The 57,671-nt window shown below is 32.5% G+C and carries 45 protein-coding genes (2 of these 45 cut by a window edge); 31 read left to right on the top strand and 14 right to left on the bottom strand.

Features of this window, described 5'->3' with window-relative positions:
* The 3 genes from RCH19_RS05035 to RCH19_RS05045 all read left to right on the top strand — a co-directional run.
* Positions 1 to 80, top strand: the 3' end of a protein-coding gene (locus tag RCH19_RS05035) for a homoserine kinase (protein WP_343022301.1). Its footprint begins 844 nt before the window's first position; the window shows 80 of its 924 coding nt (coding positions 845-924); the start codon falls outside the window, past its left edge; the stop codon is at positions 78 to 80.
* 187 nt (positions 81 to 267) lie between these two features.
* Complete coding sequence (gene thrC / locus RCH19_RS05040; protein WP_343022302.1) at positions 268 to 1,560, top strand: threonine synthase; 1,293 nt, start codon at positions 268 to 270, stop codon at positions 1,558 to 1,560.
* A gap of 625 nt (positions 1,561 to 2,185) precedes the next feature.
* Positions 2,186 to 3,610, top strand: coding sequence for a hypothetical protein (locus RCH19_RS05045; protein ID WP_343022303.1), 1,425 nt, complete (start codon positions 2,186 to 2,188; stop codon positions 3,608 to 3,610).
* Positions 3,611 to 3,695: 85 nt separating this feature from the next.
* Here RCH19_RS05045 and RCH19_RS05050 read toward each other — a convergent pair whose 3' ends face one another.
* Entirely contained in the window at positions 3,696 to 4,604 is a 909-nt protein-coding gene (locus RCH19_RS05050) for an SH3 domain-containing protein (protein ID WP_343022304.1), read from the bottom strand.
* Positions 4,605 to 4,886: 282 nt separating this feature from the next.
* Between RCH19_RS05050 and RCH19_RS05055 the strand changes: the two genes are divergently transcribed.
* Together RCH19_RS05055 and RCH19_RS05060 are read left to right on the top strand one after the other, a co-directional pair.
* Positions 4,887 to 5,402 carry a GNAT family N-acetyltransferase gene (locus tag RCH19_RS05055; RefSeq protein ID WP_343022305.1) on the top strand — a complete coding sequence of 172 codons (516 nt, stop codon included), beginning with the start codon at positions 4,887 to 4,889 and terminating at the stop codon, positions 5,400 to 5,402.
* 222 nt (positions 5,403 to 5,624) lie between these two features.
* Entirely contained in the window at positions 5,625 to 6,815 is a 1,191-nt protein-coding gene (locus RCH19_RS05060) for an NAD(P)-dependent oxidoreductase (RefSeq protein WP_343022306.1), read from the top strand.
* A gap of 6 nt (positions 6,816 to 6,821) precedes the next feature.
* On the opposite strand, the gene RCH19_RS05065 is transcribed toward RCH19_RS05060, so the two are convergent.
* The 3 genes from RCH19_RS05065 to RCH19_RS05075 all read right to left on the bottom strand — a co-directional run bounded on the left by RCH19_RS05065 (position 6,822) and on the right by RCH19_RS05075 (position 8,907).
* Positions 6,822 to 7,205: a DUF3037 domain-containing protein gene (locus tag RCH19_RS05065; protein ID WP_343022307.1), complete on the bottom strand. Its 384-nt coding sequence runs from the start codon at positions 7,203 to 7,205 to the stop codon at positions 6,822 to 6,824.
* Positions 7,183 to 7,977, bottom strand: a complete 795-nt coding sequence (locus RCH19_RS05070; protein ID WP_343022308.1) for a HipA family kinase — start codon at positions 7,975 to 7,977, stop codon at positions 7,183 to 7,185. The genes RCH19_RS05065 and RCH19_RS05070 overlap by 23 nt, the downstream gene beginning before the upstream one ends.
* An 84-nt stretch (positions 7,978 to 8,061) precedes the next feature.
* Positions 8,062 to 8,907 (bottom strand): NAD(P)H-hydrate dehydratase, encoded by an 846-nt coding sequence (locus RCH19_RS05075; RefSeq protein ID WP_343022309.1) that lies wholly within the window; start codon positions 8,905 to 8,907, stop codon positions 8,062 to 8,064.
* A 192-nt stretch (positions 8,908 to 9,099) separates the two neighbouring features.
* On the opposite strand from RCH19_RS05075, the gene RCH19_RS05080 reads away from it, so the two are divergent.
* The 10 genes from RCH19_RS05080 to RCH19_RS05125 all read left to right on the top strand — a co-directional run bounded on the left by RCH19_RS05080 (position 9,100) and on the right by RCH19_RS05125 (position 22,407).
* Positions 9,100 to 10,623, top strand: coding sequence for a carboxypeptidase (locus tag RCH19_RS05080; protein WP_343022310.1), 1,524 nt, complete (start codon positions 9,100 to 9,102; stop codon positions 10,621 to 10,623).
* A gap of 23 nt (positions 10,624 to 10,646) precedes the next feature.
* On the top strand, positions 10,647 to 12,044 hold the full coding sequence (locus tag RCH19_RS05085; protein ID WP_343022311.1) for an alpha/beta fold hydrolase: 1,398 nt from the start codon (positions 10,647 to 10,649) through the stop codon (positions 12,042 to 12,044).
* A 262-nt stretch (positions 12,045 to 12,306) separates the two neighbouring features.
* The gene (locus RCH19_RS05090; protein ID WP_343022312.1) at positions 12,307 to 13,026 is read left to right on the top strand and encodes an ATP-binding protein; all 720 of its coding nucleotides are present in this window, start codon (positions 12,307 to 12,309) and stop codon (positions 13,024 to 13,026) included.
* A 50-nt stretch (positions 13,027 to 13,076) separates the two neighbouring features.
* Positions 13,077 to 13,607 carry an alpha/beta hydrolase gene (locus RCH19_RS05095; protein ID WP_343022313.1) on the top strand — a complete coding sequence of 177 codons (531 nt, stop codon included), beginning with the start codon at positions 13,077 to 13,079 and terminating at the stop codon, positions 13,605 to 13,607.
* A 343-nt stretch (positions 13,608 to 13,950) separates the two neighbouring features.
* Complete coding sequence (locus RCH19_RS05100) at positions 13,951 to 14,343, top strand: hypothetical protein (protein ID WP_343022314.1); 393 nt, start codon at positions 13,951 to 13,953, stop codon at positions 14,341 to 14,343.
* Between the two features lie 34 nt (positions 14,344 to 14,377).
* The gene (locus RCH19_RS05105; RefSeq protein ID WP_343022315.1) at positions 14,378 to 15,409 is read left to right on the top strand and encodes a TQO small subunit DoxD; all 1,032 of its coding nucleotides are present in this window, start codon (positions 14,378 to 14,380) and stop codon (positions 15,407 to 15,409) included.
* Between the two features lie 334 nt (positions 15,410 to 15,743).
* Positions 15,744 to 16,826 (top strand): glycine cleavage system aminomethyltransferase GcvT, encoded by a 1,083-nt coding sequence (gene gcvT / locus RCH19_RS05110; protein WP_343022316.1) that lies wholly within the window; start codon positions 15,744 to 15,746, stop codon positions 16,824 to 16,826.
* A gap of 148 nt (positions 16,827 to 16,974) precedes the next feature.
* Positions 16,975 to 19,017, top strand: coding sequence for a S41 family peptidase (locus RCH19_RS05115; RefSeq protein ID WP_343022317.1), 2,043 nt, complete (start codon positions 16,975 to 16,977; stop codon positions 19,015 to 19,017).
* Positions 19,018 to 19,205: 188 nt separating this feature from the next.
* Positions 19,206 to 19,919, top strand: coding sequence for a YebC/PmpR family DNA-binding transcriptional regulator (locus RCH19_RS05120; RefSeq protein ID WP_343022318.1), 714 nt, complete (start codon positions 19,206 to 19,208; stop codon positions 19,917 to 19,919).
* Positions 19,920 to 20,331: 412 nt separating this feature from the next.
* A complete protein-coding gene (locus tag RCH19_RS05125) occupies positions 20,332 to 22,407 on the top strand; it encodes a hypothetical protein (protein ID WP_343022319.1) in 2,076 nt (691 codons plus the stop codon).
* 111 nt (positions 22,408 to 22,518) lie between these two features.
* Here the strand turns inward: RCH19_RS05125 and RCH19_RS05130 are convergent, their stop codons facing one another.
* Positions 22,519 to 23,559 carry a cysteine synthase family protein gene (locus RCH19_RS05130; protein WP_343022320.1) on the bottom strand — a complete coding sequence of 347 codons (1,041 nt, stop codon included), beginning with the start codon at positions 23,557 to 23,559 and terminating at the stop codon, positions 22,519 to 22,521.
* Between the two features lie 70 nt (positions 23,560 to 23,629).
* Positions 23,630 to 25,690 carry a S9 family peptidase gene (locus tag RCH19_RS05135; RefSeq protein ID WP_343022321.1) on the bottom strand — a complete coding sequence of 687 codons (2,061 nt, stop codon included), beginning with the start codon at positions 25,688 to 25,690 and terminating at the stop codon, positions 23,630 to 23,632.
* 146 nt (positions 25,691 to 25,836) lie between these two features.
* On the opposite strand from RCH19_RS05135, the gene RCH19_RS05140 reads away from it, so the two are divergent.
* Both RCH19_RS05140 and RCH19_RS05145 read left to right on the top strand, forming a co-directional pair.
* On the top strand, positions 25,837 to 26,157 hold the full coding sequence (locus RCH19_RS05140) for a YbaB/EbfC family nucleoid-associated protein (RefSeq protein ID WP_121925494.1): 321 nt from the start codon (positions 25,837 to 25,839) through the stop codon (positions 26,155 to 26,157).
* Between the two features lie 323 nt (positions 26,158 to 26,480).
* Positions 26,481 to 28,343, top strand: coding sequence for an OmpA family protein (locus tag RCH19_RS05145; RefSeq protein ID WP_343022322.1), 1,863 nt, complete (start codon positions 26,481 to 26,483; stop codon positions 28,341 to 28,343).
* Between the two features lie 163 nt (positions 28,344 to 28,506).
* Here RCH19_RS05145 and RCH19_RS05150 read toward each other — a convergent pair whose 3' ends face one another.
* A complete protein-coding gene (locus RCH19_RS05150) occupies positions 28,507 to 29,526 on the bottom strand; it encodes a GntG family PLP-dependent aldolase (RefSeq protein ID WP_121925496.1) in 1,020 nt (339 codons plus the stop codon).
* Positions 29,527 to 29,615: 89 nt separating this feature from the next.
* Here RCH19_RS05150 and prfB point away from each other — a divergent pair.
* Together prfB and RCH19_RS05160 are read left to right on the top strand one after the other, a co-directional pair.
* A protein-coding gene (prfB, locus tag RCH19_RS05155) for a peptide chain release factor 2 (RefSeq protein WP_343022323.1) occupies positions 29,616 to 30,714 on the top strand; the annotation gives its coding sequence in 2 pieces (ribosomal slippage) (positions 29,616 to 29,678 and positions 29,680 to 30,714; 1,098 coding nt in all).
* A gap of 90 nt (positions 30,715 to 30,804) precedes the next feature.
* Complete coding sequence (locus RCH19_RS05160; RefSeq protein ID WP_343022324.1) at positions 30,805 to 31,503, top strand: energy transducer TonB; 699 nt, start codon at positions 30,805 to 30,807, stop codon at positions 31,501 to 31,503.
* Positions 31,504 to 31,543: 40 nt separating this feature from the next.
* Here the strand turns inward: RCH19_RS05160 and RCH19_RS05165 are convergent, their stop codons facing one another.
* The gene (locus RCH19_RS05165) at positions 31,544 to 32,455 is read right to left on the bottom strand and encodes a phospholipase A (RefSeq protein WP_343022325.1); all 912 of its coding nucleotides are present in this window, start codon (positions 32,453 to 32,455) and stop codon (positions 31,544 to 31,546) included.
* 184 nt (positions 32,456 to 32,639) lie between these two features.
* Between RCH19_RS05165 and lpxD the strand changes: the two genes are divergently transcribed.
* Positions 32,640 to 33,641, top strand: coding sequence for a UDP-3-O-(3-hydroxymyristoyl)glucosamine N-acyltransferase (lpxD, locus tag RCH19_RS05170; RefSeq protein WP_343022326.1), 1,002 nt, complete (start codon positions 32,640 to 32,642; stop codon positions 33,639 to 33,641).
* A 151-nt stretch (positions 33,642 to 33,792) separates the two neighbouring features.
* Entirely contained in the window at positions 33,793 to 35,421 is a 1,629-nt protein-coding gene (locus RCH19_RS05175) for a carboxyl transferase domain-containing protein (protein ID WP_121925501.1), read from the top strand.
* A gap of 80 nt (positions 35,422 to 35,501) precedes the next feature.
* On the opposite strand, the gene RCH19_RS05180 is transcribed toward RCH19_RS05175, so the two are convergent.
* On the bottom strand, positions 35,502 to 36,551 hold the full coding sequence (locus RCH19_RS05180) for an AMP-binding protein (protein WP_343022327.1): 1,050 nt from the start codon (positions 36,549 to 36,551) through the stop codon (positions 35,502 to 35,504).
* An 8-nt stretch (positions 36,552 to 36,559) separates the two neighbouring features.
* A complete protein-coding gene (locus RCH19_RS05185; RefSeq protein ID WP_343022328.1) occupies positions 36,560 to 37,501 on the bottom strand; it encodes a type II CAAX endopeptidase family protein in 942 nt (313 codons plus the stop codon).
* Positions 37,502 to 37,599: 98 nt separating this feature from the next.
* Here RCH19_RS05185 and RCH19_RS05190 point away from each other — a divergent pair, with 98 nt between their 5' ends.
* Both RCH19_RS05190 and RCH19_RS05195 read left to right on the top strand, forming a co-directional pair.
* A complete protein-coding gene (locus RCH19_RS05190; protein WP_343022329.1) occupies positions 37,600 to 37,944 on the top strand; it encodes an arsenate reductase family protein in 345 nt (114 codons plus the stop codon).
* A gap of 96 nt (positions 37,945 to 38,040) precedes the next feature.
* Complete coding sequence (locus tag RCH19_RS05195) at positions 38,041 to 40,491, top strand: outer membrane beta-barrel family protein (protein WP_121925505.1); 2,451 nt, start codon at positions 38,041 to 38,043, stop codon at positions 40,489 to 40,491.
* Positions 40,492 to 40,609: 118 nt separating this feature from the next.
* On the opposite strand, the gene RCH19_RS05200 is transcribed toward RCH19_RS05195, so the two are convergent.
* Entirely contained in the window at positions 40,610 to 40,783 is a 174-nt protein-coding gene (locus RCH19_RS05200; protein WP_170151301.1) for a hypothetical protein, read from the bottom strand.
* 251 nt (positions 40,784 to 41,034) lie between these two features.
* On the opposite strand from RCH19_RS05200, the gene fumC reads away from it, so the two are divergent.
* Positions 41,035 to 42,432, top strand: a complete 1,398-nt coding sequence (fumC, locus tag RCH19_RS05205; protein WP_343022330.1) for a class II fumarate hydratase — start codon at positions 41,035 to 41,037, stop codon at positions 42,430 to 42,432.
* A 227-nt stretch (positions 42,433 to 42,659) separates the two neighbouring features.
* Here fumC and lpdA read toward each other — a convergent pair whose 3' ends face one another.
* Both lpdA and RCH19_RS05215 read right to left on the bottom strand, forming a co-directional pair.
* Positions 42,660 to 44,063, bottom strand: a complete 1,404-nt coding sequence (gene lpdA / locus RCH19_RS05210; protein ID WP_343022331.1) for a dihydrolipoyl dehydrogenase — start codon at positions 44,061 to 44,063, stop codon at positions 42,660 to 42,662.
* Positions 44,064 to 44,212: 149 nt separating this feature from the next.
* Positions 44,213 to 44,671 (bottom strand): Lrp/AsnC family transcriptional regulator, encoded by a 459-nt coding sequence (locus RCH19_RS05215; RefSeq protein ID WP_343022332.1) that lies wholly within the window; start codon positions 44,669 to 44,671, stop codon positions 44,213 to 44,215.
* Between the two features lie 277 nt (positions 44,672 to 44,948).
* Here RCH19_RS05215 and RCH19_RS05220 point away from each other — a divergent pair, with 277 nt between their 5' ends.
* Entirely contained in the window at positions 44,949 to 46,151 is a 1,203-nt protein-coding gene (locus RCH19_RS05220) for an aminotransferase class I/II-fold pyridoxal phosphate-dependent enzyme (protein WP_343022333.1), read from the top strand.
* A 153-nt stretch (positions 46,152 to 46,304) separates the two neighbouring features.
* Here RCH19_RS05220 and RCH19_RS05225 read toward each other — a convergent pair whose 3' ends face one another.
* On the bottom strand, positions 46,305 to 52,322 hold the full coding sequence (locus RCH19_RS05225; RefSeq protein WP_343022334.1) for a PAS domain S-box protein: 6,018 nt from the start codon (positions 52,320 to 52,322) through the stop codon (positions 46,305 to 46,307).
* A 376-nt stretch (positions 52,323 to 52,698) separates the two neighbouring features.
* Here RCH19_RS05225 and RCH19_RS05230 point away from each other — a divergent pair, with 376 nt between their 5' ends.
* The 6 genes from RCH19_RS05230 to trpD all read left to right on the top strand — a co-directional run.
* Positions 52,699 to 53,154: a MarR family transcriptional regulator gene (locus RCH19_RS05230; RefSeq protein WP_343022335.1), complete on the top strand. Its 456-nt coding sequence runs from the start codon at positions 52,699 to 52,701 to the stop codon at positions 53,152 to 53,154.
* Between the two features lie 14 nt (positions 53,155 to 53,168).
* Complete coding sequence (locus RCH19_RS05235) at positions 53,169 to 53,801, top strand: NAD(P)H-dependent oxidoreductase (protein WP_343022336.1); 633 nt, start codon at positions 53,169 to 53,171, stop codon at positions 53,799 to 53,801.
* 31 nt (positions 53,802 to 53,832) lie between these two features.
* A complete protein-coding gene (locus tag RCH19_RS05240; protein WP_343022337.1) occupies positions 53,833 to 54,405 on the top strand; it encodes a YceI family protein in 573 nt (190 codons plus the stop codon).
* A gap of 348 nt (positions 54,406 to 54,753) precedes the next feature.
* Positions 54,754 to 56,154, top strand: coding sequence for an anthranilate synthase component I family protein (locus RCH19_RS05245; protein WP_343022338.1), 1,401 nt, complete (start codon positions 54,754 to 54,756; stop codon positions 56,152 to 56,154).
* A 53-nt stretch (positions 56,155 to 56,207) separates the two neighbouring features.
* Entirely contained in the window at positions 56,208 to 56,822 is a 615-nt protein-coding gene (locus RCH19_RS05250; protein WP_121925515.1) for an aminodeoxychorismate/anthranilate synthase component II, read from the top strand.
* A gap of 82 nt (positions 56,823 to 56,904) precedes the next feature.
* Positions 56,905 to 57,671 carry the 5' portion of an anthranilate phosphoribosyltransferase gene (gene trpD, locus RCH19_RS05255; protein WP_343022339.1) on the top strand. The gene runs 226 nt beyond the window's last position, so 767 of the gene's 993 nt are visible here — the first part of the coding sequence; the start codon lies at positions 56,905 to 56,907; its stop codon lies beyond the right edge, outside the window.

Below are 57,671 nucleotides of genomic sequence, written 5' to 3' on the forward strand. Positions count from 1 at the left end.
AGGTTTATGAAAATATGAATTTACCTTATGAAATTCATGTGTCGAAAGTAAATGATGAAGGAGTGAAAATTATAATTTAAGATTTTTAATTAACAATTTTTGATTTCAGATATAACTTCGTTACCAAAAATTACAAATCTTCAATCTCTTATCTAAAGTACATTTTAAGAATAAAATAATTTAAGAATTTTGATTAAAAATTTTTGATTCCAGATGTAACGAGTTTACTAAAAAATCAAAAATCTATAATCCGCAATAAAAATCACAATGAAATACTACAGTTTAAACCATAACGCGCCTAAAGTTTCTTTTCAAGAGGCGGTAATTCAAGGATTAGCGTCTGACAAAGGTTTATATTTTCCGGAAACAATAACACCAATAAATGCTGATTTTCTTGAAACTATCGAAAATTTAAGCAACGAGCAAATAGCTTTTGAGGCTATCGCGCAATTTGTAGGCGATGAAATTCCTACCACTGTTTTAAAAGAAATTATTGCAGACACCTTGTGTTTTGATTTTCCAGTGATTGAAGTCGAAAAAGATATTTATTCTCTCGAATTATTTCATGGACCAACAATGGCTTTTAAGGATGTTGGCGCACGATTTATGTCTAGATGTTTAGGATATTTTAATAAAGATAATAAGGAAAGTAAAAACACGGTTTTGGTTGCTACATCAGGAGATACTGGTGGCGCTGTAGCAAGTGGATTTCTTGGTGTGAAAGGTGTTGAAGTAATAATTTTATATCCTTCTGGAAAAGTAAGCGATATACAAGAAAGACAATTAACTACTTTAGGTCAAAACATAACTGCTCTTGAAGTAGACGGTGTTTTTGATGATTGTCAAGATATGGTCAAAAAAGCATTTTTAGATTCAGATTTAAACGACAAAAATTTAACTTCGGCGAATTCAATTAATATCGCGCGCTGGTTACCACAAATGTTTTATTTCTTCTTTGCGTACAAAGAACTGAAAAAACACAACAAACCATTAATTTTCTCATGTCCAAGTGGGAATTTTGGAAATATTTGTGCTGGAATTATTGCTAAAAAATTAGGTTTACCAATACAACATTTTGTTGCCTCTACCAATATAAATGATACTGTACCAAGATTTTTAGAGAATGGAATTTATGAGCCAAGACCTTCTAAAGCAACTATATCAAACGCGATGGACGTGGGGAATCCAAGTAATTTTATCCGAATTCAAGAAATGTATTATAACGACTTAGAACAGTTCGAGAAAGATTTCTCATCTTACACATTTTCTGATGAAGAAACTCTTGAGGCGATGAAAGCGATCTACAAGACAAGTGGTTATATTGCAGAGCCTCACGGAGCTGTTGGTTATCTAGGATTGAAAAAAGAGTTAGCAAATCATGAAGATGCAATTGGGATTTTCTTAGAAACTGCTCACCCTATCAAGTTTTTAGATACCGTAGAACCTGCTTTAAATATAAAACTACCTATACCAAGCCAGATAGAAAGCGTTTTAAATAAAGAAAAAGTAAGCGTAAAAATTAAAACCTATCAAGATTTGAAAGAGTTTTTAATACACTAAAATTTCTATTATATTTTAAAGTTATAGTCCTCATTACATTTTTACGGAAAGTAAAAATGTAATGAGGATTAATTTTTATCATCTATTAAATAATCTATTTAACCAACAATAATATCAACGCTCTTTTCTATACTAATCATATAGAAAAAACAGGTAATTTAGCCTTGATAGCAGCGGCATCCTTTATGCTTGTTGTTCAAGCAGAAAGATACAGCGAATAGCGAGAGTTAATTGTCTCATAAAATCTATGATATTGGCTCCTATGACAAGAGAATCCGTAAAACTGCTACCGCAACATCTTCAAGTAATTACTTCTCGCGAATAGCTTTTGAAATCAAAAATTTAGTTAAGAAAATAGGTGCAAAATTACTCTATAAAATAATTTCAAAATCCTGATTGATTTAGACTTAAATTTTAACTACTTTTGCAAAATATAAGTTGTTTGCGTTCCTATCTTTTAAGAATAGAAAAAACAATTTATCCTCACAAAAAAACAAAACTTAAGTATTATTATTCTTTTTGACTGTTAAAAAATCAGAGAGACTCGCAATGCTTTAAAAAAACTACCTGATAAAGTAGCTTCCCATATCAACATAATTTATTTAAAAAAAGGAGAAAAAAGTTTATGACGAATCATAGCATGAATGATGTTAGTTTTGAAATTGAATTATTGGACAAACATAAAGAATACATTAATCAGTACAAATCGAACGATTTTTATTGGGGAGTTGGTATTGAGAATGAATGTTATTTAGAGTTTGAAAAACACCGTACGGTGGATAAGGATTTTTTGCTAACCAAAGGTCTGCATGAGAAGTACAGTATCAATCATTTTAAGAATTATAAAGAAAATGTATTTGAAAATTCTTTATTAAAAATCTTAACTGATAAAGAGTACCACATTCCTGTTTTAATGAATTCTCATTCGTTTACTAAGACTGATGTTAATAATGAGCATGAAACTTTAGATCCTATCGATAAAGAACCGAATCCAGAATATTCAGGAGAAAGTATCTTTGATAAATTACAAAAAAACAACAGCTATTTTGTTGACGAACTTCAGAAAAAATTCATTTTTGATGGTGATACTATTGAATTTGTAACCCAAGATTTTTACAAAAAAGACGTTGATAGCGTCATAGCAGAGTTGGCTAAAATTAAGAATGAGTTTACTACGAATTTACAAAATGGTATGGAACAAGAAAATATTTTTCCTCAGTTTGGAAAAATAAAAATTTGTTCGCAAAATCATCCTTTTGCAATATTTGTATCAAATAATGATAATTATTCTGTTTTCAATAACATGACGTATCATTTTAATTTGACCATTCCTACAGAATTAAATACTGCAGGTGAAATTAAAGATAAAATAGATTTTATTAAAAAACACCAACGCACTATTAGATTATTTCAGTGGTTGAGCCCGCTATTTATGATCAAATTTGGCTCATCTGATTATCTTTCTCATAATGATTCCACTGTCAATTTAACTAAGGCTTCGCAGAGATGTGCGATGTCTAGATACATAGGAATAGGTACTTATGATACCGAAGTTATGAAAACTGGTAAGATTGTACAAATGGATTTCACAGCACATCCTATGCATGATAATCCAATGTGGTGGGTAAATCGATATTCACAAATTTCAGATTACGAGCAAATCGATAAAATTGGACTTGATATCAATTTTCACAAGCATAAAAATCACGGTATTGAATTTAGAATGTTTGATTATTTTGAAGAAAAGCATTTAAAAGAAGTACTACAATTTCTTGTTTTCATTATGGACCACTCCTTGTTACACGAGATTGAAAATCCAATATGTAATTTAGAATGGAATAATTTCACATTTGAATCAATTGTTCACGGTAAAGAAACTGTTGTTCCTGCTGACTTTATTTCTATCATAGAGGAAATGTTAGTTATAAATATACATTCAACAGATCCAATAGAAATCTATAATCAGATCTATGCTAGCTTCCATGCTAAATATTATGAAAATGGTTTTTGCAGTTCGTTACTTATTAAGAAGGACGCTGTATTGTCTTAATATTCAGTTCGAATAAGGTTTATAAAAAAAAGACTTTTTAAAGGATGGTACCTTTAAAAAGTCTTTTTTTATATTACGCTATTTCTTATTCGTGATAGTAAAAAATCGCTGATGAATATCCTTTTTCGGGATCAGGATTCGCCCACCAGTCTTTTCTAACTTCCGAGAAATAATTATAGTTATCATATCCCGCTTGAGACTGTAAAGGATAAATCACCTTTCCATCAACTCTAAATGCTTTTTCTGTTTCTGTTTCAGGAACTACAACTACTACATGACCTGACTTATGCATTATAAAACGTCTAGCGGCTATGACTCCCACTCCACCATTTTCATTTACTTTCTTCTGTAATTCATCTACATCTGACATTTGTTCCCAACCAAAATCTTTAGATGATTCTAAAAACCAGTCATAAAGATAATTGGAGTAGAAAGGTCTTACCGTTTCATTAAAAATAAGCTGCACTTCATTACCCTTTTCTAATTCTTCGATTGCCTTATCTGTCCATCTTAATCTTGGAATATAAACTCTTGCAAAAAAACAAAAGTCGAATGTGTAAACATTGCAATAAGTGTCTGCTTCATCTTTCTCGTATCTAAAACTTTTTTCAACGTCTAAAGCATCGATAATTTTTTTGATCGAAGTCTTTTTAGATTCTACACTTGTTAAGTCTCTGAAAGGAATATCTGGATTGCCAATAGGCTTATAAGTTTCTTCCTTACTATCCAAACTTGATCTGGGACTTGCTTCGAAATTAGGAATTTCAATATCAGAACCTTTGTGTAGCGTTTCGTCGAGAAGTTCTAAATCTTTCGAACAAACAAAACCTTCTTTATCCGTATTTAAAAGCTTCACTTTCCACCAATCTGCATGCGTGTTGTCAATTAATTTAACAGTATGTCTGTAAGGGATATTTGCTAAAATGGTAGAATTATCCATCGTCGGAGGAAAATCGGTAAGATTTAATGACGAAGTTGCTACTCTATATTTCATAATAATCTAATTTAACATCGAAGTTATTTAAAGCCAAAGTACTAAAAACAAGCAAGAATGACTCACAAGAAGAGGAGTTTTTTACAAAAAAAACAAATTCCGTATTGGAACATCTTGATTTTTACAGAGTTTCTTTAAATGTTCCTTTTTATTTATTAATCTGTAATTCGGATATTTTTTTAATTAGTAGAAAATTTCACGATAAAGCTGAGATTAATGGGTGCTAAATTATGCATTCTTTTTTTATCTTTGGAGACTTATTGACCCAAATTCCTAATTCAAATGATCACAACTGCAGTTCTAGAAGACGCTTTAGAATTAAACAATTTAATAAATTCAGCGTATCGCGGAGAGTCTTCAAAAAAAGGATGGACAACTGAAGCAAACCTTTTGGAAGGACTTAGAACGACTGAACAAGAACTAACAGAAATTATCGCGCATCCACAAAATAAAATTTTGAAATTTACCGAAAATAATACGATTATAGGTTGTGTACTATTGGTTAAAAAAGAAAAGCAAATCTATTTAGGAATGCTGACAGTTTCTCCAGAATTACAAAATAGCGGTGTTGGAAAAAAAATGTTGCAACAAGCAGAAATTTACGCTGCTGAATTAGATTTACCAAAAATCATAATGACCGTAATTTCAGTTCGAGAGGAGCTTATTTCGTGGTATAAACGCAATGGTTATAAAGATACGGGATTGCGAGAACCTTTTCCTGCAAGTGATGTTCACATTCCTATCTCAGATACTCCATTAGAATTTATCGTACTAGAAAAAGAAATTTTTAAAAATTAACTTAGATTTTATTTCGTGATAGATTGCTGATTAGATAGCGAAGGCATGGTTTGTTTTTTTATCCAAAAAGTAGAGATCTAACAAAGAGTCCGATTGCAAAGCAGCATTGAAATGAGATTATAAATATTATTTTCTACTTTTCGGTGATGCCCAAGATAAAACGCACTTGCTACTTTACTTCTTGATAGTACTTTTACTTCTTTTAAATATTACTTTTGCACTGTGAAAAAATCAGTTTCAATTATTGGAGGAGGATCAACAGCACTTATTCTCGCTGCTTTACTTGATTGTGAAAAATTTAAAGTTACGATCTACGAAAAAAACAAAACACTTGGTAGAAAATTTCTAGTAGCCGGAAAAGGAGGATTTAATCTGACACATTCTGAACCAATCGATGAACTTATCAATCGCTACACACCACCTAATTTTCTTGAAGAATCATTACGAAATTTTGATAATCAAAATTTAAGAGAATGGATGGGAAGCATTGGTATTCCAACTTACATTGGAAGTAGTAAAAGAGTATATCCCGTAAAAGGTATAAAACCCATTTCCGTTTTGAACGCTATTTTAATGATTCTTGAAAAAAACGGCGTAGTTATTAAAAACAATCATAATTGGACAAGTTGGGGAGAGGATGAAGCTCTTATTTTCAATGAGAATATCGAAATTAAATCAGATTACGCGATTTTTGCTTTGGGTGGTTCGAGTTGGAAAGTAACAGGATCTGATGGATTATGGATTGATTTTTTCAATTTGAAAGATATTGTGATAGTTCCGTTCCAAGCTTCAAATTGTGCCTTCCAAGTCGATTGGCCGCATGATTTTATTAATGAGCATGAAGGAACTCCGCTTAAAAACATAGCAGTTAGTTGTTTGAATAAAAAGCAAAAAGGGGAAGCTGTAATCACTCGTTTTGGTTTAGAAGGAAATGCTATTTATGCGTTGAGTCCACAAATTCGGGAAGAACTTAGAAAAGATAATAAAGCCACTATTTACTTAGATCTAAAACCTACATTAAATCAGGAAGAAATATCGTTTAAAATTAGAAATTCTACTTTTAAAAAGACTAGTGAATCACTGCAAAAAGAATTAAAATTAACTACTGCGCAAATTGGACTTTTAAAAAAATATCTTTCAAAAGAAACGTATTTAAATCCTGATTTATTAGCAAAGAATATTAAGAACTTGGCTATCGAGATTATTGGCAGCTCTCCTATCGATGAGGCTATATCAACAACGGGCGGTATTTCGTTAACCGAAGTTGACAAAAATTTCGAATTAAATAAAATCAAAAATCACTTTTGCGTTGGAGAAATGCTCGATTGGGATGCTCCTACTGGCGGATATTTACTGCAATCTTGTTATAGTATGGGCGCACAACTTGCAAAGCATTTGAACCGAAATCGATAAAATCATTTATAATACCATTTCCTCAAATAAACGTTCCGCTGTTTCGTCTAAATTACTGCTAAAACCAGAATGTGGTCTTGATGTTTGAATCGCAGAACTTCGTAAAGCTGTAAGCCAACGAAATCGTTCTGAAAGCTCAAATTGAGCAATAGGTCCGCCGTTTTTAGCTCCATGCGCAATTTTTTGAAATGATTCTAAGTTTAGCTGCAGTTGCTCCAAATCTAAATCGCTTGCGAATAATTGCATTTTAGCTTCATCAACTGCAAAAAGCATTTTAACAAATTTAGCTCTTTTACAAAAAACCATAATACCTACGTTGAGGAATTCTTCGCGCTCTACCCTTGGCACAACACGGATTACCGCGTACTCATATAAGTGTTTTTCTTGCATTTTGAGCTTCGTTTATAAAAATTTCAGAATGATTCAATCGGATTAACAAAAACTGAAGATAGACTTTACGAAGCGCTTCAGGAGTTTCTTCACTATCTTCCCAAATCAACCATTCTTCAGGAATCAAGTCAACAATAGATTGTAGCACAGCCGGAGATAAAATAGTTTTAAACGCTAAATCAACTTTATTTAAAACAGAGGCTTGCGGTAGCAATACGTGATCTTTTATTAAAGTAAAAGGACTGATAGCATGTTTTTCCCAATTGTTCCAAGAATGGTGAAAATACAAACAAGCACCATGATCGATAAGCCATAATTCTTTATGCCACATTAACATATTTGTATTTCTAAAAGTTCGATCTACATTTGTAATATAAGCATCTAGCCAGACTATTTGCGAAGCTAATTTTGCATCGACAACTGTTACAACAGGATCATAATTTATAGCTCCCGATAAATAATGCATCGCTAAATTAAGCCCTTGACTTCCTTGTAAAAGATCTTGAATTTCCTCATCAGCTTCTGTTCGTCCAAAAGCTTCATCAAGATTTGCAAAAACGAGTTCTGGCATTTTTAGTTTTAAAACTCGGGCTATTTCTCCACCTATTAATTCGGCAATTAACGCTTTTACACCGTGGCCTGCTCCTTTAAATTTTAAAACATATTTAAAATCGTCATCGGCTTCTGCCAAAGCAGGTAAAGAGCCGCCTTCTCGCAGAGGAATTATATATCGAGTAACATTTACGTTTCTTAGATGGGGTTTATTTTCCATATTCTACCTTTAATAGCGTTTTTACCGGTTTTGCAAACTTACAAATAACTACTGTTATTTTTATGGCAGTTCTTGTCCTTTAAATTAATTTTCTAATGTGAGATAGGCTTTACCAATGTTCTCAATGATATCTGAAGCAATAAATGATTGATAACCAGTGACTGGTAATGCGATATCAGCTGTCAAACCATGAAGATAAACTCCAAAAATCGCAGCGTTAATAGGTTCGTATGATTGTGCCAGTAAACTCGTAATCATTCCAGTTAAAACATCACCACTTCCCGCTGTAGCTAAAGCCGCATTTCCTGTACTGTTTTCATAAACTATTTCGCCATCAATAATATGAGTTGGAGCTCCTTTCATTACTATTACCAAATCATATTCTTTAGAAAAAGCAATTACTTTTTCCATTTTTTCATTATCAGAACTCCATTTTCCAATGAGTCTTTCTAACTCTTTTGGATGAGGAGTAAGAATCGTTTTTGGCTGCAGTAATTTCAGCCATAATTTGTTTAGTGACATAATATTTAGAGCATCAGCATCAATCACTAATGAAGTTTTATTAGTTTTTAGAAATTCGTAAAAGGCTTTTTGAGTTGGTAGTTCCTGCCCTATTCCTGGTCCGATTCCTATTGCTTGTGGAATAATTTCAAAATTTATATTCGAAATAAATTCCTCTTTTTCATCTGTTAAAACCATCACTTCCGGAATGGAAATTTGTACAATGTCATAACCACATTTGGGAATAAATGCAGTAACTAAGCCGCAACCCGTTTTTAAAGCAGCTTTCGAAGATAAACAGATCGATCCTATTTTTCCATAGCTACCGCCAATTAACAATGCATGACCTTGAATACCTTTGTGCGTGTACTTATCAATTGATTTGTATATTTTAGAAACTTCTGCTTTATCAATTGTAATAGCTATCATCTTTTCATTATTTCTCTAAAAATACATATTATAAATTAAAACAAGTTGCTACAACACTTATTTATTCTTCATAGAACAATCTAAATGATTACAATTTATGAATTAGATTTCTGTTCTTTTTTGTTATTATTTTTAAAAACAATACTTTAGTATCCTATTAAAAATAATGAACTAATCTAGACCAACTATTTCATGAAAAAAATTTTACTAATACTATTATTATCAGGCTTTGTCAATCATACTAATGCGCAAGAAACAAAGGATAAAAAAGAGGTAAATAAAGAAACTGATTCTGCTTCAAATTTGGTTTTCAACCCCGACCAAAATGTAATTACTGAGCACAGCACTACTATTAAAGGACAAAAAATTGCGTATAAGGCAACAACGGGAACGATGCCAGTTTGGGACGAAGAAGGCAAAGCTATAGCAGGATTATTTTATACGTATTACGAGCGTTCCAATGTTAAAGATCGCGCTTCGCGACCATTGGTAATTTCCTTCAACGGCGGACCTGGTTCTGCTTCAGTTTGGATGCAAATCGCTTATACAGGTCCGAGTTTAATAAATATCGATGATGAAGGATATCCTTTGCAACCTTATAGCATAAAAGAAAATCCATATTCAATATTAGATGTTGCTGATATTGTTTTTGTAAATCCGGTGAATACTGCTTATTCAAGAGCAACCAGTAAAGATATTCCGAAAGCAAAATTTTTTGGAACCAATGCTGATATTAAATACTTAGCGGATTGGATTAGCGGATTTGTAACTCGTACGAATCGCTGGGCTTCTCCAAAATATTTAATTGGTGAAAGTTATGGAACAACTCGTGTTTCTGGACTTGCGTTAGAATTGCAAAACAGCGAATGGATGTATCTTAACGGAGTAATTTTAGTTTCTCCTACAGATTTAGGAATTACTCGAGGCGTTGCGACAGAAGCGGCTCTTAAACTACCTTATTTTGCTGCTACAGCTTGGTTTCATAATAAACTAAGTCCAGATTTACAAAGTAAAGATTTAACGGCTATGCTTCCAGAAGTAGAAGAGTTTACCATGAATGAACTGTTACCTTCTTTAAGTAAAGGAAGTTCGCTAGAGGAGCAAAAAAGAAAAGAAATAGCTGCTAAGATCGCACGCTATTCTGGAATTTCAGAGAAAGTAATTCTGCAAAATAATTTAGATATACCATTAAATTCTTTTTGGAAAGAATTACTTAGAGATGAGGGATTCACTGTGGGAAGATTAGATTCTCGCTATAAAGGAATTGATAAAAAAGACGCTGGAGACCGACCGGATTTTAATGCTGAGTTAACTTCTTGGTTGCATTCATTCACTCCTGCAATCAATTTATATCTTCGAAATAATTTAAATTATAAAACTGATTTTAAATACAATATGTTTGGTCCAGTTAATCCGTGGGATAGATCTAATGATGCTACAGGTGAAAATTTACGCCAAGCAATGGCGCAAAATCCTTATCTGAACGTTATGGTACAGTCTGGCTATTACGATGGTGCTTGCGATTATTTTAATGCAAAGTATAATATGTGGCAAATGGATCCTAGCGGAAAGTTAAAAGATAGAATGAGTTGGAAAGGATATAGAAGTGGACACATGATGTATTTGAGAAAAAACGATTTGGAAACCGCAAATGAAGATATAAGAGAATTTATCAAAAATTCATTACCTAAAGAAGGCCAATCAGCAAAATATTAAAACACGGTTAAACACAAATTATAATGCAAAAATTTTTAGTAATATTACTTATTTTATTCGTTTCAGTGACTATGTCTGCTCAAGATGTTACAGGACAATGGTACGGCATTTTAAAAGTTCAAGGAACGCAACTTCGACTCGTTTTTAATGTAACCAAATCTGGAACTGTGCTTAGCTCTACGATGGATAGTCCTGATCAAGGCGCAAAAGGTATTCCTGTAACCAAAACTACATTCGAAAACTCAAAAATAAAATTTGAAGTTTCAAATGCATTGATTGAATACAATGGAGAGTTAAAAAATGATGAAATTGTTGGAACTTTTAAGCAAGCTAGCCAAGAATTTCCAATGAATCTCTCCAGAAAAGAGATCGAAAAAGAAGTCATAAAAAGATCTCAGGAACCAACAAAACCTTATTCTTATTATTCAGAAGATGTCATTTTTCCAAATGCAAAAGCGAATATTAGTTTAGCAGGAACGTTAACACTCCCTAAAAAAGATGGTAATTATCCAGTCGTAATTTTGATATCAGGTAGTGGAGCACAAAATAGAGATGGAGAATTATTAGGACACAAACCGTTTTTAGTGATTTCTGATTATTTAACAAAAAATGGAATTGCAGTGCTACGATATGATGACAGAGGTTTTGGAAAATCCACTGGTAATTTTGAAACGGCAACATCCGCAGATTTTGCAACTGATGTCGAAAGTGCTGTTACCTATTTAAAAACTAGAAAAGAAATTAACCCAAAGAAAATTGGGCTGATGGGTCATAGTGAAGGTGGTATAATTGCTCCAATGGTAGCTGCAAAATCTAAAGATATTAGCTTTATAGTGCTGTTAGCTGGAACTGGAATTCAAGGTGACAAAATAGTATTACTTCAGCAAAAATTAATCGCTAAAGCAAACGGAGCACCAGAAATGGAAATAAAAAAATCAGTTGAGGGTAACGCAAAGCTTCTTGAAATGGTTGTGCAATCTAACAATGATGAAAAACTAAAGTCAGAATTAAGGAATCATCTCAACGAACTTATTAAAGATAATAGCGATAAAGAAATTCCGCAAGGAATGACAAAAGAGCAATATATAAGCTTGCGAGTAAGTGTAATAACAAGTCCATGGATGCAATATTTTCTAAAATATAACCCACAAGCAGTGTTAGAAAAAGTAAAATGCCCAGTTTTAGCAGTCAATGGAGAAAAAGATTTGCAAGTTCCGCCAAAAGAAAACTTAACGGCAATAAAAAATGCATTGATAAAAGGTGTTAATAAAAATGTGACTACAATTGAATTTCCGAATTTGAACCATTTATTCCAAGAAAGTACCACAGGATCACCTACAGAATACGATAAAATAGAACAAACATTTTCGCCTGTTGCTTTAGACGAAATTACAAAGTGGATACAAAAACAAACTAACTAAATGATTTGTTTTAAAACGCAATATTTTAAGATATTATAAAAATCAAAGAGTATTAAATATAATTATTTTAAGCGAAATCTAAGAAGTACTAAAGCTTCATGGATTTAGCTTTTTTTATGACATCTTTTAAATTTTGATAAAAGAATAATTGTCAGAAATTAATCTATCAATCTCGCAGATAAATAAAAACCGCAAAACATAAATATATAGTTCTACATAATATTATTGCTTAATTTCGTAGCCAAAATACACAACTACAAAAATGGAGTTACATAACCTTCTCATCAATGATAAAGAAATTGTTTCATTGGACGATGTTTTTCTAAATCAGTACAACCAAAAAAGTATTCATCAACTGATCAAGGAACACAAATATGTTGACGAACTGACTAAATTTGGCTTGCCAGTCAACAATAAAATTTTGCTTCAAGGAAATTCGGGTTGCGGTAAAACTACAACTGCAAAAGCGATTGCTAATGCAATAGGAAAACCTATTTTGACATTAAACTTAAGTAATGTAGTTTGTTCCAGAATTGGTGAGACTTCACAAAATATCAAACAAGTTTTTGACAAAGCCGGAAGAGATAATGCAGTTTTGTTCTTAGACGAGTTTGACCAGATAGGAAAAGCTAGAGGAAATGACGATAAGGACGTTGGCGAAATGAGACGTTTAGTGAATACTATTATCCAACTAATTGATTATTTTCCAAAAAATGCACTACTAATCTGTGCTACTAATCATCCCGAAATTATTGATATTGCTTTAATGCGAAGATTTCAATTGCGAATCAATTTTGAAATGCCTTCAAAAGAAATTTTAGACGATTATTACAACAAGATACTTACCTCCTTTCCTGCTGAATTACAAAATATTGAGCGCAAGTATGATGTTTCATTCGCTGAGGCAAAAGATTATGCGTTCACAATAATTAAATCTGCGCTGATTGAGAAATTAGAAAATGCAGAGAAAATAGCATTATAAATCTCGAAGTATTTATCTGAGATTATAATTCAGTATTAACACCATAAATTATGTCAAAACAAAAACTTTTACTGATATCTGATTTATGGGGTAGAGAAAAATCAGAATGGATCATTCATTACACCTCCATTTTGGAGCATCATTTTGAATTAAAGTATTATGACAGTTGTGAGTTGGGGGCTGTTAATAATATTAGTTATACTTCAGAAAGTTTACATAATCAGTTTATCAATGGCGGAATTGAAAAAGCAGTTGCAAATTTAATTCTAAAAGAGAAAGAAAACGTCTCCGTTTTAGGATTTAGTATTGGCGGAACTATTGCATGGAAAGCAGGATTATCTGGTCTTAAAATTGACAACTTAATTGCGGTATCGTCTACAAGGTTGCGCTACGAAACAGAAAAGCCGTTAACAAAAGTAAAATTATTTTATGGCGAGAAAGATAGTTATAGACCAGATAATATGTGGGTTCAAAAAATGAATCAAGACGTGAAATTATTTCTCAATGAAGATCATGAATGTTACACGAGTAAAGAAATTGCCGAAAGAATTTGCAAGAAAATTTTAGTTATTATGATCTAAATAGCATTTTTTTTACCATGTAAGGCATATAAGTTTAAAAGTCAATTTTATGAAAAGATTGGTCAGTTAATGTGAATTTATTAAAATTTAAGAACATTTAAGAGGAGTAGAAATTGAGTATTGATGTACTAATTGACAAGTGTTAATTCAAAAACTATAAACTAGCAGAATGTAAACTTTTGATTTCTTGAAATAAATATAGAAGTAAGAACAAATACTTCAATTGGTAATGAATTCTTAAAATTTGATTACTTCCTTGCGATCCATTGTCCTATTTGATACTTTTGAAAATTCACGAATCAAACCAAGAAAGTCCACAATTATATTTTTGAAAAAAGTTAAAATGAATAGAGAAGTTGTTAATCCAATAAAATCATTTGTCATTCTTGTAATGGCATTTTTGTTGTTAATAGCACCTTGTTCAATGCGAAACAATGTAGAATCTTCTTTAGAAATCGCTACAACTAAACCGCTAAATCCTATAAAGACTGCAAATAACTTTTCTAACTATTGTTCTATAATAGAGAATACTTCCGAAAAAAGGGAAACTCAAGAAGTCAAGAATAATATCCTTAAAAAAATCCCGTCAGTTGCATCTATTTCTGTAGCTCTCTTTTACGATTCAGAAATTAAGGAATACATTCCTTCAAGCAAAGAATCTAGCTGGATTCCTCCCTACTATATTTTATATAAAAGATTAAAAATCTTTAATTTAAGCAAAATAAACTTCGCTTAAATCAAATTATCTATTATTATAAAATATTTAAAAAATGCAAAATAAAGAATTATTGCAGTCCTATCATATGGCTGGACTTTTCACTTTGACTATACGTCTTGTTGTAGGATGGACTTACTTTTCCGCATTCTGGCGCCGCTTAATTTTAGAAAACAAATTAGATCCAGAAACTGCAGGTTACATTGGAGAAAAATTTAATCACTTTTTACCGAATGCTTTAGGTATAAAACCAATGATCGAATATCTCGTTAGCAATCCTGATGCATTATGGTGGGCAATGGCTGCTTTCACTATAATTGAAGGAATTGTAGGTCTACTTTTGATGTTAGGACTGTTCACTCGCCTTATGAGTATTGGCGTTTTTAGTTTAGCAATGGGAATCTTACTAGGCTCCGGATGGCTTGGAACTACATGCTTAGATGAATGGCAAATTGGAGTTTTAGGTGTTGCTTCTGGCTTTACACTATTCTTATCTGGTAGTGGAAAATATTCATTAGATTATTTCCTGCAAACAAGAAATTACAAAATCACGCAGTATAAAATATACAATTGGTTAGGTTCCGGAATTTTACCTATTCAATTGAATTCATTGCATAAAATAGTGTTTGGTGGTGCACTAGCAATTTTGGCCTTGACCTTAATTACAAACCAATATTTTCATGGTGGAGTTTATGGAACATTACATAATATGTCTGTCAAACCTAAAGTCGAAGTTACTAATTCAACAATCAAACAAGATATTCTTTCTTTTCAATTATTTAGAGTCGAAGGTGCCGATGTTTATGGTTCATTTTTAATTGGCATCACACTTATCGATGCTAATGAAAATGCAGTTCTAGAACTAAACCAAAATGCACTAGCAAACTTCCCTAAAGAAAATATTAAAAATAATTACGTCGCTAAGATTAAAAGTGGCGTTCATAGTATGATAATTCCTTTAGGTGCTAAAGCTACATTGCAAATCAAGGATCAAAAGCTAGCAAATTTATCAAGTGGAATTTATAAAATTATATTAACAGATATCAGTGGAGCCACTTGGAATGATACTTTAGAAATAAAGAATTAAAAAACAACAGATCTTTAGTGCTTCATTAAACCCACAGAAGGTTTAGTGAAGCATTATTTCTTTAATTTAAAAAAAGCAACTAATTGAAAATAAAGCTGTAATAAAGCAGAAATTCCCTAGCCCAGATAGAAATGAAAAGCCCACAGTTGAGCCATTTTTTGGCGAAACGAGGACTTGCAATGGATAGCTGGAAATAGCTCCAAAAAACAATATAATTAATTGGAAATAGTAGTTTTAAGAAATCGATTGAAACTTTCAATTTCAGTCTCAAACTCCTTTGCTACTCCATAAAAAAGCAATAAATTAGCGACTTAAAAATTTATACAAGTACACAATGAAAAATACTGCGCTTACCCATATACACGAAGGTTTAGGAGCGAAAATGCTTCCATTTGCGGGATATAATATGCCTATAACATACGAAGGAATCAACGCTGAACACGAGACAGTACGCAACGCAGTTGGTGTTTTTGACGTTTCTCACATGGGTGAATTCCTAATCTCAGGACCAAATGCGTTAACATTAATCCAAAAAGTTTGTTCCAATGATGCCTCAACTTTAACAATAGGAAAAGCGCAATATTCTTGTTTGCCAAACCACGATGGCGGAATTGTAGATGATTTAATTATCTATAAAATGAAGGAAGAAGAATATTTATTAGTTGTAAATGCTTCTAATATTGAGAAAGACTGGGAATGGATTTCGGCTCTTAATGATTTAGGTGCTGAAATGAAAAATCTTTCTGCAGAATATTCTTTGCTGGCAATACAAGGACCAAAAGCTGTTGAAGCTATGCAATCATTGACTTCAATAGATTTAGCTACAATTCCTAACTATCATTTTGAAGTAGCTGATTTTGCGGGAGTTGATAATGTAATCATATCTGCAACGGGTTATACCGGTTCAGGTGGATTTGAGATATATTGTAAAAATAATGAAGTAGAGCAAATATGGAATAAGGTTTTTGAGGCTGGTGCTGCTTTTGGTATTAAACCAATTGGACTTGCTGCTCGTGATACTTTACGTCTTGAAATGGGTTTTTGCTTATATGGTAATGATATTAGCGACACTACTTCTCCATTAGAATCAGGTTTAGGTTGGATTACTAAATTCAATAAAGAATTTACGAATTCTGAGAACTTGAAAAAACAAAAAGAAGCTGGAGTTACTAGAAAAATTGTTGCTTTTGAAATGCAAGAACGTGCAGTGCCAAGACATGACTACGAGATCGTTGATGGAACTGGAGCTGTAATAGGAATTGTGACTTCCGGAACCATGTCACCATCTATGAACAAAGGGATTGGTTTAGGTTATGTAACTGTTGCAAATAGCGCTGTTGATAGCGATATATTTATCAGAATCCGTAAAAATGATGTTCCTGCTAAAGTAGTAAAATTACCTTTTTACAAGAAATAATCTAGACTAGCTTGCGAAAGATATTGCAGAAAAAAGGTGTAGATAATATTAAAATTCAGCCACAAATTAAGTGTTATATTTGTGGTTGAATTTTTATAAATAAAATCTTGAATTTTCAAGTGCTGATATTCAATCCCTTTTGTAGCTAATGACGAAAACTTTACTCGCGCTTTTATTGACTTCTTTTTCATTATTTGGCCAAAGTGATGAAAATACTTGCGAAATAGCTTCAAAAATAAATGTGATGCTGCAACAAGAACATTTCCAACCCAAAGTTGTTAATGATAGCTTGTCGGTTTATGTTTTTGATAATTTTATGGATGCGCTTGACTTTAATCGAAACATCTTTACTAAAAAAGAATATTTAAGGCTTAGAAAGCACCGACTTAAATTAGACGATTATATTTTAAAAAATAATTGTTCGTTTATGAATGAGTTTTTCTCCATTTATAAAACTGCGCTCATAAGAAAAAAGAAGGTTTTAGAGAAGATTCAAAACGATACTTTTAATTATACCACAAACGATTCTATTCGGTTTTCAAAGAAAAATTTTCCATTTGATTTAGTCAAAAATGACTTAGAGCGCGTATGGAAAAAAAGATTAAAGTATAATATTCTTGAAGACATTTCTAAAGTAAGCAGCAATTTAGATTCATTGACTCAAAATTTTAATGCACTAGAAAAAACTATTAAAGCTAAAATTTTTGATTCCACTTTATGCCAAGTCAACAGTGTATTAGAATCTGACAATCAAATCGAAAAAGATCTTAAAAATACCTTTCTAAATCTTTTTTGTACTTATTTTGATCCACACACAAATTACTTCTCATTAGAAGCTAAATCAAGCTTCATGTCCGGCTTATCAACTAGCACATTATCATTAGGTCTCATTTTTAGGCTTAATGAAAGTGAAGAAATAAGTATCGTCGAAATTGAACCTGGCGGACCAGCAGAAAAAACAAATAAATTTGACAAAGACGATGTAGTTCTGAAAGTTTCTAATAAAAATGGAACAGAATACGCAGTTTCTTGTTCGACAATTGACAAAATAGGAGAAATGTTGTTTTCAGACTCGAATGCTGTCATAGAATTGACCATTCAGAAAAAAAGCGGATCTATTATAAACGTTGCTGTCCAAAAACAACTAATGAAAGCAACGAGTAACGCAGTGTATAGTTTTATTGCGGAGAACGAAACAAAAGTGGGCTATATTAATATCCCTAGTTTTTATTCTAATTTTGACCAAGATGCTATTCAAGGTTGTGCCAATGATGTGGCTAAAGAAATCATAAAACTTCAAAAAGAGAATGTAAAAGGACTAGTGCTAGACCTTCAAAATAATGGAGGTGGTTCTATTGAAGAAGCCATTAAATTAGCTGGAATTTTTATAGAAAATGGACCCTTGTCTATTTTAGTTAACAACCAAAATGATCATATTATATTAGAAGTTTGTAGTGAGGAAAAGACATACAAAGGTCCTATTGTCTTATTGCTAAATGGCAACTCTGCTTCTGCTAGCGAACTATTTGCATTTGCGATTCAAGATTATAATAGAGGAATATTAATTGGAAGTACGTCACTTGGAAAAGCAACGATGCAGTCTATAATAGCTTTAGATGAAAAAAATCAAAAAGATTACGTGAAAGTTACTGTTGAGAAATTCTACAAAAGCAACGGAGAAAGTCATCAAGCTAAAGGGATAATTCCAGATGTTATTCTTCCTGTTTTATTTGACAGCATAACAGCCAGAGAATCTAGCTTTAAAACGGCGTTTAAAAATGAAAGAATTGCTGCAAAAATTGCTATTAATCCCTTTCCTCGTACTAATTTTCAAGAAGTAATTAAAAGAAGCAATTTGCGAGTGAATTTAAACCCTATTCTTAACGAAATTATTCTAGCGAACGAAAATATAAACGAAATTTACAACACATCAAAAAAACCTACCCGACTAATTTTTGAGGATGTTTTTGAAGATGTCCATGAAATAGATGCTTTATGGGGAACGGTAAAGAAAATAGTAGAAACTAGAAGCGATTTTAAAATTTCTAACACAGTAGAAGATACAGAGCGATTAAAAAATGATACCTATCTTCAAGATATTAACGCTTATAAAATCAAAAATATCCAAACTAGTCCCTATTTGAAGGAAGCTATAGCAATCATAAATGACTATAATAACTTGAATAAATAATGTTTTATCAAGATTACAAATATCTTTATTTAGTAGGTCTAAAGTTCTAAATCAGGTAAATTTAAAATACAGCATCTAAAATCCATTACACAAGCCAATTTAATTACAGATTAAAAAAATTCTACCTTAAAAATAATTGAAAAAATAACTAATAAATGTATTTTTGCACTACAAAATAATAAACAGCAATGGGAAGAGCTTTTGAATTTAGAAAAGGTAGAAAAATGAAACGTTGGTCAGCAATGGCTAAAGCATTCACCAGAATTGGTAAAGATATTGTGATGGCTGTTAAGGAAGGTGGACCAAATCCTGAAGCAAATTCACGTTTAAGAGCAGTAATACAAAACTCGAAGGCTGCAAACATGCCAAAAGAGAATGTAGAGCGTGCCATCAAAAAAGCAACTGATAAAGATACAGCAAATTATAAAGAGGTTTTATTTGAAGGTTATGCACCTTATGGAATTGCACTTCTAGTTGAAACAGCTACTGATAATAATAACCGTACTGTTGCTAACGTTAGAAGTTATTTTAACAAATGTAACGGAACTATGGGAACTCAAGGTTCAGTTGAATTTATGTTTGACCACACTTGTAACTTTAGAATTCCTGCAAACGGCATGGATCCTGAAGAGCTTGAATTAGAATTAATTGATTTTGGTGCTGAAGAAGTTTTTGAAGACGAGGATGGAATTTTAATTTATGCTCCCTTTAATAGTTTTGGAACAATACAAAAAGAATTAGAACATAGAGGACTTGAAATTCTTTCATCTGGATTTGAAAGAATTCCTCAAATCACTAAAAAACTGACAGAAGCCGAAGTTGCTGACGTAGAAAAACTAATTGAAAAATTAGAGGAAGATGATGACGTAATGAACGTCTATCATACTATGGAAGAGAATTAATTTACTTTTCGAAATAGCGATAGAAAATCAATAATTATCATTTTTAAACGGAACAAAAAAGTCCTTTTTGCTTATGTAAAAGGGACTTTTTAATTATCAATTTTGAGCCTGTTTTGTAACTTCAACTAAAGTAAAAATAGATAATCAATAAAATATTGTTTTATATTGCAAAACAAAACAGCTACTATTTAGCAATAAGACGCATTTAAAAAAATTTACTTTAAATTTGATAATTACCTTATAAAAAGAATAGTCCTTTATAAAGCAAAGCGTTTTAATTGATTTATAATTGAATAGTTCTAACGATAACTAAAAAGAATTTAAGCGTAAAATGAAGAAACTATTTATTTGATACGTATTAATTACTAATTAAAAAACTTCGTTCTGAAGAACGTTTTAAAATATACCACCTATGACAAACAACATTCTTATTGAAAATCAATACAATAGAAGTAGTTTATTTGAAAAGGAAAATGTCAACTATTTAGTTCGCGTTTTAAAAAGATTTAATACTGTACCGAAAATAAATAACATAAATATAATTGCCTCAACCACTGAGCCCAATGTCTTTAAAATCATACCTAACAAAGCGATTATAATCGGTTCGGCATTTTTAAGCCAGCCCGTTTTAGCTTTGGTTTACTTAAGATACGGTATCGAATGGCAGTTGTGGTATAAGGCTTTGCCTAGCGATAAAAAAGATACTGTTTTGTGTGATATCGCAGCACTTGAAGTAACTCGGATATTTTATAAATTATTACCTAAAGATGATAAGGAAAAATTAAAAAATCTTGATTATCTATTAATTAATTTAATTAAAAATGAAGCCGACATACCTGAAGAATGCGGCTTGCAACACGAAGGATTACAAGTTTTTCATGGATTAAAAACTTCAGATAATGAATGTAAAGATTCTTGGAAACCCATAATCGAAAATCTTGCAAAACCAACAGAATATTTATTAATGGCTGGTGGTGATCTTAGATTGAATATTGACGAAATTGAACTGTTAAACAAATACGGTTGCCGTCCTTTTCCTAGACCAGATGCTTTTACTTTCGCTTCATCGACTGCATCAAGTGTCTCTAATTTTGCTTTCGATAAAACAGATAAAGTTAGAAGTATTTTAATAAATAACAGTTTAAAGAACGGTTTCAAAAAAACAACCACAGAATTTGCTGAATTACTAAAAAATAATCTTCGAAAAATATTTAAATTAAGTGATGATTGCGAAATAATCTTTTCACCATCAGGCACAGACTCTTCGCTTCAAATTGCAGCACTAACTCAAATTATTTCTGAAAAAAAGATCACACATATTCTAGTAGCTTCAGACGAAACTGGAAGTGGCGTAGCTTCGGCATTGAAAGGATGTCATTTTGAGAATACTACGGCATTAAATTTCCCAATTAAAAATGGTGATAGAATCGAGGGTTTTAGAGATGTTGACCTTATTAAAGTTCCTTTTAGAGATGAAAATGGTGCATTAAAATCTCCCGCCCAATTAGATGAAGAAGTTTTTAATGCTATTTCTAAAACTAATGAATTAGGCAGACATGTAGTGTTGCATACAATGGATCAATCAAAACTGGGCTATCAATCACCGAGCGATGGGTTTGTTCAAAAACTTAAAACTCTTAAAAAATTATCACTGCAAGTTATTGTTGACGGCTCCCAACTTAGATTAGATCCAAAAGACATACAAAATTATCTCAGTAAAGGATATATTGTTACGATTACAGGAAGTAAATACTTTACTGGCCCACCGTATTCTGGCGCTTTAATTTTACCTAAAAATGTAAATAAATTAATTCGCTCCGCAAAATCTAAGTTACCAAAAGGATTAACACAATACTTCAATCACTCTGATTGGCCTATTTCATGGTCGTGTTCGAATGAGTTATCGGATGGCTATAACTATGGTTCATACATGCGCTGGAATGCTGCCATCGTTGAAATGGATCGATATTACAAAACACCTATTTTATATCGAAATATGGGTATTGAGATGTTCTGTAACTTTATTGAAGCTTCAGTAAAAGACGCTGGATTTTTAGAACCAATTTATAGCGACGAAACTAAATCTAAAACATACTCTAGTAAAGAATTTGGAATTAGAAACATCCGCACTATTTTTCCTTTCTTCATAGTAAAGGATAACAACGCCCTAACTGTTGATAAAGTAAAAAAATTGTACACTTTATTGAATTCTGATTTATCAGATCACTTTAAAGACTCATCTATAGAAATAATTCGTCTTGCTGCGCAAAAATGCCATATCGGACAGGCTGTTAATGTAAAATATAGCAACGATATAGAAAGCGCTGTTTTGAGAATTAGTTTGGGTGCTAGAGTTATTTCTGAAAGTTGGGTAAACAGAGATATCAGTCTGTTTTTCAGAAACATAGAATTACAAATGAATCAAATTACGATTATTATTAAAAAGATCGAATTAATAATTAATACTCCTGAATTACTAGATAAGTAAAAATTGTTACGCTTTTTAAAATTGCATTGTAATAAATAATTAAAAATGTCCCCAAAAAGTCAAACTATTTGGGGACATTCTTGATTAAAAACTATACTACTCTAACCTCAGTTATTTTATAAATTCTATTTTTTGAACTTCCTCTTGATTAATGCTATCAAAGAAACCTTGCTCATTCATCCAATCGTCGCTAAATACTTTACTCATGTATCTCGAACCGTGATCTGGAAAAATCGCAATTACATTACTGTCTTCATCAAATTCGCCTTGCTCGGCATATTGTTTTATTGCTTGTAATACAGCTCCAGAAGTGTAACCCACAAATAATCCTTCTTTTTTCGTTATTTCTCTTGCCGCGTGCGCACTTTCTTCATCAGTGACTTTCATGAAGATATCGATAACATCAAAATCTGTTGCATCCGGAATTAAATTTTTACCTAAACCTTCTATTCTATAGGGATAAATCTCATTGCTATCGAATTCTTTTGTTTCATGATATTTTTTTAACACTGAACCAAAAGCATCAACTCCAAGAACTCTAATATTTGGATTTTGTTGTTTTAAGTATTTTGCTGTTCCTGAAATAGTTCCACCAGTACCGCTACAAGCTACAAGATGTGTTATTTGTCCGTTCGTTTGCTTCCAAATTTCTGGGCCTGTAGATTTGTAATGCGCATCAATATTTAACTGATTGAAATATTGATTAATATATACTGAACCTTTTGTTTCTTCGTGTAAACGTTTTGCAACATTGTAATAGGAACGTTCATCATCAGCCGATACGTGCGCTGGACAAACATACACTTTGGCCCCTAAGCTACGAAGCATATCTATTTTATCCTTTGATGATTTAGAACTAACAGCAAGAATACAATTGTATCCTTTTATAATACTAACCATCGCTAAGCTAAAACCAGTATTTCCAGATGTTGTTTCAATTATCGTATCGCCGGGAGATAAAATTCCTCTTTTTTCAGCTTCTTCAATTATGTACAATGCAATTCTATCTTTGGACGAATGTCCAGGATTGAAAGCTTCCACCTTTGCATAGAAATTACCCTTCAACTCTTCAGTAACTTTATTTAGCTTAATAAGGGGAGTATTCCCTATTAACTCTAACACATTGTTGTAAGCGTTTATCTCTTTTTTCATAAAAAATAGTTAGTCGTAGACAATATAATTGCAAACACGAATGTTACAAATTTAACAAAAAAAAAACTAATTACTTTTTAATTCCTTCTAAATCTAATAAAAAGGCAAACTCTTTCGCTAATTCTTTTAATGCTTCAAAACGTCCTGAAGCTCCACCATGACCCGCATCCATATTTGTATTTAAATACAAAACAGTGTCGCTAGTTTTATATGTTCTCAACTTGGCAACCCATTTTGCGGGCTCCCAATATTGCACTTGTGAATCATGTAAACCAGTAGAAACATACATATTAGGATAACTTTGCGCTTTTATGTTGTCATAAGGTGAATACGACATCATGTAATCATAATATTTTTTGACATTAGGATTTCCCCATTCATCATATTCTCCTGTTGTAAGCGGAATAGTGTCATCTAACATCGTGCTCATTACATCAACAAAAGGAACTTGGGCAATCACGCCTTTGTACAATTCAGGTGCCATATTTATTACCGCTCCCATTAAAAGTCCACCTGCTGAACCACCTTCTGCGTATAAATGTTTTGGTGAGGTATACTTTTGTTCAATTAGAAATTTAGAACAATCAATATAATCTGTAAATGTATTTTTCTTTTTAAGTAATTTACCATCTTCATACCATTGTCTACCTAAATCTTCTCCACCTCTAATGTGCGCAATCGCAAACACAAATCCTCTATCTAGAATTGACAATCGAGTTGATGAAAAATAAGGATCCATTGTAACTCCATAAGAACCGTAAGAATAGAGAAGTAAAGGATTTTTCCCATCTTTCTTCAATCCTTTCTTGTACACCATTGAAATTGGAACTTTAGTGCCATCCGTTGCGGTAGCCCAAACACGCTCTTCAACATAATTATTTTTATCAAATTTTTCGCCCAGAACTTGTTGTTCTTTCTTGATTTCCTTCTCCTTAGTCTTCATATTAAAGTCAATAACTGAAGCAGGTGTAGCAAGAGATTGATAGCTATAACGTAATATGTCGGTGTCAAAATCAACATTTGTTGTCGTTCCCGCACTGTAAGTTTCACTACCAAAAGGCAAGTAATACTCTCCTTCTCCACTCCATGGCATAATGCGAATGTGATTCAATCCATTTGATCGTTCTTCTACTACAAGATAATTACTAAAAATCTCAATATCTTCAAGTAAAACATCTTCTCTGTGAGGAATGACTTCCGTCCAATTTTCTTTAGAAGTAGCACTTTCTGGTGTCTTCATCAATTTAAAGTTAGTTGCTTTATCTTTATTTGTCAAAATGTAAAACGAATCTCCAAAATGAGAAATACTATATTCTAATCCTCTAACTCTTTTTTGAAATATTGCAAATTTTCCATCTGGTGTATCTGAATTTAATATTCTATATTCAGTAGTTAAAGTACTTCCAGAGCCAATTACTATATATTTTCTCGATTTTTCTTTACCAACAGAAACGTCAAACGTATCATCTTTTTCATGAAAAACGAGTACATCAGCATTCGAGTCCGTATCTAACTTGTGTTTAAATACTTTGTCAGATCTTAATGTAATTTCGTCTTGCTTTGTGTAAAATAAAGTCTGATTATCGTTTGCCCAAACTGAACTTCCAGAAGCGTTCTCAATCTTATCAGCGAATAATTCTCCAGTTTCAAGATTTTTTATTTGGATGGTATAAATACGTCTTCCTACAGTATCTAAACCAAAACTAACTAATTTATTGTCAGCGCTAACGCTCAAACCTCCTAATTGAAAGTAAGAGTGTCCTTCAGCTAATTCATTACAGTTGAATAAAATTTCTTCAGTAGCAGTAAGACTTCCTTTTTTTCTTGAATAAATAGGATAGCCTTTTCCAGTTTCAAAACGAGTGATATAATAATATCCATTATATAAATAAGGAACCGATTGATCATCTTCCTTAATACGAGCTTTCATTTCTTCGTACAATTCTTTTTGAAAATTATTAGTATTAGCAGTCATAGACTCATAATAAACATTCTCCTGATTCAAATAATCTATAACTTCGGGATTCTCTCTATCATTTAACCAGAAATAATTATCTAACCTTTTTTTATTATGTTTTTCTAATGTTTTTGGAATAATTTTAGCGACCGGAGTTGGAATATTTTTTGACATTTGCTGTGCTTTAATTTTTGTAATTGAACCTGCAAAAATAATACAAACGCAACTTAGGAAGAGCTTATTTTTCATGAATTATTATTGATTATGTTTATGCAATTTAGTAATTTTGATTTTTAGCTATAATTATAAAAAATATAAAGATGGATTTAATGGGAATGATGGGTAAACTTAAGGAAACCCAACAAAAGATAGAGGACACAAAAAATCGTTTAGATACGGTAATGATTGATGAGCAAAGTAATGACGCTTTATTAAAAGTGACATTGACAGCAAACCGAACTATAAAATCTATAACAATTGACGATGCCCTGCTCGAAGACAAAGACCAATTAGAAGATTATCTAATTTTAGTTTTAAACAAAGCAATAGAGAAAGCTACAAATGTAAATGCAGCAGAAATTGACGCAGTTACTAAAATGGATATGCCAATGATTCCTGGAATGGAAGATCTATTTAAATAAAAGCAGAAAAGTTAAATGGAAATATAACTATTGACCATTACTGTAATTAATCAAAAACTTCAGAAGAGATAATTATTTCTTCTGAAGTTTTTTTTTGAATTAAATCCTTAATACGCAAATCAACGCAAATTTTGCTTTGCAAATTCAATAGTCTATAGTTTACAAGTACTGGTAATTCAATACAGATGACCTTGTAAATTAGCTATCCGTAAAGAATTTTTTTTTTTTATTTTTTTTTTCAAAACTAGGGGTAACAAAAATCGTGTTTGGTTTATATAGTTCTATAACCAACAAATTAATGTTAGAAACTAAAAATTAAAATTATGAAAAACAGGATACAAATTATTTTGACAATGCTTTTTCTAGGAATTATTTTCCAAAGCTCTAAAGCGCAAGTTACTCAAGCTGTAAATACTGCAACTAATAATAAAGAATGGCAATTTTCAGCTCGTGCAGGTTTTGATAAACCACTATTTGACGAAGATTTTAAATATATCGATTACAAAGGTGGATTTATGGGTGGAATTTCGATAAACCATTATTGGAATTGGTTTGGCCTCCAAGCTGATTTCGATTATATGAAAAATTCTCCTTCATCACTTGGTTTAGAGAACTTAGATTATGCTGAAAACAATGGTCCAGTTGGTCCGCCAATTATTCTTTCTTATTCTGATTTAGCTACGCAAAAGAAAGATATCACTCGAATGTTTGCTGGATTTGGTCCTGCTTTCAGGTACTTAAACCAAACTAGAAAATTTCAAGCAGAACTTTCATTACTTGGTGGAATCGGATTTATAGACGGTGGAGAAATTTTAGTAGATGCTAAGAGAGTAGATGGCACAAGAGACGTACTTTCTTATCACTCTGGATTTGACAAGTTGAAACTTGCAACCGGAAAAGCACAAGCACGTTTCACTTATTTTTTTAGCGATAATTGGGGTGTTCATGCTGGAGCGTATTATATGAAGCATTTTGGCGGAGCAGAAGAATCTTCAAAAAACTCAATATTGAAAGCATCTGCCTATAGTAGTGGTGTTTCAAGTGCTATATATTTTGCAGAACCTATTATTCGAAATGTAAAAGGAGACAAAGCTGGTGTTTCTGGTGGATATGACGTTGTTGCAGGCCAACTGAATATTAGAGATTATGTTCAAAATGAGCCAGATATGAAAAGAAAAATTGATTTAGCCTCCGCTGGCATATTTGCAGGAATAACCTATAGATTTGCTCCAAAGATGGTTCAACCAGTTGTAGAAAAAACAATAATTAAAGCTGAAAAGTATTGCATCCAAATCACAGCTAAAGATAAATATACAAATGAAATCATTCCTAACACAGATGTCGCACTTAAAGATAATGCAGGTACAATAATTAAAACTGCAAAAACAGATGCATTTGGAATTGTGAAATTTTGCGATATTTTACCATCAGATTACAAAGTAGACGGTATATTTAATGAAGTAGCTTTTCAAGGAAATTCAACAGCAAAAACTGAATTTGTAAATGGTCAAACTGTGATGAAAGAGATTTTATATACTGACAGAAATTTTATTGTAAAAGGAAAAGCTGTGGAATGTAACACTACAACTTTAATATCAGGTATTACAGTAGTACTGGAAAATAATGAGAAAGCATTTAAAAAATCTACAGTAACGGATGAAAAAGGAGTTTTTCTACTTCAAATTCCAGAAGCAGGAATCTATACTTTATATGGAAAAAAAGACAACTATTTTTCTCAAACCGAAGAAATCAATGCTTCAAACTACAGCAGAGACAAAACACTATTCGTAAAATTAGAAATGTGTGCTGAAAAAGCGGATTGTGGAAAAGGAATTGGATTAAAAAACATCTTGTTCGACTTAGCAAAATATAATATTAATGACGCTGCCAAAGTAGAACTTAATCGTCTTGTTCGCTTCATGAAAGATAATCCAGAGGTAAAAGTAGAATTGGGTTCTCATACTGATTCAAGAGCTAGTGCTTCTTACAATCAGGTTCTTTCGCAAAACAGAGCAAACTCGTCAGTAAACTATATTGTTTCGCAAGGAATTGAACGTTCTAGAATCACTGGAAAAGGTTATGGTGAAACAAAACTTTTAAATGAATGTGCTGATGGAGTAACATGTGGTGAAGACCAACACGCTATTAATAGAAGAACTGAAATGAAAGTTATTTGTCCACAATAAAAATAAATCAGTAATGAAAAGCCCCAATACTTATTTAAGTGTTGGGGTTTTTCTATGTATTAACTTAGCAATTTATTTTGAAGAAATTGATGGAGATATTTATATCAAAAAAATAAAATTTGCTTTTATTAAACTGCATAACTGAAAAGGTTTTAAAACTTTTTTACAACTTAGAAAGCGTTTCTAAAACATAAGTATGCATCACTTCTCTATAATCAAGATGTGTTACAATTCTAAGTTTTCCTTGTCCCATAGAGCTTATTGAAATGTTCTTTTGTTTTAACAATTCGATTAGATTTTTTTCAATACAATTAGGAACCAATTTAAATATTAAAATATTTGTTTCCACCGGCTCTACTGATTCTACCCAACTTACCCTCTTTAAAACTTCAGCAATTTCCTTTGCTCTACGATGATCTTCTGCTAGACGTTCAATGTTGTTGTCCAATGCGTAAATTCCGGCTGCAGCCAAATAACCAACTTGTCTCATTCCACCACCCAATATTTTTCTAATGCGAAGCGCTCTGTGAATAGTTGACTTATCTCCTAATAGCACAGATCCAATGGGAGCTCCTAAACCTTTCGATAAACAAACAGAAATGGTATCAAATAATTTCCCAAAAGCTTTTGGATCTTGTCTTTTAGCTATTAAAGCATTCCAAATACGTGCGCCATCCATGTGAAATTTTAAATTATTGGTATCGCAAACTTGCTTTATTCTCTGTAAATCTTCTATTTCGTAACAAGCTCCTCCACCTTTATTAGTTGTGTTTTCAACACAAACTAAACTCGTCATTGGACTGTGATAAAATTCTGGGTCATTGATTGCACTTGCTACTTGCTCAGCAGTTATCATTCCGCGATTTCCATCTAGTAAACAGCAAGAAACTCCACTATTAAAGGATACACCGCCACCTTCATAATGATAAACATGAGCATATTTGTCAGCGATTAATTGTTCACCTGGCTGAGTATGTAACTTAATTGCAGTTTGATTTGCCATTGTTCCAGATGGAAAGAAAAGTCCCGCTTCCATTCCAAACATTGCGGCAACTTTTGCCTCAAGCTCTATAACGGTTGGGTCTTGTTTATACACATCATCACCTACCACAGCATTTAACATGTGTACTAACATTTCTCGTGACGGTTTTGTGATGGTATCGCTAACTAAATTTATTTCCATATTTCTATTGTTATTTTTGAGGAGAACAAGTATCGACTTGCCCCTACGTAAAAAATTATCTATTTTTGCCCCACAAAATTACATAATTTATGACAACTACCGAACAAATTAAAGGTATTGTAGAGCGCCTTGGTGCGTTGAGGAGGTATCTTTGACGTTGATGCCAAATTAATTGAGATTTCAAACGAAGAAGAGAAAACTTTTGCTCCAGACTTTTGGAATAACGCAAAAGATGCTGAAATAATTGTAAAGAATCTTCGAAATAAAAAAAAATGGATTGAAGATTATAATAAAGCCGTCGAAATGACTGATGAGCTTCAGCTTGCCTATGATTTTTATAGAGAAGGCGAACTTACTGTTGAAGAACTAGACGAGCAGTATAATTCGACACAAATACACATCGAGGCAATCGAATTCAAAAATATGCTTTCTGATGAAGGTGATACTTTGAGCGCTGTTGTTCAAATCACAGCCGGTGCTGGTGGAACGGAAAGTTGCGATTGGGCAGAAATGCTAATGCGTATGTATATGATGTGGGGTGAAAAATACGGTTACAAAATAAAAGAATTAAACTTTCAAAAAGGGGAAGCTGCTGGAATTAAAACGGTGACGCTCGAATTTGAAGGCGATTATTCTTTTGGATACTTAAAAGGGGAAAACGGCGTGCACCGCTTAGTTCGTATTTCTCCATTTGATAGTAATGCAAAACGCCATACTTCTTTCGTATCTGTTTATGTGTATCCTCTTGTCGATGACAGTATTGAAATTGATATTAATCCTGCAGATATTGAAATTACGACATCACGCTCTAGTGGAGCTGGAGGACAAAATGTGAACAAGGTTGAAACCAAAGTGCAATTGTTTCACAAACCAACAGGAATTCAAATTCAGTGTTCAGAAACTCGCTCGCAACAAGATAATAGACAACGTGCCATGCAAATGCTTCGTTCTCAATTGTACGAAATTGAGTTAAAGAAAAAACAAGCAAAGCGCGCCGATATTGAAGCCGGCAAAATGAAAATAGAATGGGGTTCCCAAATTAGGAATTACGTTATGCAACCTTACAAGTTAGTGAAAGACGTTCGTACAGGCTACGAAACTAGCAATGTAGACGGCGTAATGAATGGAGAGATTGATGGATTTCTTAAAGCTTATCTAATGATGATGGGACAAAAGGAAGAAGAATAACCACTTAATACATTTAAATCATCCTATGTAATTGTAATAATTATTTAGGATTTTTTTTTGATGCTTTAAATAATTTTCAAATAAACACATATGAAACAAATTGTTACCCTTTTAATTTTTTTATTTTCTATTCCCTTTTGTGCTCAGAATAAGGTTTATTTTGATGCTGATTTTAAGGAGTTGACTTCGATAGACGGAGCAACTTATTACAGCACATACGAAGAAGTTAAGGAAGGAACACAAAGGAAAACATACTTTTTAGACGGTACGGTTAGAAATAGTGATTTTTTCAGCAATTATAAAAAACGTATAAAGGAAGGCACTTCAATTACTTGGTATAAAAGTGGATCGATCGAAAAAGAAGAATTTTATTCGAAAGGTAAGCTAGAGGGTATTTCAAAAATGTTTTATGAAAACGGTGCAAATAAACGTACCGAAAATTATAAAAAAGGTGAATTCATTGATGGCAAATGTTTCGATGAGAACGGAATTGAAAAAGCTTTTTTTCCATACTATTTACATCCAGAATATCCCGGAGGTAAAAAAGAATTTTACAACTATCTAGCAGATACTTTTAAAGCTCCTAATAACATTAAGGGCCAAGTCATAATCAGTTTTTTTGTTGAAACAGATGGCACTTTAAACGATTTTAAAATCATAAAAAGCATAAATAAAGAAATTGACTTAGCGGTTATTAAAGTACTTGTTAATGCATTGCGATGGAAACCAGGTCAAATAGACGGGGTTGTAACACGCACTAAGTATACGCTTCCACTAACATTTCAATAATAACATGAATCTTTAATAAAAAAGTGTATTGTTAAATAAATTAAAACCACTCTATTAAGGATACTCCCACTCCAACACTAGTTTGTAAGTGATTATAATCAATCATCGACTCGCCATACCCGTGTGAAACTTGTAAAAATCCCTTTAAATTATTTTTAATTGGATACGACCAAGAGAATGCAGCACCACCGTTTGATTTGGAATTGAAGTTAAAATTATAACTTCCCGTAAGTGATAAAATATTTCCGTTTTTAGTGTAAATAACATTCATATCGCCTCTACCTATATAAGAGGAAATATCTGGATTATCGTCTTTTTTAGCTTTTAGAACCACCCACGGTCTGAGATAAACACTCCAATTATTTCTTTCGAAACCAGCGTGAAAAATAACTCTATTCCAACTTCGGGAATAAGGATTGCTTTTACCATTTGACTCGTGATTAAAGGCAACACCTACCATTCTAGTTTTAAAACCTAAAATATTAAATTTAACAGGAACATTTAAGATCACCTCTGGTTCATAATTGATTTCTCTAAAAGGTCTTGATAGCGCATTATTATAAATTTGCCAATGAGACACTTGTGTATATCCAACCCATAAATCACCACGACCCCAGAAGATACCTTGTAAAATTTTAGTTTTAAAGCTCAATTGAAACTTGGACTCAATATTATTGTAATCTACACCGTCAGGAGAAACATAATCAGGACCTTCATTCACTGAAATAGGCTGCTCGTTTGGAGCGCTTGACCACTTAACAGGAATTACATATACAGGTTTATAAGGCGTAAGTAAAAATGTTCCGCGTACTGAGGTAGTATCTAATTCCCAACGTTCAGTCATATTTCTTAGCTGCGTTTTATTATTAAATAAAGCTTGAAGCTGAGCATTTGCAGTAAAAAATGAACATAAAAATAGTAAAATGGAGATCAAAAACTTTGAGGATTTCATTGTAGATTTTTTAAATGGGGTGCAAAAATAACTAATTTTGACCTTTGAAAAGTTCTAAATTTTTTATTTACCATAATTTCAAAACCAGCATTATTGCTGTTAAAGAATCTTGAAATATTAGGAATTTTAATGCCAATTTGTTTTATTTGAGCAGTAAATTTTAACTAAATCCAAAATAGACTTAATGAAATCCTATTCCATCCACGAAATAAATGAAATTTTGAAAGGAGTTATTGTTGGAAATACTTTCCACAACATCACTGCACCTGAACAACTTGAAGTCGCAAATGAATCTGAAATTTCATTTATTGGAAATAAAAAATACGAGAAACTATGGGCTACTTCTGCTGCTTGTGTGGCAGTTGTTAACGAAGATATTTCGATCGAGCCAGGTGAAAACAGGGCTTTCATTAAAGTGAAAAATGCTGATTTAGCAATGTCTCAGGTTTTAGAAATGTTTGCTCCGCCTACTCCAATTTTTCGAACAGAAATCCATTCTACAGCAGTAATCGATGAATCTGCAACTATATGCAATGGTGTTCGCATTGGCGCAGGTTGTTATATAGGTCCAAAAGTAATCGTTGGAGATAATTCTACAATATATCCTAACGTAACAATTCTTGATGAATCCACTATTGGAAAAAACAGCGTTATTTGGTCTGGAACCGTTATTAGAGAGCGCTGCCAAATAGGTAATGACTGTATTATACATCCTAATGCTACCATCGGTGCTGATGGATTTGGTTTCCGTCCTGATCCACAAAGAGGATTAGTGAAAATTCCACAAATTGGAAATGTAATTATTGGTAATAATGTAGAAATTGGTGCTAACTCGTGTATTGATAGAGGAAAGTTTAGTTCTACTGTTTTAGGTGACGGATGTAAAATTGATAATTTAGTTCAAATAGGACATAATAGTAAGCTTGGAATGTTTTGTATAATGGCAGGAAATAGTGGTTTAGCTGGTTCTGTTACATTAGGGAACGGAGTAATAATTGGCGGAAGCGCATCTATAAAAGACCATACATCAATAGGTGATGGTGCGATTGTGGGAGCTGGATCTGGTGTGACAGGAGACATTGAAGCTGGAAAAACAATGCTAGGATATCCCGCGGTTGAAGCACGTGATGCACTAAAACAATGGGCAATACTTAAAAGATTAGTAAACGAATCAAAAAAGAAATAATACGATTATTGCCAAATTCATAAAATCACAAGAATTAAAATCACATTTTTTAATTTAAAAGCAATTTTCAATTCAATTTTCTAACAAAATACTAAAATTAATTTCGATTGATTTTGTATTTTAGCACAAATTTTTCTAATATTATTTCATTATGGATTTGAACTTCAACAAAAACGAAGACCACAATAAATTATTACTTTCTGCATTACGTCACAGACTTACTACCGTTAAATTAGGTGGTGGTGAGAAACGAATTCAAAAATTGCATAACGAAGGTAAAATGACAGCACGTGAACGCATCGACTACTTATTAGATCCTAAAGCTAAAAGTATAGAAATAGGTGCTTTTGTTGGTGAAGGAATGTACGCTGAACATGGTGGTTGTCCATCTGGCGGAGTTGTTGTTAAAGTTGGTTACATTAGAGGAAAACAATGTATTGTTGTTGCTAATGATGCTACTGTAAAAGCGGGTGCTTGGTTTCCAATAACTGCTAAGAAAAATTTAAGAGCGCAAGAAATAGCGATGGAAAACCGTTTGCCTATTATTTATTTAGTGGATAGCGCTGGTGTTTATCTTCCTTTACAAGATGAAATTTTCCCTGATAAAGAGCATTTTGGACGCATATTTAGAAATAATGCGCAAATGAGTAGTATGGGTATTACCCAAATTTCTGCTGTAATGGGAAGTTGCGTTGCAGGTGGAGCCTATTTACCTATTATGAGTGATGAAGCAATGATTGTGGATAAAACTGGAAGTATTTTCCTTGCAGGAAGTTATTTAGTTAAAGCTGCAATAGGCGAAAGTATCGACAACGAAACTCTCGGCGGAGCTACAACACATTGTGAAATTTCTGGAGTGACGGATTATAAAGCTAAGGATGATAAAGATGCGTTAGATAGAATAAAAAATATAGTTGACAAAATAGGTGATTTTGACAAAGCGGGCTTCAACCGAGTTAAATCAGAAAAACCAGCATTAGATGAAAAGGAAATTTACGGTATTTTACCTAAAGCGCGCAACGAGCAGTACGATATGATGGAAATCATCAATCGTTTAGTTGATAATTCTGAATTTGAAGCGTACAAAGATGGATACGGTCAAACTATTATTACTGGATATGCTAGAATTGATGGTTGGGCAGTAGGAATTGTTGCGAATCAAAGAAAAGTAGTTAAAACTAAAAATGGCGAAATGCAATTTGGAGGAGTTATATACTCTGACAGTGCTGACAAAGCGACTCGATTTATTGCAAATTGTAACCAAAAGAAGATTCCTTTAGTTTTTGTTCAAGATGTTACCGGATTTATGGTAGGATCAAAATCGGAACATGGCGGAATTATTAAAGATGGAGCAAAAATGGTAAATGCTGTTTCGAATTCAGTAGTTCCAAAATTTACTGTTATCGTAGGTAACTCTTACGGAGCTGGAAATTACGCGATGTGCGGAAAAGCATATGATCCAAGATTAATTTTTGCATGGCCAAGTGCTGAACTAGCGGTAATGGGTGGAACTCAAGCTGCAAAGGTATTGGCGCAGATTGAAGCTTCTTCGCTAAAAGCGAAAGGTGAAATAGTTGATGAGGTGAAAGAAAAAGAATTATTTGATAAAATTAAAGCGAGATACGACGAGCAAGTTTCTCCTTATTATGCAGCTTCGCGATTGTGGACAGATGCAATTATCGATCCTTTAGACACTAGAACATGGATTTCTATGGGAATTGAAGCGGCTAACCAATCTCCAATTGAGAAAAAATTTAATTTAGGAGTTATTCAAGTTTAAGTTCCTAAATAAGGAAGAGTAAGCATAAAAAAAGCATCTAGTGAATCACTAAATGCTTTTTTTATCTTGAATAAGGTCTATTAAATACTTTCTAAAATTTCTTTCCTTTTTACTTTTCCAGTCTCTGTTTCGAAAAATTTTTCGACAAAAAAGATTTCTTTTGGTTTTTCAAATTTATCTAATGAATCGAAAATGGAATCCTCTAAATTTTGCTTTTCACCTTCAACAATAAGAACTAGCTTTTCGCCAAGCGTATCGTCAGGCGAACCGATAACAAAGAATCTTGAGTGAATATGATCAGACAATTTATCTTCAATGTTTTCTGGAATTAATTTAACACCTCCGCTGTTAATTACATTATCGATACGACCCAAAAAAACAAATTGAGAATCGTTAATTAATGTTACTAAATCGTTAGTAATAACTACTTGACTTGACACATTTGGAGCTTGAATTACTAAGCAATTACGATCATCGAGTTCTATTGTTACATTTGGTAAAGCTGAAAAGGCTTCCTCCCGTACTAACTTTGCAGCAATATGGGTAACGGTTTCAGTCATTCCGTATGTTTCATACACTTCCGTTTTAAGTTTCAATATTTTTTTCCTCAGTACACTATTTATTTTAGCACCACCAATAATTAATTTCTTTACATTCTTTAATTCCGAAAGCGTATTTTGGACTTGCAGCGGAACCATAGCTACAAAATCATAGTTAATTTCTTTTCGAATTCTAGGATGCGAACTTGGTTCTACAAAATCGATATCAAGTCCGAGAATAAGCGCTCTTATTAACATCATCTTTCCCGCGATATATTTAATGGGCAAACAATGTAGTGCTTTATTTCCAGGTTTTAAATGGAAGAAGTCACCCGTAGCTATAGCAGAATTAATCATTGCGGTTTTCTCAATTCTAACGACTTTTGGAATTCCTGTTGTTCCCGATGTAGTTTGTTCGATATATGATTTATTATCAAACCAGTCTAATAGGAAATCTCCCATGTCTTTTTCGTAGGGATCACCTTCCTTTATAAAACTATACGCAATTCGGCATAAGTCATTTCGCTTCAGATGATAACCATTCAGTTTAAATAAATTATGGACATTGTTGTACGTTATTTGATTGGTCATGATTTGAATTATTTATTAATTATAGTTGGATTTAATTCGTCCACTTTTCCGGTTAGTTTCTCTTTCCAGTTGGTCCATTTGTATTTATTACTAAAGATAAATAAAAGAAATGGGTAAATTATAAGAACGGGAAGTATAATATCGAAACTAGCCGAAGGCTCTGAAATATCTTTAAATATAGAATGCGTCTGGAAAGCGGACCAATCTGACGTTAATAATAATGCACCAACCAAATTATTTGCAGCATGAAATCCTAGTGCTAATTCCATACCATCATCCATTAAAGTAATGATCCCAAGGAATAACCCAGTTCCAATATAATATACCATAATTAGTGGACCAATCTTAGCCACCTCAGGATTAAAGTAGTGCATACCACCAAAAATTAACGAAGTCATCAATAAAGGGAACCACTTATTTCTAGCCAAATTCGCGAATCCTTGCATCAAATAACCCCTGAAGATGTACTCTTCGCAACTGGTTTGTATTGGAATAAGTATAATTGCTATTGCTGCTAAAACCGCAAAAGGAATTGGTTTAAAATTCCAAATAAATTCGGTTGGATTGTAGTAATATGTTATCAGCGTAGTTGCAATTGTAAAAATTGTCCAAATAGAAAAAGAAAAAAAGATTCGATTCCAATCTACTTTCTTCCTTGCGGTAGTAACGGAGAGGATGGTTTGATTGTGCACAGATCGTACAACCAAGTAAACTCCAACCATTGTAATTACAAAAGAAAATAATATTAGAAACAAAGTCAAATTAGAATCAAAATAACGCATCAATGCATCATTAGTAGTTGGATAGTTTTTATCAGTCGTCGACGAATCGTACAGTAGAACTGCAACAAATAAAATTTGCCCCACAAATGAAGCAAAAATAATTAGTACTGATCCCCAAATATATTTGAAGAATTTATTTTCTGAATTAATACTTTGTTCTAAAAACATGAAATTTTGTTTAATTTAATATGTAATACGATAAACAAACCTTATTTTTGCAAACTCAAAACAAGATTTTTACTAATTACCGGTAATATATAAATTTTATGATACAAATATACCATAATGCACGATGTGGAAAATCTAGAAATTGTGTTGCGCTTATTGAAGAGTCGAATAAACAATATGAGATAGTAAATTATTTAGCTACACCACCCTCATTTGAAACGCTTACTGAAATTATTAAAAAACTAAATTTTAAACCTTTGCAATTAGTAAGACAAAAAGAGAAAATTTGGGTTGAGAACTTTAAAGATAAAGTGATGAATGATGATGAGATTATTCAAGCAATGATTGACAATCCAATTTTAATCGAAAGACCTATCGTTCTTTATAATGATAAAGCAATAATAGGCAGAGATTTAGAAATACTTTCTGCATTTATATCCTAAAAATTAATCGATTTAATTAACATTTAATTATGAATTTTGGTTTTAAACCATATCTAACTTTTACAATCTAACAATACATAACCAACGTTTTTAAAAATGAAAAAAATAAATTCTGTTTTCACGCTGATCCTCTTTTTTACCACAATTTTTGCATTTGCTCAAGACGCAGCTAATAAAAAAATTAAAATCACAGGAAGAGTTATTGAAAAGGTGAGTAAACAACCTCTTGAATATGCAACAATTACTTTTTTACTTCCTGATAATCCAAAACCTGTAGCGGGTGGAATTACAAATCCAAAAGGAGAATTTGATATTGAAATTAAACCAGGAGTTTATGATATAAAAATTGAGTTCATCTCTTTTAAAATATATGAACTCAAGCAAAAAAACTTAAAGAACAGTACTAGTTTGGGTTTAATCAGTTTAGAAGAAGATGCAAATCAATTAAATGAAGTTGTTATTCGAACAGAAAAAACTACTGTCGAAATAAAATTAGACAAAAAAGTATACAACGTTGGTAATGATTTGATGGTTAAAGGTGGAACAGTAAGTGATGTTCTAGATAACATTCCTTCTGTTTCAGTAGATGTTGAAGGAAATGTAAGTCTTCGTGGAAACGAAAACGTACGAGTTTTGATTGATGGAAAACCTTCAAATGCAATTAATATTGCTGAAGCTCTTCGATTAATTCCTGCAGATGCAATTGAAAAAGTAGAAGTAATAACAAATCCATCTGCAAGATATGATGCTGAAGGTGGTGGTGGTTTACTGAATATTATCTTGAAAAAAGGTAAAAATCAAGGATTGAATGGAACTTTTAACGCATCAACAGGATATCCTGAAACATACGGTTTAACTGGTAATTTAAATTACAAGTCTAAAAATTTTAACCTTTTTACTACTCAAGGTTACAATGATCGTAATAGCCCAGGAAACTCTTTTACAAATTCAAAATATTTAAACTCTGATAACTCTACTCGTAATTACGTTTACGAAGACAGAGAAAATGATAGAAACAGTAAAGGTTATAATGGTAACTTCGGAATCGAATTATACTTGAACGAATCTACATCATGGACTAACTCCTTCAATTATAGAAAAAGCAAGGGAGATAATGTTGACAATGTTGTACAAGACTATTATGACTCTGGTTTTAATTATGATTATTCACGTACTCGTATTAATGGAGAAGGTAGCGACAGTGAAAATGTAGAATTTGCTACTAACTTCATGAAGAAGTTTAAAAGAGATGGTCATAAATTAACGATTGATGGTTCGTTCTCATCAAATGATGATTTCAATGATGCAATTATTACTGATAAAGTTACCAACAGTAATTTGGTTAAATTTGATAATACTTTAAGCACTCAAACTCAAAATAGAAATTTAATCCAAATGGATTATGTTTTACCTTTTGGAAAGGGAAGCCAATTTGAAGCCGGATATCGTGGTGAATTTTCAAAATTACTTACAGATTACCAAGTTGAAAATGACGGAATCATAAACAATAATTTCACAAATACTTTAGACTATAAAGAAAAAGTGAATGCATTGTACACTCAATACGGATTGAAAATCGATAAATTCTCGGCTCTTTTTGGACTGCGATTTGAAGATTCAAATATCGAAATCAATCAGTTAGCAACTAACGATTACAATACAAAAAAATACAGTAACTTTTTCCCAAGCGCTTTCTTTACGTATGAGATTTCAGATAAGAGTAGCGCATCTGTAAGTTACAGCCGCAGAATACAAAGACCAAGAGGAAGAATGTTGAATCCTTTCAGCAACTTGTCTAGTAATATCAACATTTTCATGGGAAATCCTGATTTAGATCCGGCTTACTCAGATGCTTTGGATTTTGGATACATCAAAAGATGGGAAAAATTGACTTTCAATACATCTTTGTATGTTAACAAGACTACCGATGTATTTCAATTTGCAAGAAGAGAATCTGGAGACTTTATTAACGGAACTCCTATCGTAATTAGCTCACCTATTAACTTAGCGACTGAATATAGAGCTGGATTTGAATTTACATTAAACTACTCTCCATACAAATGGTGGAAATTAAATGGTAACTTCAATTTATATAGAAATGAAACACAAGGAGATTTCTCTTATATAAATTTCAATAATGTTGAAGTTTTCCAAAACTTTGATAACACTACAACATCATGGTATTCTAGAATTACTTCTAAAGTGACATTACCTTATAAAATTGACTGGCAGACTAACGTAAGTTACAATGCACCATCTACTAGTGCTCAAGGTAAAAGTTTAGGTGTTTTTGGAGCTAATCTAGCGTTCAGTAAAGATGTATTAAAAGATAAAGGAACTGTTTCGTTCAACATCAGCGATGTTTTTAATTCGAGAAAAAGAATTAGCGAAAATTACCTTGCTGGAGTTGTATTATCAAACAGTGAAATGCAATGGAGAGAAAGACAATTTAGTTTATCATTCACATACCGTTTTAACAAACCTAAAAACGAAAGAGAAAGAACTAGACCAAGTCAAAACGAAGGCGAAGGAGAATATCAAGGATAAAAAAATAAGGACTCTAGAAATAGAGTCCTTATTTTTTTTAAAACTAAAATATTTTATTCAAAAAAAAGCATAAAAAAAGGACTCGTAAAAACGAGTCCTTTTTTATTAAACAAACAGACTAAACTGATTGTTGTTCTTGCTTCTTTTTGTCTCTTCTTTCTTTGTATGCTTCCCAAGTTGCACCACCTACCCAATAGGATACGAAACTCACTAGAAAAAACATTAACCAGAATCCTATAGTAAGAACGGTTAAGAAAAGTAAAAAGCCTAAATACTGTGAAAATTCAAACATGTTTTCCGGAATTTTTGAATGTAAGTACAAATGTAACTTTAATTCCTTTTCAGAGCAATAAAAAAGTATAAAAACTATCAATCAATTTTTATAAAAAAGGAATTATCCGTATTTTTGAAATCAGATTTTACAGCGCTTAAAAGTTCTACTCTTTCGGAAACGAAAAATCAGTTTATTGACTATGAATAAGTCATTTATATCTCATTATTAAATTAAAATTTTTAAACTACATATTTTTAAATAACTACAACATGAAATTCAGAATAGAAAAAGACACGATGGGCGAAGTGCAAGTACCTGCAGATAAATATTGGGGTGCACAAACGGAACGTTCTCGAAATAATTTCAAAATAGGCGCTTCTGCTTCTATGCCGAAAGAAATCATTGAGGGATTTGCTTATTTGAAAAAAGCTGCTGCTTACGCCAACTGCGATTTAGGCGTTTTACCTATCGAAAAAAGAGATGCTATTGCTGCTGTTTGTGACGAAATTCTAGCTGGGAAATTAGACAACGAATTTCCACTGGTAATTTGGCAAACAGGTTCTGGTACACAAAGTAACATGAACGTAAATGAAGTAGTTGCAAATCGTGCACAAGTTCTAAAAGGATTCAACATTGGCGAAGGAGAACAGTTCATCAAAGCAAATGACGATGTAAATAAATCACAATCTTCAAATGACACTTTTCCAACAGGAATGCACATTGCAGCTTATAAAGCAGTAGTGGAAGTTACTATTCCTGCAGTAGAAAAATTAAGAGATACACTTCATGCAAAAGCAGTTGAATTCAAAACAGTTGTAAAAATAGGCCGTACGCATTTAATGGATGCTACGCCGCTTACACTTGGACAAGAAATTTCAGGATATGTTGCACAATTAAACTACGGTTTAAAAGCAGTTAAAAATACGCTAGCTCACTTATCAGAAGTTGCTTTAGGTGGAACTGCCGTAGGTACTGGACTAAATACTCCAGAAGGATACGACGTAAAAGTAGCTGAGTATATTGCTGAATTTACAGGACATCCTTTTGTAACTGCTGAAAATAAATTTGAAGCATTAGCGGCGCATGATGCAATTGTTGAATCTCATGGTGCTTTAAAACAATTAGCAGTTTCCTTAAACAAAATTGCTAATGATGTTCGAATGCTAGCTTCTGGACCACGTTCAGGAATTGGAGAAATAATAATCCCAGAAAATGAGCCAGGTTCTTCTATCATGCCAGGAAAAGTAAATCCAACACAGTGTGAAGCATTGACTATGGTTTGCGCGCAAGTTATGGGTAATGATGTTGCTATCACTGTTGGAGGAATGCAAGGTCAATACGAATTGAATGTTTTCAAACCGTTAATGGCTGCAAACTTTTTACAATCTGCTAGTTTGTTAGGCGATGCTTGTCTTTCTTTTGACGAACATTGTGCTCAAGGGATTGAACCTAACTACAAACGTATTAAAGAATTAGTTGATAACTCATTGATGTTAGTTACTGCTTTAAATACTAAAATAGGATATTATAAATCTGCTGAAATTGCTCAAACGGCACATAAAAACGGTTCAACGTTAAAAGAAGAAGCGGTTCGTTTAGGCTACGTAACTTCAGAAGATTTTGATGCGTGGGTTAAACCAGAAGATATGGTTGGAAGTTTGAAATAAAACCTAGAAATTAAGAAAAGATAGACACGAATTTCACGAATATTCACGAATTATATTGTAATAAAATAATTACACGAATCAGATATTTAAAGTTAGTGCTAATTATTGAAATTCGTGTCTAAAACTTTTGAAACAATTTATCTTGAAGCTTACAATAAAAAAATCCCAAATTCCACCTTAAAACTGTGGAATTTGGGATTTACTATTTTTGCAAATTAGTATATAAACTATACGTGTAAGGCTCTATTATCTGTAGCGGCTAATGCAGCTTCTTTTATTGCTTCCGCAAAAGTAGGATGCGCATGTGACATTCTAGAGATATCTTCGGCAGATGCTTTAAATTCCATTGCAGTTACCGCTTCAGCAATTAAATCAGCACAACGAGCACCAATCATGTGAACTCCCAGAACCTCATCTGTCTTTTTATCAGCAAGAATTTTTACAAATCCATCTAAATCTCCTCCTGCTCTTGCACGACCTAAAGCTTTGAAAGGAAAACTTCCAGCCTTGTAATCTACTCCTGCTGCCTTTAATTGTTCTTCTGTTTGTCCTACTGCAGCCACTTCTGGCCAAGTGTAAACAACACCCGGAATTAAGTTATAATCAATATGCGGTTTTTGACCAGCTAGAATTTCAGCAACCATAGTTCCTTCTTCTTCCGCTTTGTGTGCTAACATTGCTCCACGAACTACATCACCAATTGCATAAATATTAGGAACATTAGTTTGTAAGTGATCATTTACCTCAACCATTCCTCTTTCAGTGATTTTCACTCCTGCTTTATCAGCATTTAAACCATCAGTATAAGGACGACGTCCAACAGAAACTAAAGAATAATCACCTTGTAGAGTAATTGTTTCTTCTTTTGTATTCTCAGCTTGAACTACTACTCCTTCTCCATTTCTTTCTACTGATTTCACTTTGTGAGAAACGTAGAATTTCATGCCTTGTTTTTTCAATACCTTGGTCAATTCTTTAGAAAGTGATGCATCCATTCCTGGAATAATTCTATCTAAATATTCTACTACAGATACTTGCGCTCCTAAACGTAAATATACTTGACCTAATTCAATACCGATAACTCCACCACCAATAATAATTAGGTGTTTAGGAACTTCTTTCAGTTTTAACGCTTCTGTAGAAGTGATGATTCTTTCTTTATCTAATTTGATAAATGGTAAAGAAGACGGTTTAGAACCAGTAGCAATAATTATATTTTTAGCCTCAATAGTTTCAGAAGTTCCATCTGCTTTAGCAACCGCAACGTGCGTAGCATCAACAAAAGATCCTAAACCTTGAAGAACTGTAATTTTATTTTTATCCATCAAAAATTTCACACCGCCAGAAGTTTGGTCAACAATTGCTTGCTTGCGTGCGATCATTTTTTCCAAATTCACTTTTACTTCTCCAGATAATTCAATTCCGTGCTCTGCAAAATGTGAAATGTCACTATAATGGTGCGAAGAAGCAAGTAAAGCTTTAGAAGGAATACAACCTACATTCAAGCAAGTTCCACCTAAAGTAGAATATTTTTCTATAATTGCTGTTTTAAAACCAAGTTGTGCACAACGAATCGCTGATACATATCCTCCAGGTCCAGAACCTATAATGACTACGTCAAATGAACTCATAGTAATTTTTTTTAGTGTGTTTTTATAAAATGTTGCACAAAATTAAGGAATTAAGTTTTGTTTGAACTTTAAATGAGAAGGTTTTGTTACGATTTTTTAGTTATTCTGATTTACTTATCTCTAATTAGTATTTAAAATCCACATTTAACTTAAATATCAACAGCAGTTGTATTTTTCACCTCGCTAATCATAAAAGTACTATGAGTACTTCCTATATGTTCTAGCGTAGTTAATTTAGTTACCAAGAATTCTCGATACGCTTCCATATCTTTTACTACGATCTTTAATATATAATCGTAATCACCACTCACATGATGACATTCCAATACTTCTGGAAGTTTTATCACTTGACTCTCAAACTTCGAAATAAATTCTTTTGTATGTTGAATCAATTTTAAATGACAAAAAACTACAAATCCTTTTTCGACTTTAGAGCGATTAATTAAAACGACGTATTTGTCGATAATTCCTTCTCTCTCTAACTTTTTAATACGCTCATAAACAGCGGTAACAGAAAGGTTTAATTTAATGGATAGTTCTTTAGTCGTCTGCTTACAATCATATTGAAGTAGTAAAAGTAATTTCTTGTCGGTGGCATCTAGCATCATTTTATTCGAATGTTTAAATTGATATAAAATCTAAAAACTTCTAATTTGAAAGCTAATTTAGAAAATAAGTTTATCATTAAGTGATTCTTTAGTTCTAAAATCTAATATTATACTTAAGTATTGATTAATAATCTAAAATCATGTTATTTTGAATGCGCGTATTAACAACTAAAAACCTAGCCCTGATAGAAGCGGCATCCTTTTATGAGCGATAGCAAATAAAAGATATAAAGCCCCGAAGCTTCGGGGGCAGGAAACAGCTCCTAAAAAAATAGATATGAAAAACTTTAACCCCGCAGACAATATTCAAGATTTACAGTACTTTGGAGAATTTGGTGGTGTAAATCCATCAATTTCTGATTCATCAACCTACACCTTCCTTTCAGCAAAAACCATGTTCGATACTTTTGAAGGAAATATGGAAGGCTGCTACTTATATTCTCGTCATTCTTCACCAAGTAATTTATATCTAGACAAAGCTTTGGCCGCGATGGAAGGTACAGAATCGGCTAATGTTTCGGCATCAGGAATGGGAGCTATTACGCCTACTCTACTACAATTATGTGGAGCTGGTGATCACGTTGTTTCTAGTAGAACAATTTATGGCGGAACCTATGCTTTTCTAAAGAACTTTGCTCCAAGATTAGGCATTAAAACAACATTTGTAGATATTATAAAACTAGAAATCGTAGAAGCGGCAATAACGGCTGAAACAAAAGTTTTATACTGTGAAACAGTGAGTAATCCACTACTTGAAGTGGCAGACATTGAAGGTTTAGCTAAACTTGCTAAACGTCATAATTTAACGCTTGTAGTTGACAATACTTTTTCACCTTTATCAGTTTCTCCAGCAAAATTAGGAGCTGATATTGTAATTCACAGTTTGACTAAATATATCAACGGAAGCAGTGATACAGTTGGTGGAGTTACTTGTGCATCACAAGAATTCATCGATAGTTTAAAAAATGTAAATAGTGGTGCTAGTATGCTTCTTGGACCAACAATGGACAGCATGCGATCTGCCAGCGTGCTGAAAAATTTACGCACGTTACACATCCGAATGAAACAACACAGTTTTAATGCTATGTATCTTGCAGAACGGTTTGAGAAAGACGGATTAATAACCGTTTATCCAGGATTAGAAAGTCATCCAAGTCATAAATTATACAAAGCTATGATTAATGCTGAATATGGTTTTGGTGGAATGATGACTTTAGACGTAGGAACTTTGGCGAAAGCCAATGCGTTGATGGAATTAATGCAGGCAAAAAATTTAGGGTATCTAGCAGTAAGTTTAGGATTTTATAAAACCTTGTTTAGCGCTCCAGGAACTTCAACATCAAGTGAAATTCCACTAGAGGAACAAATAGAAATGGGATTAACAGACGGATTAATTCGTTTTTCTATAGGGTTAGATAATGACATTGAAAGAACATACCAAATGATGAAAGAATGTATGAAAGAATTAGATATTATGTAATACTAACTAAATTGTATAACCAAAACCAAAAAAGCTTGAATGTTTAGACATACAAGCTTTTTAAATTTATAATGTAAAACATTTTGCACTTTGAAAGTCAAATAACTTCTCTTCAAATAGGAAACTTGTCCTAAGTCTACATTTAGGTAATGTCTATTTCTTATGCAGCCATTTTAATAATATTTGTTCTAAATCTACTTGAATAATTGGTTTTGGTAAATAATCATTCATTCCTGCTTCAAAACATTTTTCTTTATCACCTACCATTATCCCAGCAGTTATTGCAATTATTGGAATTTTATCTGAGTCGTTTAACTGTCTAATCTCATTAGTTGCTTCATATCCATTTTTATTTGGCATTTGAATATCCATTAAGATTACATCAGGTTTTTCTTTTTTATAAATTTCTACTGCTTCGTTTCCATCCTTTGCTTCAAAAACGATACAATTTGTGATAATCCTTTTTACTAAAGTTTTTGCTAGAAGCATATTGATTTTATTGTCCTCAACAATTAAAACCTTATTATTACTTAGTGTATGAGCCGGCGTTATCACGTCTTCATTTATCGTCATTGCTAGTAACAAGTCGGGGTCTTTTGTGTTTTTTACTTTTTTAAACTTAATTACAAAGTAAAAATCGCTTCCATCACCATAACTACTTATCAAATGCAATTTACTGTCCATCAAAGCTAAAAGCTGATTTGAAATTGCAAGTCCTAATCCAGTTCCGCCAAATTTGCGATTTGTCGAATTATCCTCTTGGACGAAAGACTGAAATATCTTTTCATTATTTACAGATTTTATTCCCACACCTGTATCCTTAACAGAAAATTTAAGCGTCGTATGATTTTTTTCTGTAGATTGAATTTCTGTAATATCCATTCTAATTTGTCCAAAATCTGTAAACTTTATCGCGTTGCTTAATAAGTTTACTAAAACTTGTTTTAGTCGTACAGAGTCGGCCAAAATAAATTGCGGAACATTATTATCAATATTAAGTGCTAAATCAATACCTTTTTGGATTGCTTGAAAGCTAAAAAGATTAATAATTTGACTCGTTAACTTGTGCAGATTAACTTTTTCGATCTCCAATTCTAGTTTTCCAGATTCAATCTTAGAGAAATCGAGAACATTATTAACAATCTCCATAAGTGAAATAGCGGATTCATTGACTGTTGTCATGTATTCTGCTTGATTTTTCTTTAAATTAGACTTCATCAATAAATGAGTAAACCCAATGATGCCATTTAGTGGAGTTCTAATCTCATGACTCATATTCGCTAAGAAATCAGTCTTAGCTCTACTAGCTGATTCCGCTAATTCTTTAGATTTCAAGAGTTCCATTTCCATTACTTTTTGCTCAGTAATATCTAAGAAACTTACAACTATCTCATTAAAATTGCCTTTTTCATCTAAATTGGGATAGCCATTAACTAATATCCATATTAAATCTTTAAAAGTGGGACGCACAACACCTACTGTAAAATTCTTTAATGGCTGCTTCGTGTTAATAATTTGCATTACAGGGAAATTTTTAAGCTCCATTACGGATTTATCCTCATTTAAAAAGTTCCATGATGGATCAAAAGATTTAACTCCCTTCATTTGATCATCAGATAATCCAAGTAATTCTGCTGCCTTATTATTAGAAACAAGTATCGATGTGTCCAGCGCGTGTACAACAATAGCTGCATCTAAATTATTTAGAAGTCCACGATATCTTTCTTCACTCTTAAAAAGTGAATTATCAAATTCTTTTGCAGTAGTTATGTCTCTGCATAGGCAAATAAAATGGATTTCATGATCAGCACTTTCAACCATAGGAGCTATAGAAAGTTCAAACCAATGCATACCGTTGTCTAACTCTAATGTATATTGTTTGCCAGATGAAAAACCTTTCTCATGTGCTTCTTTGATTGCCTCTAAGCATACATTAGAAGCAATTAAAGGCAAAACATCACTGAAGTTTTTACCTAAGAAATGAGAAGCTGGCATAGCTAATAAATCATTTCGTCTTGAATGATAATTATAAATTTTACCATTTACATCTACTTCGAAGAGCAAATCTGGAATAGCGCCGAGTATCGCTTCCATTTTTTTATTAACTTTCTTGAACTCGTCATTTATTCTTTTGCGCTCACTGACATCCCTTACAAAAGCAACAATACGCCCATCAACAATCATTTTTGCAGTGATTTCAACAGCAATTAAAGAACCATTTTTATGACGCATATTACGCTCTAGTATGGTTTGCTCACCACTCAATAATTCTTTGTACATTATTGGTTTTCGGAGCAATTCTTCTTTCGTATATAAATCTGATATATTTTTTGAACAAAGTTCTTCTTTAGTGTACCCTAACATTAGACAAGCACTTTCATTCACATCAAGTAAATTGCCTACAACATCATTAGTGAAAATGGCATCAGAAGCTTGTTCAATAAGACTTTTGTATTTTTCCTCACTACTTACAAGCAATTCCTGTATTTTCTTCAACTCGGTGATTTCAATCATAGCGCCATTCAATCGAATCGCTTTTCCAGTTTCATCCCTCGTTACAATTCCTCTGTCGTAGAATATACCGTAATTCCCATCTACTTTTAGGAATCGGAATTCATCTGACCAGAAATTATTAGAACTAACATATGTTTGATCCATTTTAGCAATCACACGTTCACGATCATCTGGATGAAGCCTAGATCTCCAAATTACACTATTGTTAACGCCATTAAATTCGGCGCTACCAAAACCTAAAAGATCAATAAATTTTTTGTTGTTCCAACTCTCTCCTGTAATTAAATTTACTTCAAAAACTGCGTCGTTTGTAGCTTCTGATATTATTTCATATCGGTGATTGGCGATTTTTAATTTTTCTTCAGCCTTTTTAATATCACTAAGGTCAAGTCCCATGCCTAGTAATCTCTTCTTCCCTTTATATTCTAGACAATGTGAGTTAATGTAGAACGGTACTTTACGCTTATCTTTTGTAAATAATTCAATCTCTATTCCTGGCGCATCCTTTTTAAATAAATTTTTTATTCTTTTTTCGATCTTATCTTTAAAATCATCATCATAAAAATCAATGGGTTTCATTTTAGATATTTCACTTTCATTATATCCTGTGACAGTTTCAAAATTCTTATTCCATTTAACAATGGTTTCATCCTCATTATACAAGTAAAAGATTCCTGGAAGATTATTAATCACCATTTCTGATAATTGTTTCTCTTTTAGAAGGGCATCTTCAGCAATTTTTCTTTCACTGATATCAACGATTGTTCCTATATAACCAACAATTTCATTTTTTAAGTTTCGCTCTGGTATAGCTTTACCCATAACCCAAGATGTAAGACCGCTAGGCAGAACAAAACGAAATTCAGTATAGGATGTGTGAATGTTATTAGATATGTCTCTCCATCCATTGAATATTTCGTCTTTATCTTCCTCATGTACAGCGTTGATCCACCCTTCACCATATCCTTCTTCGGCAGAAAGTCCCGTAATTTTACACCAAGCTGGATTAACATAAGTTATGAATCCTTCACAGTCCGTTCTAAAAATTCCAACGGGCGAAACCTCCGTCAGTGCGTGGTAACGCTTCTCACTTTCCATTACTAAATCTTCAGCTCTTTTTCTCAAGATTTCTTTTTCGAAAGTTTCTAAAGTAAAGGCAATATCTGCTGCCGCGCCTTCTAATAAATCAATTTCTGCCTCATCAAAAAACTGTTTTTCACTTGCATAAAAAGAGAAAGCTCCAATTATCTTTCCCGATATTTTAATTGGCACCGACATTGAAGAGTTATAACCACATTGTAACGCATCTTCTTTCCACGGAAGCATTGAAGGGTCGTTCTCAATATTATTACATATAATGGAACGATTTTCTCTAACGCAACGACCCGCAGGACCTCTGCCCACTGGTTCATCATCAATTGAGATTGTTTTCATTCTAGAGAAATAACCGTTATCGTCTCCAGCAAAATTTAGAGGAAATATTTTATGAGAATCCTCATCGATAGCTCCTATCCAAGCCATTTTAAATTTACCAATATCTACTGCAATCTTACACGCTTCTTTAAAAAGATCTTTTTGATTAGTTGTGCGAATCATCATTTGATTCATTTGACTAATAAAAGAATAAAGTCTGTTGGCTTTTAATAGTTTTTGTTCGACAGATATTCTATCCGTAATATCAGTAACAATACCGTGACATATAACCGTTCCTTCAGGCTCTACGATCGGAAGAGAATTTACGTTATGCCAAACTAATCCTTTAACGGGATGGTTGTAACGATACTCACATTTCAAAGGAATTAATTTTGATTTAGTTTTAATTATACTAGCAGTTACGTTTTCGATATCATCTTTATGTATGCATTCAAAAAGTCTAGTCGCGTCTTTTTCGATATCAGCGTGTACAAAACCATAAATATCCTCAATAGCATTACTAGCGTAAGGAAAACATAATGAGCCATCACTATTTTGGCGCATAGAATAAATTAAACCTGGAGAAGTGATTGCAATCTTTGCGAACTTTTCTTTTTCGTTCACTATCGTATCATGCGCACTTTTGGAATCAGTGACATCTTTAAGATTTGCGATTATACCTCCTATATTTTCATCTTCAATTCTATTATTTAGAACTCCTTGTAACCATATATATTTTCCGTTTTTGTGCTTAACTTGAAAGAGTAAATTTATTGGCAAACCAGGACTGAGAACTGATTTCTGAATCATTTCTTTCACATACTCTAGATAATCAGGATGATAATAATCAATATTACTTATTTTTTGAAACTCATCATTATTATATCCAGTTATACGGGAGGAAGAGCTACTTCTAAAAATAGTATTAAGATCTTTATCTAAAATGCATATAATTCCATCATTATATTCCACAAGCGTGCGGAATCTCTTCTCATTTTGCTCTAATTTCAGTTCAGCATTTTTCTTTTCGGTAATGTTTTTAACAAAGCAAAGGAATAATTTATCAGAGAGTCTAACTGCATCTACAAAACACCATACAACGCCCTTATCTTTTCGACAAAGTCTTATTTCGCCCCGCATTACTCCGGTTTCTAGAAGGACTTTAAAAATGTTTAAAGTATGATCAAGTTCTTCCTTAAAAGATAAATCACCAAATTTCATTTTAAAAATTTCTTTCTTAGAATAGCCCGTTAATTTAACCGCGGCTTCATTAGCTTCTAAATAATTCCTTTCATTATCGATAACAAAAACTCCGTCAGGAGCATTGTCAATATAGTTTTTAAACTTTTTACTATTTTCCTGCTCGATTAATTTAAGCTTATAATCAGTGACAGCAGCCTCTTTGTCGTTGATCGCTTGCTGAATCAATACTTTTTCAGTAATATCTTGCGAAGTACCGCGGTATCCGCACACAACTCCGTTGTCATCTAATAGCGGAATTGCTATTGAGTAGAGCCATTTAGTGTTTTTATTTTCTAGAATAACTTCACATTCTAATTCAAATTTCTCCTTACTTGAAATAGCATTCTCTACATTTTTTAGGAAAACAGCCGCTTGATTAGCTGGAAAAACGGATAAAAATTCTTGAAATAAATTTTGATGAGGAACTGCTTCGATTTCGAAAATGGAATACAATTCCTTTGACCAAATCATTTTTTTATATTTCAAATCAAATTCCCAACTACCTAGTTTGGCAATTTTTTGAGCATCGTTTAATAAATTTTCACTAAATATTGATTTTTCCTGATTTTTTCTAATCTCCGAAATATCTCGTCCTATACCGTAAATAGTTTTTTTATCAGGCGATAAAGTAATGGTCCATTGAATGATGACGATTTCTCTACTTTTTTTAATATATCGATTCTCAAAACAGACTGATGACTGATAATTTGTCAATACAAAAGCTTCATCCCTGGTTTTGTCTATATCTTCTGGATGCACAAATTCTGTAATTGGAGTAGAAAGCAATTCTTCCTCTGAGTATCCCAGCAGCTTAGCAAATGCAGGATTTACTTCTGTAAAAAAACCTTCAAAACCTGCTATACAGACTAAATCTTTTGATCCCGTTTGGTAGAAATCAAAATTACATATTGACTGTCCCTTTCTTAATAATCGACTAATCTCAAAATCTTTGTCTTTTATTATGTTTATCAAGTCTTCGTAAGAAGGTTTGTCTGTATTCATTTGGCTCAAATTCTATTAAAAGTTAAATATATTAAAATATTTTAGATATAAAAAAGTGAAAAAATTAATAATCACATGGCCTTTTCAAAAAAAGCACAAACAAAGATTTGGAAAATAATCAAAGCTTTAGATTATTAAATAGCAATAAGTTTCTTTATCTCCATTTAATGAGATGTTCTAATTCATTCATTAGGAAAATTCGGCGTAGTTCTTGCAATAAGGAGGTAGTAATAAGTGAACATTTAAATCGTCATTTAGTAAGTAAAACTTCTATTTAGCAGGACTGTAGAAATAAATCTACAAAAAAATAAATACATTTGTATATACAAATAAAAAAAGTGTTACATTTGTACCAACAAATGACGTATAGCCAAATATGAAAATTGAAGATATATTAAAATCAACGTTACCAATGGATAATTCGAAAAAAATTATCCTGAACATATTATACACACAAAGCATGATCGCAGAGAATTTTAATTTGGTTTTAAAACCTTTTGACATCTCTGGCGAGCAATATAATGTACTTCGTATTTTAAGAGGCCAAAAAGGAAACCCAGCAAATATGTCAATGATTCAAGATAGAATGGTTGCAAAAACAAGTAATACAACTAGATTAGTTGATAAACTTCTTTTAAAGGATTTAGTTACTCGCAAAGTTTGCTCTGAAAACAGAAGAAAAATAGAAGTTCTTATTACTCAGAAAGGATTAGACGTTTTAGCAGAACTGGATCCTAGAGTTATTAACCATGAAGCGACATTATCACAAAATCTCAGCGAACAAGAAATTACCCAATTAAACCATTTGTTAGAGAAATATAGAAATCAATAAAGAATAGGTACTAGATGAATAGTTTTATAGAAAACCAGAATTGGAGATACGCTACTAAAAAATTTGATAGCAGCAAGAAAATAGAATCGCAAGATATCGACATCTTAAAAGAAGCAGTCCGCTTGAGCACCTCTTCATATGGTTTACAACCATACAAAATTATAATTGTTGAAAATCCTGATTTAAGAACTTCATTGCAGCAAGCAGCGTGGGGACAGTCACAGATCGTTGAAGCATCGCATCTTATGATATTTGCAAACGACGTTAATTTTGGTCCAGAAGGCATCGATAGCTATTTTAAAAACGTAAGTGAAACTAGAAACGTTACAATGGAAAGTATGTCTGGTTATATGAATTTTATGAAAGGTACTATTGCGGCTTTTACTCAAGAGGAACGAAATAACTGGTCAGCAAAACAAACGTATTTAGCACTTGGTAATCTTTTAAATGCTGCAGCTGAACTAAAAATTGATGTCACTCCTATGGAAGGTTTTAAAGCAGAGCAAGTCAATGAAATCACTGGTTTAGACAAATTAGGTTACAATGCAACTTTATTGGCAACACTTGGATACCGACATATAGAAGATGCGACGCAGCATTTTGCAAAAGTTAGAAAGTCAAATGAAGAATTATTTATCACACTATAATTATTAATCTTAAATTTAAACACTCAAAAGAATGAAAAATTTTAAATCGATCGCATTAGCATTAGTCGTAGTAGTTTTATCAACTATGTCGGTAACAGCGCAAACTAAAAAAGTAGATGCTTCAAAAAGTTCAATTAATTGGACTGGAAAAAAAGTAACAGGACAGCATGAAGGAACTGTTAATCTTAAAGATGGTACTTTAGTTTACAAAGGAAAAGCATTAGTAGGTGGTACATTTAATGTTGATATGAATTCAATGGTCGTAACGGATTTGAAAGCAGGACAAGGAAAAGAAAAGTTAGAAGGACACCTGAAAGCAGATGACTTTTTTGGTACTGACAAATTTGCTACTGCTTCTTTAATGTTCAAAAATGTAGTAAACAAAGCGTCAAATTTATATACTGTAACTGCTGATTTAACAATCAAAAACATTACTAAGCCAGTTACATTTGATCTTGCAACAACATCGAATACAGCTGTTGCTAATGTAAAAATTGACAGAACTAAATATGACATTAAATATGGTTCAGGAAGTTTCTTTGACAATTTAGGAGATAAAGCAATCAGTGATAATTTTGATTTAGCAGTTTCTTTAAAATTCTAAATTTACATAATTGCTTAAGTACTAAATAGGATTTATGGTTATTAGTGAACACTTTAAATTTTTTATTTAACAAAATAATTAAAAATTAAAAATATTTTAACGCTAAATGCTTTTGAAAAACCAAATTACATTTATACATTTGTTGCAACAATAAAAAACATGAACACAATTTTAAACAATACTTGGTGGTGGAACAATTTACGTCAGTCGTCGTGAACTAAGCTCCTATAGTATTATTTAAAACTATAAATATAAAAGGCTTGTCATCACGACAGGCCTTTTTTTTGTTTTAAATTCAAATTAATTAGCAGCGATAACTAAACCTTATCAGATTTAAATAACAACAAGATGAAATCTTTTTTACTAAATACAAATTACAAACAAATACTAGCTGACACCATTACGCCTGTCAGTGTTTATCTTAAGATTAGAGATAAATTCCCAAATAGTTTATTACTCGAAAGTAGTGATTATCGTGGAAATGATAATAGTTTCTCTTACATCTGTTGCAATCCTATTGCTTCCATAAAAATAGAAAACGAAATTATTTTTAAGAATTATCCTGATGGAACTTCAGAGAAAATTACGGTAAACGCTACTACTAATATTCCAGAAATAATTCAGGAGTTTTCACAACAATTTAAATCAGAAAAAAATGATTTTAAGTTTATAAATAATGGATTATTTGGATACATCTCTTACGATGCCGTTCGTTATTTTGAAAAAGTGGCTATTGCCAAAAAAGAAAATAGCAATACAATTCCAGATATTTATTATGCAGTTTACCAAAATATTATTGCTATCAATCATTTTAAAAATGAGGCATATATATTCTGTCATAGTTTAGACGGCAAGAATAACATTTCTGAAATTGAACAACTATTACAATCTAGAAATATTGCATCTTATAAATTTTCGAAAGAAGGAGAAGGTTTTTCTAATCTAACCGACGATGAATTTAAGCACAATGTGGCTTTGGCCAAAAAGCACTGTTTCAGAGGAGACGTTTTTCAATTAGTTTTATCAAGAAGATTCACCCAAGGATTTAAAGGAGATGAATTCAATGTGTATCGCGCATTAAGAAGTATAAATCCATCTCCTTACCTATTCTTCTTTGATTACGGTGATTTTAAGATATTTGGATCTTCACCCGAAGCTCAAATTATTGTAAAAGATCGTAAGGCTGAAATTCATCCTATTGCAGGAACTTTCAAAAGAACAGGTGATGACGAGCAAGATGCTGTTCTTGCTAAGCAATTATCAGAAGATAAAAAAGAAAATAGCGAACATGTCATGCTGGTTGATTTGGCCAGAAATGATTTGAGCCGCAACGGTCATGATGTAAATGTTGAGAAATATAGAGAAGTTCAATTTTTCTCACATGTAATTCATTTAGTTTCAAAAGTAACTGGTCATTTACATGAAAAAGCCACCACAATGCAAGTTGTTGCCGATACTTTTCCAGCAGGAACATTGAGTGGCGCACCTAAACATCGTGCCATGCAATTAATCGAAGAATACGAAAAAACAAATCGTAATTTTTATGGAGGTGCAATTGGATTTATGGATTTTGAAGGTAATTTTAATCACGCCATTATGATACGAACTTTCCTTAGTAAAAATCATCAATTGCATTCGCAAGCTGGTGCTGGAATAGTAGCAAGTTCTGATGAAGAAAGTGAAATGCAAGAAGTGTACAATAAGTTAAGAGCTTTGAATGCAGCTTTAGATTTAGCAGAAACAATATAAATCCCTACCCATCCCTCCCCGAAAGTGAGGGAGACGAGACTAAAAAATTTAAAATGGAAAATAAAAATACAACTACTCCAACAGTTCTTCCTTCGGGGGCTAGGGGAAAAATATTAGTCATAGACAATTACGATAGTTTCACTTACAATTTAGTGCATTATCTAGAGGATTTAGATTGTGAAGTAACTGTTTATAGAAATGATGAATTTGATATTGAAGAAATAGCAGCTTTTGATAAAATCCTACTATCCCCCGGTCCTGGAATTCCAGACGAAGCAGGATTACTCAAAGAAGTAATTAGAACGTACGCATCGACAAAAAGTATTTTTGGAGTTTGTTTAGGACAACAAGCAATTGGAGAAGTCTTTGGTGGAACGCTTTCTAACTTAGATACTGTTTACCACGGTGTGGCGACTATGGTAAAAACCGTTGTAGATGATGAACTTTTATTTGAAGGATTAGGAAACGAATTTGAAGTTGGTCGATATCATTCTTGGGTAGTAAACACTGACTTACCAGATTCTCTTGAAGCAACTTCTTTCGACGAAAACGGTCAAGTTATGTCTTTGCGTCACAAAACGTATGATGTGCGTGGTGTTCAATTTCATCCCGAAAGTGTTTTAACACCTAATGGTAAAAAAATATTGGAAAACTGGGTGAAATCCTAGATTAAGACAATACAAAAGAGAATAAAAACTGAAGCCTATCGGAACTAATATCAAATAATCAAAGCTTCTACAAAAAAATAAAATGAAAAATATATTAAATAGATTAATTAATCACGAGACACTTTCAAAGGAAGAAGCTAAGAATGTATTAGTTAATATTTCCAACGGAAGTTACAATACCAGCCAGATTGCTTCATTCTTGACTGTTTATATGATGAGAAGCGTTAGCATCGACGAACTCTCTGGATTTCGTGAGGCTTTATTAGATTTGTGTATTAGAATTGATTTATCAGCATACAATACCGTGGATTTATGTGGAACGGGTGGAGACGGAAAAGACACCTTTAACATATCTACTTTAGCGTCTTTTGTTGCTGCAGGAGCAGGAATCAAAGTCGCTAAACATGGTAATTACGGTCTCTCTTCGATTTCAGGATCCAGTAATGTAATGGAAAAATTAGGAATCAAATTCAGTAATGAATCGGACTTTTTAGAGCGCAGTATTGATCAAGCTGGAATTGCAATTTTACACGCTCCTTTATTCCATCCCGCGATGAAAAATGTAGGTCCGATTAGAAAAGAATTGGCGGTAAAAACCTTTTTCAATATGGTTGGTCCAATGGTAAATCCATCCTTTCCTCAAAACCAATTAGTAGGCGTTTTCAATTTAGAATTGGCAAGAATGTATGCGTATTTGTACCAAAACACAAACACAAATTTTACCATTTTACATTCGCTTGATGGTTATGATGAGGTTTCACTTACTGCACCAACAAAGATGATTACTAGCAATCGAGAAGGTATGCTGAATCCAGAGGATTTTGGTGTTTCACTTTTGACGCAAAGCCA

Origin of the sequence: Flavobacterium sp. PL12 (assembly GCF_039123485.1) — a bacterium.
Classification (GTDB): Bacteria; Bacteroidota; Bacteroidia; order Flavobacteriales; family Flavobacteriaceae; genus Flavobacterium; species Flavobacterium weaverense.

Coding starts and splice junctions, on each gene's coding strand:
- thrC (WP_343022302.1), top strand. CDS start 268: ATGAAATACTACAGTTTAAACCATAACGCGCCTAAAGTTTCTTTTCAA.
- RCH19_RS05045 (WP_343022303.1), top strand. CDS start 2,186: ATGACGAATCATAGCATGAATGATGTTAGTTTTGAAATTGAATTATTG.
- RCH19_RS05050 (WP_343022304.1), bottom strand. CDS start 4,604: ATGAAATATAGAGTAGCAACTTCGTCATTAAATCTTACCGATTTTCCT.
- RCH19_RS05055 (WP_343022305.1), top strand. CDS start 4,887: ATGATCACAACTGCAGTTCTAGAAGACGCTTTAGAATTAAACAATTTA.
- RCH19_RS05065 (WP_343022307.1), bottom strand. CDS start 7,205: ATGCAAGAAAAACACTTATATGAGTACGCGGTAATCCGTGTTGTGCCA.
- RCH19_RS05070 (WP_343022308.1), bottom strand. CDS start 7,977: ATGGAAAATAAACCCCATCTAAGAAACGTAAATGTTACTCGATATATA.
- RCH19_RS05075 (WP_343022309.1), bottom strand. CDS start 8,907: ATGATAGCTATTACAATTGATAAAGCAGAAGTTTCTAAAATATACAAA.
- RCH19_RS05080 (WP_343022310.1), top strand. CDS start 9,100: ATGAAAAAAATTTTACTAATACTATTATTATCAGGCTTTGTCAATCAT.
- RCH19_RS05085 (WP_343022311.1), top strand. CDS start 10,647: ATGCAAAAATTTTTAGTAATATTACTTATTTTATTCGTTTCAGTGACT.
- RCH19_RS05090 (WP_343022312.1), top strand. CDS start 12,307: ATGGAGTTACATAACCTTCTCATCAATGATAAAGAAATTGTTTCATTG.
- RCH19_RS05095 (WP_343022313.1), top strand. CDS start 13,077: ATGTCAAAACAAAAACTTTTACTGATATCTGATTTATGGGGTAGAGAA.
- RCH19_RS05100 (WP_343022314.1), top strand. CDS start 13,951: ATGAATAGAGAAGTTGTTAATCCAATAAAATCATTTGTCATTCTTGTA.
- RCH19_RS05105 (WP_343022315.1), top strand. CDS start 14,378: ATGCAAAATAAAGAATTATTGCAGTCCTATCATATGGCTGGACTTTTC.
- gcvT (WP_343022316.1), top strand. CDS start 15,744: ATGAAAAATACTGCGCTTACCCATATACACGAAGGTTTAGGAGCGAAA.
- RCH19_RS05115 (WP_343022317.1), top strand. CDS start 16,975: ATGACGAAAACTTTACTCGCGCTTTTATTGACTTCTTTTTCATTATTT.
- RCH19_RS05120 (WP_343022318.1), top strand. CDS start 19,206: ATGGGAAGAGCTTTTGAATTTAGAAAAGGTAGAAAAATGAAACGTTGG.
- RCH19_RS05125 (WP_343022319.1), top strand. CDS start 20,332: ATGACAAACAACATTCTTATTGAAAATCAATACAATAGAAGTAGTTTA.
- RCH19_RS05130 (WP_343022320.1), bottom strand. CDS start 23,559: ATGAAAAAAGAGATAAACGCTTACAACAATGTGTTAGAGTTAATAGGG.
- RCH19_RS05135 (WP_343022321.1), bottom strand. CDS start 25,690: ATGTCAAAAAATATTCCAACTCCGGTCGCTAAAATTATTCCAAAAACA.
- RCH19_RS05140 (WP_121925494.1), top strand. CDS start 25,837: ATGGATTTAATGGGAATGATGGGTAAACTTAAGGAAACCCAACAAAAG.
- RCH19_RS05145 (WP_343022322.1), top strand. CDS start 26,481: ATGAAAAACAGGATACAAATTATTTTGACAATGCTTTTTCTAGGAATT.
- RCH19_RS05150 (WP_121925496.1), bottom strand. CDS start 29,526: ATGGAAATAAATTTAGTTAGCGATACCATCACAAAACCGTCACGAGAA.
- RCH19_RS05160 (WP_343022324.1), top strand. CDS start 30,805: ATGAAACAAATTGTTACCCTTTTAATTTTTTTATTTTCTATTCCCTTT.
- RCH19_RS05165 (WP_343022325.1), bottom strand. CDS start 32,455: ATGAAATCCTCAAAGTTTTTGATCTCCATTTTACTATTTTTATGTTCA.
- lpxD (WP_343022326.1), top strand. CDS start 32,640: ATGAAATCCTATTCCATCCACGAAATAAATGAAATTTTGAAAGGAGTT.
- RCH19_RS05175 (WP_121925501.1), top strand. CDS start 33,793: ATGGATTTGAACTTCAACAAAAACGAAGACCACAATAAATTATTACTT.
- RCH19_RS05180 (WP_343022327.1), bottom strand. CDS start 36,551: ATGACCAATCAAATAACGTACAACAATGTCCATAATTTATTTAAACTG.
- RCH19_RS05185 (WP_343022328.1), bottom strand. CDS start 37,501: ATGTTTTTAGAACAAAGTATTAATTCAGAAAATAAATTCTTCAAATAT.
- RCH19_RS05190 (WP_343022329.1), top strand. CDS start 37,600: ATGATACAAATATACCATAATGCACGATGTGGAAAATCTAGAAATTGT.
- RCH19_RS05195 (WP_121925505.1), top strand. CDS start 38,041: ATGAAAAAAATAAATTCTGTTTTCACGCTGATCCTCTTTTTTACCACA.
- RCH19_RS05200 (WP_170151301.1), bottom strand. CDS start 40,783: ATGTTTGAATTTTCACAGTATTTAGGCTTTTTACTTTTCTTAACCGTT.
- fumC (WP_343022330.1), top strand. CDS start 41,035: ATGAAATTCAGAATAGAAAAAGACACGATGGGCGAAGTGCAAGTACCT.
- lpdA (WP_343022331.1), bottom strand. CDS start 44,063: ATGAGTTCATTTGACGTAGTCATTATAGGTTCTGGACCTGGAGGATAT.
- RCH19_RS05215 (WP_343022332.1), bottom strand. CDS start 44,671: ATGATGCTAGATGCCACCGACAAGAAATTACTTTTACTACTTCAATAT.
- RCH19_RS05220 (WP_343022333.1), top strand. CDS start 44,949: ATGAAAAACTTTAACCCCGCAGACAATATTCAAGATTTACAGTACTTT.
- RCH19_RS05225 (WP_343022334.1), bottom strand. CDS start 52,322: ATGAATACAGACAAACCTTCTTACGAAGACTTGATAAACATAATAAAA.
- RCH19_RS05230 (WP_343022335.1), top strand. CDS start 52,699: ATGAAAATTGAAGATATATTAAAATCAACGTTACCAATGGATAATTCG.
- RCH19_RS05235 (WP_343022336.1), top strand. CDS start 53,169: ATGAATAGTTTTATAGAAAACCAGAATTGGAGATACGCTACTAAAAAA.
- RCH19_RS05240 (WP_343022337.1), top strand. CDS start 53,833: ATGAAAAATTTTAAATCGATCGCATTAGCATTAGTCGTAGTAGTTTTA.
- RCH19_RS05245 (WP_343022338.1), top strand. CDS start 54,754: ATGAAATCTTTTTTACTAAATACAAATTACAAACAAATACTAGCTGAC.
- RCH19_RS05250 (WP_121925515.1), top strand. CDS start 56,208: ATGGAAAATAAAAATACAACTACTCCAACAGTTCTTCCTTCGGGGGCT.